The sequence below is a fragment of the Thiovibrio sp. JS02 genome, assembly GCF_053485635.1.
Window position 1 is genome coordinate 1,365,000 of the sequence record NZ_CM130715.1, and the last position, 57,671, is coordinate 1,422,670.

The 57,671-nt window shown below is 57.9% G+C and carries 49 protein-coding genes and 1 riboswitch (2 of these 50 cut by a window edge); of the genes, 19 read left to right on the forward strand and 30 right to left on the reverse strand.

Annotated elements, in window-relative coordinates:
* Window positions 1-743: the 3' portion of a tol-pal system protein YbgF gene (gene ybgF / locus ACUUL3_RS06365; protein ID WP_448555662.1), read on the forward strand. It extends 256 nt beyond the left edge of the window; 743 of the gene's 999 nt are visible here — the last part of the coding sequence; its start codon lies off the left edge, out of view; the stop codon is at window positions 741-743.
* Window positions 744-853: 110 nt separating this feature from the next.
* Here ybgF and ppsA read toward each other — a convergent pair whose 3' ends face one another.
* On the reverse strand, window positions 854-3,304 hold the full coding sequence (ppsA, locus tag ACUUL3_RS06370) for a phosphoenolpyruvate synthase (RefSeq protein WP_448555664.1): 2,451 nt from the start codon (window positions 3,302-3,304) through the stop codon (window positions 854-856).
* Window positions 3,305-3,738: 434 nt separating this feature from the next.
* On the opposite strand from ppsA, the gene ACUUL3_RS06375 reads away from it, so the two are divergent.
* A complete protein-coding gene (locus tag ACUUL3_RS06375; protein ID WP_448555666.1) occupies window positions 3,739-5,466 on the forward strand; it encodes a phosphoglucomutase in 1,728 nt (575 codons plus the stop codon).
* A gap of 71 nt (window positions 5,467-5,537) precedes the next feature.
* Here ACUUL3_RS06375 and recD read toward each other — a convergent pair whose 3' ends face one another.
* The 4 genes from recD to ACUUL3_RS06395 all read right to left on the reverse strand — a co-directional run bounded on the left by recD (window position 5,538) and on the right by ACUUL3_RS06395 (window position 15,402).
* A complete protein-coding gene (gene recD / locus ACUUL3_RS06380) occupies window positions 5,538-7,337 on the reverse strand; it encodes an exodeoxyribonuclease V subunit alpha (protein ID WP_448555667.1) in 1,800 nt (599 codons plus the stop codon).
* Window positions 7,334-10,978, reverse strand: a complete 3,645-nt coding sequence (recB, locus tag ACUUL3_RS06385) for an exodeoxyribonuclease V subunit beta (RefSeq protein WP_448555669.1) — start codon at window positions 10,976-10,978, stop codon at window positions 7,334-7,336. Before recB ends, recD begins: the two co-directional genes overlap by 4 nt.
* Entirely contained in the window at window positions 10,975-14,349 is a 3,375-nt protein-coding gene (gene recC / locus ACUUL3_RS06390) for an exodeoxyribonuclease V subunit gamma (protein ID WP_448555671.1), read from the reverse strand. The genes recB and recC overlap by 4 nt, the downstream gene beginning before the upstream one ends.
* Before the next feature lie 84 nt (window positions 14,350-14,433).
* Window positions 14,434-15,402, reverse strand: coding sequence for a chemotaxis protein (locus ACUUL3_RS06395; RefSeq protein ID WP_448555673.1), 969 nt, complete (start codon window positions 15,400-15,402; stop codon window positions 14,434-14,436).
* Between the two features lie 309 nt (window positions 15,403-15,711).
* Window positions 15,712-15,786: riboswitch (cyclic di-GMP riboswitch) on the forward strand.
* A gap of 81 nt (window positions 15,787-15,867) precedes the next feature.
* On the opposite strand from ACUUL3_RS06395, the gene ACUUL3_RS06400 reads away from it, so the two are divergent.
* Window positions 15,868-20,562, forward strand: a complete 4,695-nt coding sequence (locus tag ACUUL3_RS06400; protein WP_448555675.1) for an RHS repeat-associated core domain-containing protein — start codon at window positions 15,868-15,870, stop codon at window positions 20,560-20,562.
* Complete coding sequence (locus ACUUL3_RS06405) at window positions 20,563-20,967, forward strand: hypothetical protein (protein WP_448555677.1); 405 nt, start codon at window positions 20,563-20,565, stop codon at window positions 20,965-20,967. It abuts the gene before it with no gap.
* Window positions 20,968-21,375: 408 nt separating this feature from the next.
* Here the strand turns inward: ACUUL3_RS06405 and ACUUL3_RS06410 are convergent, their stop codons facing one another.
* Window positions 21,376-21,603, reverse strand: a complete 228-nt coding sequence (locus ACUUL3_RS06410; RefSeq protein WP_448555679.1) for a hypothetical protein — start codon at window positions 21,601-21,603, stop codon at window positions 21,376-21,378.
* A gap of 163 nt (window positions 21,604-21,766) precedes the next feature.
* Between ACUUL3_RS06410 and ACUUL3_RS06415 the strand changes: the two genes are divergently transcribed.
* Window positions 21,767-22,000 (forward strand): hypothetical protein, encoded by a 234-nt coding sequence (locus tag ACUUL3_RS06415; protein WP_448555681.1) that lies wholly within the window; start codon window positions 21,767-21,769, stop codon window positions 21,998-22,000.
* Here the strand turns inward: ACUUL3_RS06415 and istB are convergent.
* Window positions 21,988-22,770: an IS21-like element helper ATPase IstB gene (gene istB, locus ACUUL3_RS06420; protein ID WP_448551597.1), complete on the reverse strand. Its 783-nt coding sequence runs from the start codon at window positions 22,768-22,770 to the stop codon at window positions 21,988-21,990. The two genes, ACUUL3_RS06415 and istB, sit on opposite strands and share 13 nt — an antisense overlap.
* Window positions 22,758-24,005 carry an IS21 family transposase gene (gene istA / locus ACUUL3_RS06425; protein WP_448556398.1) on the reverse strand — a complete coding sequence of 416 codons (1,248 nt, stop codon included), beginning with the start codon at window positions 24,003-24,005 and terminating at the stop codon, window positions 22,758-22,760. The genes istB and istA overlap by 13 nt, the downstream gene beginning before the upstream one ends.
* Before the next feature lie 166 nt (window positions 24,006-24,171).
* On the opposite strand from istA, the gene ACUUL3_RS06430 reads away from it, so the two are divergent.
* Window positions 24,172-24,690: an RHS repeat-associated core domain-containing protein gene (locus ACUUL3_RS06430; protein ID WP_448555683.1), complete on the forward strand. Its 519-nt coding sequence runs from the start codon at window positions 24,172-24,174 to the stop codon at window positions 24,688-24,690.
* A 370-nt stretch (window positions 24,691-25,060) separates the two neighbouring features.
* On the opposite strand, the gene ACUUL3_RS06435 is transcribed toward ACUUL3_RS06430, so the two are convergent.
* On the reverse strand, window positions 25,061-25,309 hold the full coding sequence (locus ACUUL3_RS06435; RefSeq protein WP_448555684.1) for a Txe/YoeB family addiction module toxin: 249 nt from the start codon (window positions 25,307-25,309) through the stop codon (window positions 25,061-25,063).
* Window positions 25,310-25,374: 65 nt separating this feature from the next.
* On the opposite strand from ACUUL3_RS06435, the gene ACUUL3_RS06440 reads away from it, so the two are divergent.
* The 3 genes from ACUUL3_RS06440 to ACUUL3_RS06450 all read left to right on the forward strand — a co-directional run bounded on the left by ACUUL3_RS06440 (window position 25,375) and on the right by ACUUL3_RS06450 (window position 27,503).
* Window positions 25,375-25,824: a transposase gene (locus ACUUL3_RS06440; RefSeq protein ID WP_448555686.1), complete on the forward strand. Its 450-nt coding sequence runs from the start codon at window positions 25,375-25,377 to the stop codon at window positions 25,822-25,824.
* An 86-nt stretch (window positions 25,825-25,910) separates the two neighbouring features.
* Window positions 25,911-26,900, forward strand: coding sequence for a transposase (locus ACUUL3_RS06445; protein WP_448555688.1), 990 nt, complete (start codon window positions 25,911-25,913; stop codon window positions 26,898-26,900).
* 18 nt (window positions 26,901-26,918) lie between these two features.
* Entirely contained in the window at window positions 26,919-27,503 is a 585-nt protein-coding gene (locus ACUUL3_RS06450; RefSeq protein ID WP_448556446.1) for a transposase, read from the forward strand.
* On the opposite strand, the gene ACUUL3_RS06455 is transcribed toward ACUUL3_RS06450, so the two are convergent.
* Window positions 27,493-28,446 carry an IS4 family transposase gene (locus tag ACUUL3_RS06455; protein WP_448555690.1) on the reverse strand — a complete coding sequence of 318 codons (954 nt, stop codon included), beginning with the start codon at window positions 28,444-28,446 and terminating at the stop codon, window positions 27,493-27,495. The genes ACUUL3_RS06450 and ACUUL3_RS06455 overlap by 11 nt on opposite strands.
* A gap of 334 nt (window positions 28,447-28,780) precedes the next feature.
* Here ACUUL3_RS06455 and ACUUL3_RS06460 point away from each other — a divergent pair, with 334 nt between their 5' ends.
* The gene (locus tag ACUUL3_RS06460) at window positions 28,781-29,002 is read left to right on the forward strand and encodes a NifU family protein (protein ID WP_448555692.1); all 222 of its coding nucleotides are present in this window, start codon (window positions 28,781-28,783) and stop codon (window positions 29,000-29,002) included.
* A 9-nt stretch (window positions 29,003-29,011) separates the two neighbouring features.
* Here ACUUL3_RS06460 and ACUUL3_RS06465 read toward each other — a convergent pair whose 3' ends face one another.
* From ACUUL3_RS06465 to ACUUL3_RS06480, 4 genes are read right to left on the reverse strand one after another with little or no spacing between them, the layout of a single operon-like run.
* On the reverse strand, window positions 29,012-29,482 hold the full coding sequence (locus tag ACUUL3_RS06465) for a 23S rRNA (pseudouridine(1915)-N(3))-methyltransferase RlmH (protein ID WP_448555694.1): 471 nt from the start codon (window positions 29,480-29,482) through the stop codon (window positions 29,012-29,014).
* An 8-nt stretch (window positions 29,483-29,490) separates the two neighbouring features.
* Entirely contained in the window at window positions 29,491-29,889 is a 399-nt protein-coding gene (locus tag ACUUL3_RS06470) for a YkgJ family cysteine cluster protein (RefSeq protein ID WP_448555696.1), read from the reverse strand.
* A 9-nt stretch (window positions 29,890-29,898) separates the two neighbouring features.
* Entirely contained in the window at window positions 29,899-30,774 is an 876-nt protein-coding gene (speB, locus tag ACUUL3_RS06475) for an agmatinase (protein WP_448555698.1), read from the reverse strand.
* A gap of 25 nt (window positions 30,775-30,799) precedes the next feature.
* Window positions 30,800-31,354 carry a YqgE/AlgH family protein gene (locus ACUUL3_RS06480; RefSeq protein ID WP_448555700.1) on the reverse strand — a complete coding sequence of 185 codons (555 nt, stop codon included), beginning with the start codon at window positions 31,352-31,354 and terminating at the stop codon, window positions 30,800-30,802.
* Window positions 31,355-31,606: 252 nt separating this feature from the next.
* On the opposite strand from ACUUL3_RS06480, the gene glgB reads away from it, so the two are divergent.
* A complete protein-coding gene (glgB, locus tag ACUUL3_RS06485) occupies window positions 31,607-33,802 on the forward strand; it encodes a 1,4-alpha-glucan branching protein GlgB (protein WP_448555702.1) in 2,196 nt (731 codons plus the stop codon).
* Between the two features lie 54 nt (window positions 33,803-33,856).
* Window positions 33,857-34,021: a hypothetical protein gene (locus ACUUL3_RS06490; protein ID WP_448555704.1), complete on the forward strand. Its 165-nt coding sequence runs from the start codon at window positions 33,857-33,859 to the stop codon at window positions 34,019-34,021.
* 155 nt (window positions 34,022-34,176) lie between these two features.
* On the opposite strand, the gene ACUUL3_RS06495 is transcribed toward ACUUL3_RS06490, so the two are convergent.
* From ACUUL3_RS06495 to ispH, 4 genes are read right to left on the reverse strand one after another with little or no spacing between them, the layout of a single operon-like run.
* The gene (locus tag ACUUL3_RS06495) at window positions 34,177-35,247 is read right to left on the reverse strand and encodes a tRNA-queuosine alpha-mannosyltransferase domain-containing protein (protein WP_448555706.1); all 1,071 of its coding nucleotides are present in this window, start codon (window positions 35,245-35,247) and stop codon (window positions 34,177-34,179) included.
* 24 nt (window positions 35,248-35,271) lie between these two features.
* The gene (locus ACUUL3_RS06500; RefSeq protein WP_448555708.1) at window positions 35,272-36,102 is read right to left on the reverse strand and encodes a DnaJ domain-containing protein; all 831 of its coding nucleotides are present in this window, start codon (window positions 36,100-36,102) and stop codon (window positions 35,272-35,274) included.
* A gap of 42 nt (window positions 36,103-36,144) precedes the next feature.
* Window positions 36,145-37,227, reverse strand: a complete 1,083-nt coding sequence (gene ftsY / locus ACUUL3_RS06505) for a signal recognition particle-docking protein FtsY (RefSeq protein ID WP_448555710.1) — start codon at window positions 37,225-37,227, stop codon at window positions 36,145-36,147.
* On the reverse strand, window positions 37,221-38,087 hold the full coding sequence (gene ispH, locus ACUUL3_RS06510; protein ID WP_448555712.1) for a 4-hydroxy-3-methylbut-2-enyl diphosphate reductase: 867 nt from the start codon (window positions 38,085-38,087) through the stop codon (window positions 37,221-37,223). Before ispH ends, ftsY begins: the two co-directional genes overlap by 7 nt.
* Before the next feature lie 199 nt (window positions 38,088-38,286).
* Here ispH and ACUUL3_RS06515 point away from each other — a divergent pair, with 199 nt between their 5' ends.
* Window positions 38,287-39,201: a DUF2156 domain-containing protein gene (locus ACUUL3_RS06515; RefSeq protein ID WP_448555714.1), complete on the forward strand. Its 915-nt coding sequence runs from the start codon at window positions 38,287-38,289 to the stop codon at window positions 39,199-39,201.
* 4 nt (window positions 39,202-39,205) lie between these two features.
* Here the strand turns inward: ACUUL3_RS06515 and lon are convergent, their stop codons facing one another.
* The 5 genes from lon to ACUUL3_RS06540 form a co-directional block, all read right to left on the reverse strand.
* Entirely contained in the window at window positions 39,206-41,608 is a 2,403-nt protein-coding gene (lon, locus tag ACUUL3_RS06520) for an endopeptidase La (protein WP_448555716.1), read from the reverse strand.
* Between the two features lie 53 nt (window positions 41,609-41,661).
* Window positions 41,662-42,084: an Hsp20/alpha crystallin family protein gene (locus ACUUL3_RS06525; protein ID WP_448555718.1), complete on the reverse strand. Its 423-nt coding sequence runs from the start codon at window positions 42,082-42,084 to the stop codon at window positions 41,662-41,664.
* 112 nt (window positions 42,085-42,196) lie between these two features.
* Window positions 42,197-42,943: a transcriptional repressor gene (locus ACUUL3_RS06530; RefSeq protein WP_448555720.1), complete on the reverse strand. Its 747-nt coding sequence runs from the start codon at window positions 42,941-42,943 to the stop codon at window positions 42,197-42,199.
* A gap of 47 nt (window positions 42,944-42,990) precedes the next feature.
* The gene (locus ACUUL3_RS06535; protein ID WP_448555722.1) at window positions 42,991-43,701 is read right to left on the reverse strand and encodes an arginyltransferase; all 711 of its coding nucleotides are present in this window, start codon (window positions 43,699-43,701) and stop codon (window positions 42,991-42,993) included.
* Window positions 43,702-43,710: 9 nt separating this feature from the next.
* Entirely contained in the window at window positions 43,711-44,880 is a 1,170-nt protein-coding gene (locus ACUUL3_RS06540; RefSeq protein ID WP_448555724.1) for an exo-beta-N-acetylmuramidase NamZ family protein, read from the reverse strand.
* Window positions 44,881-45,107: 227 nt separating this feature from the next.
* Here ACUUL3_RS06540 and ACUUL3_RS06545 point away from each other — a divergent pair, with 227 nt between their 5' ends.
* A complete protein-coding gene (locus ACUUL3_RS06545) occupies window positions 45,108-45,857 on the forward strand; it encodes an ATP-binding protein (RefSeq protein ID WP_448555725.1) in 750 nt (249 codons plus the stop codon).
* A gap of 36 nt (window positions 45,858-45,893) precedes the next feature.
* On the opposite strand, the gene ACUUL3_RS06550 is transcribed toward ACUUL3_RS06545, so the two are convergent.
* The 4 genes from ACUUL3_RS06550 to ACUUL3_RS06565 all read right to left on the reverse strand — a co-directional run bounded on the left by ACUUL3_RS06550 (window position 45,894) and on the right by ACUUL3_RS06565 (window position 49,521).
* The gene (locus ACUUL3_RS06550) at window positions 45,894-46,415 is read right to left on the reverse strand and encodes a zinc ribbon-containing (seleno)protein DG (RefSeq protein WP_448555727.1); all 522 of its coding nucleotides are present in this window, start codon (window positions 46,413-46,415) and stop codon (window positions 45,894-45,896) included.
* A gap of 138 nt (window positions 46,416-46,553) precedes the next feature.
* On the reverse strand, window positions 46,554-47,954 hold the full coding sequence (gene hslU, locus ACUUL3_RS06555) for an ATP-dependent protease ATPase subunit HslU (protein WP_448555729.1): 1,401 nt from the start codon (window positions 47,952-47,954) through the stop codon (window positions 46,554-46,556).
* Window positions 47,955-47,978: 24 nt separating this feature from the next.
* The gene (gene hslV, locus ACUUL3_RS06560) at window positions 47,979-48,521 is read right to left on the reverse strand and encodes an ATP-dependent protease subunit HslV (protein WP_448555731.1); all 543 of its coding nucleotides are present in this window, start codon (window positions 48,519-48,521) and stop codon (window positions 47,979-47,981) included.
* 76 nt (window positions 48,522-48,597) lie between these two features.
* Window positions 48,598-49,521 (reverse strand): tyrosine recombinase XerC, encoded by a 924-nt coding sequence (locus ACUUL3_RS06565; RefSeq protein WP_448555733.1) that lies wholly within the window; start codon window positions 49,519-49,521, stop codon window positions 48,598-48,600.
* A gap of 192 nt (window positions 49,522-49,713) precedes the next feature.
* Between ACUUL3_RS06565 and ACUUL3_RS06570 the strand changes: the two genes are divergently transcribed.
* The 3 genes from ACUUL3_RS06570 to dxs are packed head-to-tail and all read left to right on the forward strand — an operon-like array spanning window position 49,714 to window position 52,819.
* Window positions 49,714-49,968: an exodeoxyribonuclease VII small subunit gene (locus ACUUL3_RS06570; protein ID WP_448555735.1), complete on the forward strand. Its 255-nt coding sequence runs from the start codon at window positions 49,714-49,716 to the stop codon at window positions 49,966-49,968.
* 30 nt (window positions 49,969-49,998) lie between these two features.
* On the forward strand, window positions 49,999-50,889 hold the full coding sequence (locus tag ACUUL3_RS06575; RefSeq protein ID WP_448555737.1) for a polyprenyl synthetase family protein: 891 nt from the start codon (window positions 49,999-50,001) through the stop codon (window positions 50,887-50,889).
* Window positions 50,890-50,926: 37 nt separating this feature from the next.
* A complete protein-coding gene (dxs, locus tag ACUUL3_RS06580) occupies window positions 50,927-52,819 on the forward strand; it encodes a 1-deoxy-D-xylulose-5-phosphate synthase (protein ID WP_448555739.1) in 1,893 nt (630 codons plus the stop codon).
* Here dxs and ACUUL3_RS06585 read toward each other — a convergent pair.
* Window positions 52,816-53,532 carry a PilZ domain-containing protein gene (locus tag ACUUL3_RS06585; RefSeq protein ID WP_448555741.1) on the reverse strand — a complete coding sequence of 239 codons (717 nt, stop codon included), beginning with the start codon at window positions 53,530-53,532 and terminating at the stop codon, window positions 52,816-52,818. The two genes, dxs and ACUUL3_RS06585, sit on opposite strands and share 4 nt — an antisense overlap.
* 319 nt (window positions 53,533-53,851) lie before the next feature.
* Between ACUUL3_RS06585 and ACUUL3_RS06590 the strand changes: the two genes are divergently transcribed.
* On the forward strand, window positions 53,852-55,252 hold the full coding sequence (locus tag ACUUL3_RS06590; protein WP_448555743.1) for an MFS transporter: 1,401 nt from the start codon (window positions 53,852-53,854) through the stop codon (window positions 55,250-55,252).
* A gap of 18 nt (window positions 55,253-55,270) precedes the next feature.
* Here the strand turns inward: ACUUL3_RS06590 and ACUUL3_RS06595 are convergent, their stop codons facing one another.
* Both ACUUL3_RS06595 and pal read right to left on the reverse strand, forming a co-directional pair.
* On the reverse strand, window positions 55,271-55,828 hold the full coding sequence (locus ACUUL3_RS06595) for an OmpH family outer membrane protein (protein WP_448555745.1): 558 nt from the start codon (window positions 55,826-55,828) through the stop codon (window positions 55,271-55,273).
* A 135-nt stretch (window positions 55,829-55,963) separates the two neighbouring features.
* Entirely contained in the window at window positions 55,964-56,515 is a 552-nt protein-coding gene (gene pal, locus ACUUL3_RS06600) for a peptidoglycan-associated lipoprotein Pal (protein ID WP_448555747.1), read from the reverse strand.
* 467 nt (window positions 56,516-56,982) lie between these two features.
* Here pal and glgP point away from each other — a divergent pair, with 467 nt between their 5' ends.
* On the forward strand, window positions 56,983-57,671 hold the start of the coding sequence (gene glgP / locus ACUUL3_RS06605) for an alpha-glucan family phosphorylase (RefSeq protein WP_448555749.1). 1,471 nt of this gene lie beyond the right edge of the window; the window shows 689 of its 2,160 coding nt (coding positions 1-689); it begins with the start codon at window positions 56,983-56,985; the stop codon falls past the right edge of the window.

Here is a 57,671-nt window from a genome sequence, read left to right on the forward strand (position 1 = left end):
AGCTCCGCAAGCTGCAGGACGAGCAGGCGAATTTGAAGCAGAGCGGCGGCGGCCGCATCGATCAGCTCCAGACCCAGGTCAACGAATTAAGCGCCAGGAACAAGGAGCTGAACACCCAGCTCTCCTCGGTCTCCGAGAACTTCTCCCAGTTGCAGGAATCCCGCGCCAGAGAAGCTGCCGAGCGGGCCGCCGTGGCGGCAAAGGCGGCGGAGGACGCCCACCGGAAGGCGGAGGAAGCCGGCGGCCCGCGCATCATAGAGCCTTCGCAGACCAAGAAAAAAGCCGGCGAGAAGGAAGCAGGCGAAGCGGTCCGGAAGGAGCCGGAGCCGAAGAGCGCCGCCGCCCCGGCGGCGGAGGAAAAGGAACCGACCAGCAAGGACACCCTCTACAACAACGGCCTTGCCGCCTACAATGCCAAGAAATACAAAGAAGCGTACAACGATTTTTCCAGTTATCTCGAAAAAAACCCCTCCGGCGCCCTGGCCCCCAATGCCCGCTTCTGGTTGGGCGAATGTCTTTTCCAGCAGAAGGAGTTCGAGCTGGCCATTTTGGAGTATCAAAAGGTCATCGCCGACTATCCCAAGAGCAACAAGGCTCCGGCCGCCCTCCTCAAGCAGGCGCAGGCCTTTGAAAGGCTCGACGAAAAGGAAACGGCGAAAATCGTCTACAACAAACTGCTCGCCGATTACCCGCAGAGCGAACAGGTTGCCGCGGCAAAGAAACGGCTGGCCGAGTTGAAGTAACACCCTTCCGTTTCACGGCCCTCCATACCTCCCCCGGATTCCGGCAATAAAAAAGGGGGCGCGGCATAATCGCCGCGCCCCCTTTTTTATTGCTCTTTTCTCTGAAAAACTCAGGCCTTGATGCCCAGTTCCTTTTCCTTCTTGGCAATGGCCAGACGGGTCTTGATGACGGTGTCGGAGATGAGGCTGATGGAATCGATGCCGCACTCGACGAGGAAGGTGGCGAAATCGGGGAAATCGCTGGGAGCCTGCCCGCAGATGCCGATCTTGCGGCCGCGGCGCTTGGCGGTATCGATCACCATCTTGACCATGGTCTTCACCGCCGGGTTGCGCTCGTCATAGATGTGGGCAACCAGATCCGAATCGCGGTCAAGGCCCAGGGTGAGCTGGGTGAGGTCGTTGGAGCCGATGGAGAAGCCGTCGAAGACGTCGGCAAAGGCATCGGCGGCAATGACGTTGGAGGGAATCTCGCACATCACGTAAACCTCCAGGCCGTTTTCGCCCTGGACCAGGCCGAACTCACGCATTACCTCGATGACCTTGCGGCCCTCTTCCGGAGTGCGGCAGAAGGGCACCATCAGCTTGATATTGGTCAGACCCATCTCGTTCCGCGCCTTTAAAAGCGCTTTGCACTCCAGCTCGAAAGCCACCTTGTACTTGGCATCATAATAACGGGAAGCGCCGCGCCAGCCGATCATGGGGTTGCTCTCCTCGGGTTCGTAAAGCACCCCGCCGATCAGGTTCGCATACTCGTTGGACTTGAAGTCGGAGAGACGGACAATGACATCCTTTGGATAAAAACCGGCGCCGATACGACCGACACCCTCGGCCAGCTTGTCGATGAAGAACTGCTTCTTGTCATCGGGATAGGCGGTGGTTTTGGCCTCGATCCGGCTGACGATCTCGGCGATCTTCTTGTCCCCGGCCTTGGCCTTGGCCAGGAGGTCGTCAAAGTAGTAAAGGGCCAGGGGGTGGATGCCGATGTGGGAGTTGATGATGAACTCCTCGCGGGCCAGGCCGACACCCTCGTTGGGAATCTGCCCTTCGGAAAAGGCCTTCTCGGGAATGCCGACGTTCATCATGATCTTGGTCTTGGTGGCGGGCACGGTTTCGAGATCGAGACGCTCCACCTCGAACTTCAGCAGTCCATCGTAGATGTTGCCGGTTTCGCCCTCGGCGCAGGAAACCGTGATCGGCGCGCCGGCCTTGATCATTTTTGAGCCGGTGACCGTGCCGATGACACAGGGAATGCCAAGCTCGCGGGAAATAATGGCCGCGTGGCAGGTTCTGCCGCCGCGGTTGGTGACGATGGCGGAGGCGATCTTCATGATCGGCTCCCAGTCCGGATCGGTCATGTCGGTGACCAGCACCTGCCCCTTCTTGAAGTCGTGGATGTCGGCGACCTTTTCAATGACATTGGCCTCGCCCTGGCCGATCTTGGCGCCAACGGCCTGACCGGTGGCGATGACGGTGCCCTTCTCTTTCAGGACATAGGTCTCCATGATCTTTTTGGTATCCTGCGAGTGCACGGTCTCGGGACGGGCCTGGACGATGAAGAGCTTGCCGGTGCCGACCTTGACGCCGTCACCATCCTTGGCCCATTCGATGTCCATGCCCTTGTTGTAGTGATCCTCGATGATGCAGGCCCAGTTGGCGAGCTGGAGGATCTCGTCGTCGTTGAGCACATAGCTGCCGCGCTCTTCGGGAGTGGTGCCGATGTTCTTGACCGGCTCCTTGGCCTTGGGGTCGTCGTTGTAGACCATCTTGATTTCCTTGCTGCCGACCCGCTTGCCGACGATGGGCCTCTTGCCCTGCTTCAGGGTGGGCTTGAAGATGTAGAACTCATCGGGGTTGACCGCGCCCTGCACCACGTTCTCGCCCAGGCCCCAGGCGCCGGTGAGGAATACCGCATCCTTGAAGCCGCTCTCGGTGTCGATGGAGAACATGACCCCGGAAGAGGCGGAGTCGCTGCGCACCATCTTCTGCACCACGATGGAGAGATAGACGTCGAACTGGCCAAAGCCCTTGTCATGGCGGTAGGAAATGGCCCGGTCGGTGAAAAGGCTGGCAAAGCAGCGGCGGCAGGCGTCGATGAGCTGCTCCGGGCCGCGGATGTTCAGGTAGGTTTCCTGCTGGCCGGCAAAGGAGGCGTCGGGAAGATCCTCGGCCGTGGCCGAAGAACGCACGGCAACATCGACGTTGGGGCCGTACTCGGCCTCCATTTTCCTGTACGACTCCAGGACGGCCTTGCGCAGATCCTCGGGAAACTCGGCGTTGCGGATGATGTTACGGGTTTTTTCGCCCCGGGCCTGAAGGTTCCGCAGATCATGGGTATCAAGACCGGCCAGGGCGTCCTCGATCGCCTTTTCAACCCCGGCGGTTTTCAGCAGATGCCGGTAGGCATAGGCGGTGATGGCAAAACCGTTCGGGACGGCAACCCCCTTTGACGTAAGCTTCTGATGCATTTCACCCAGAGAGGCATTCTTGCCACCGACAAGGGGGACATCCTCAATACCGATCTCATCAAACCACAGAATGAAAGCCTCATCATGTTTACCCATCGTGCTCTGCTCCCAATTTTTTTATTTAAGAGTTTAATACGAAGAACGTACTAAAAAAATATCCAATAATTATGCGGCAAACGCCAACACTGTATAGCGAATCTTGCCTCAGGGGTCAACCGAAACCTGACCTTGCCGGCAAATACCTGCTCTGTTTTCCGACCGCTTTCCCGGGAGATGCCCAGCCTTGCAACGAACATTGTCCACACGCCACGAGCACGATGCGGACCGGGGAAAATACATCCTGAAAAAATCAGATCAACACCCGCCGAATCGATATCCGCGAATGCGGGTCTGGAAAAAGCCGGGACGGCTTTTTTCAACATCATGTTAGAGAATCAAATTGAGATTATGCTATGCTTATATCATAAATCAGATGAGCATGTATTTTTTTTGTTTCCACTCCCCATTTTCAACCACAGGGTGCGCACACAATGAGCAATGACCGTATCAAGCAGCTTTTTTTGAACCATGTCCGGGAAAACAACCACTCCGAAAGCGACTACTTTCCCCTGATCAAGGAGCTGGTGGCCATGCGCAACGCCCTGCCCCAGGATTCTCCCGAGGCAACGGAGATCGCGGCAGCCATTGGCAAGGCATACACCCTGGTTGAGGACGAAATCATCACCAGCAGCAAACCGCCCAGACAAGAGATCTCCTTCGGCACCTCGGGCTGGCGCGGCATTATCGGCAAGGATCTGAACCTGCACTCGGTGGGTCTGGTCACCCAGGCCATCATCGACATGTACCGAAATCTCGACCAGGATTCCGGCCTTGCCGCCGATCTTGGCGTCAGGAGTTTTGCCGAGGCCCAAAAACGCGGGGCAGTGGTCGGTTTCGACAACCGTTTCGGCGGCAGCCTGCTGGCCGAACGCGTCGTGCAGGTTCTGAGCGGCAACGGCATTTCCGTCCATTATGCCCGGGAAGCCACCACCGGCACGCTCTCCGCCGCTGTTCTCGTTTTGCAGGCCGCCTTTTCCATCAACCTCACCCCGAGCCACAACCCGCTTGAGTATGGCGGGTTCAAGTTCAATGCCGCCGATGCCGGCCCTGCCGCAACTCCGGTCACCAACGCGATCACCGAAAATGCCCGGCGCCTGGCGCTGGCAAACAAAGCGATTCCTTTCTCGACCGAGCAGGGGGTGAGCAAACCCTGCAACGCCCTTGCCTGCTGGCAGGAGCTTGTCGGGAGAGGAAAAAATCTGCACGGCCTGGATTATCCGGAAATCATCAGGCGCTTCCATGCCGACGAGGATTGCGTGGTGGTGATCGACTGCGTGCACGGCGCCAGCCGCGTGCACATGAAGGCCCTTTTCGGCAACCGGGAATCAGGCCGCCTCATCTTACTGCGGGATACAGCCGATCCGACCTTTGGCGGAGTGGCACCGGAACCATCCTCCCAAAACATGCAGCAGGTTCTGGCCACCCTTCGGAAGAGGCCGGAAACGAAAAAACTCGGCGCCATCATCGACCCCGATGCCGACCGCATCCGTTTCACCGACGGGACAGTGGAAATCGACATGAATTTCTTCGGGGCCATGGCCTTCCATTACCTGCACGAAAAAAAAGGCAAAAAAGGGCTGGTCGCCAAGACCGTCGCCACCAGCAACTTTGCCAATGCCATTGCCGGGGCACTGGGAGAAAAGGTCTTCGAACCCAGGGTCGGCTTCAAGGAGTTCAAGCCGGTAATAGGCAAGGCGCTCATCTGTTTCGAAGAATCAGACGGCATTTCCGCCGTCGGCCATACTCCGGAAAAGGATGCCTATATCGGCCTGATTCTCGCCCTGGACATGCTGCTGAGCACCGGCAAGAATCTCGGCGTCTGTCTTGGCGAACTGCAGGAGCGGTTCGGTTATTTCTACCCGGCCCGGGGCGGGGTCACGGTGAGCCAGCAGGGCGAAACCCTGCTCAACAGCCTGGCCAGGCTCGAAAAATACCGGCCCGGGGTCATGGTGCCCATTGGCGAAGCGACAAAAGAGATCGCCGAGGTCATTGCCATCGATGGCCGGAAAATGATCTTCATGGACGGCAGTTGGCTCATGATCAGACCCTCGGGCACCGAACCCAAGGTGCGCTTCTACGTCGAGGCGAGAAGCGAATCGGGCAAGGAGGCTCTTTTCAACGCGGCCAAGGCGATGCTCGCCGAAGCGGGTCTTCTCTAGAGGCGTCAATCTCGAACCTGGCGCGGTAAACGGAGGAGATGGGGCCGCGACCGGCTGTGCATCGCGGATCTTCAGCTCCCCAGTTTTTCCCTGAGCCCGGAAGCCCGTTCCACCCGGCGGGTGACCGCGGCGCCAATCGCCTTTTCGCTGCCGAATATCACCACTTCCTGCCTGGCTCGGGTGACGCCGGTGTAGAGCAGCTCCCTGCTTAAAAGCGGGGAATCCTCTTGCGGCAGGATCAGGGCTACCCGGTCGAACTCCGAGCCCTGGCTCTTGTGGATGGTCATGGCATAGGCGGTTTCATGGGCCGGCAAGAGCATGAGGGGGATGGCCCGCAGAGCCCCTTTCTCCTCGCCGGGAAAAAATGCCTGCAATTCCCCGCCCGCGGAGGGCCAGATGATGCCGGTATCACCGTTGAAGAGCCTGAGCCGGTAGTTGTTCTCCTGGATCAGAATCGGTCTGCCCTTGTAGCAAGGACCGGAAACCATCCCCCTGGTAGAAAGACCAAGCAGCCTTTCCACCAGGCCATTCAGCGCCACCACTCCGTCGGGACCGTGCCGGTGCGCGCAGAGGATGCGGAAGCGGGCCAGAATGGCGAGGGCCGCATGGGGGTCCGGCGCAGTGAAAATGGGGGCATATGAGGCGCGGATGAGCTCGGCCAGTCCGGCAGGCCATGCGCCCTCCCCTTCCTCTCTCCGGGAGAAAAAACGCACCCCGCCCGACTCCTCGGCAAGCAGGGCAAGGGTTTTTGCCGCCGCTCCGCTGTTCACCGCCGCAGCCAGCATCCCTATTGGCGAATCTTCCTTGAAGCGATAGCTTTTCCTGAGTTCCACCACGCAGTCGGCAAGCAAGCCGGCCTGCGTCCCGCCATCCTCCCCGCCCGTGCGCCCGCCAGCAAGGGCGGCCCGGCAGATATCGCCGAGAATCGAGCCCGCTTCCACCGAGGAAAGCTGATCCCGGTCGCCCAGGAGAACGATGCTGCTCCGCGGGTTCACAGCGGCAAAGAGTTTCGCCATCAGCGCCATGTCCACCATGGAGGCCTCGTCCACCACGATCAGATCCTGGGGCAGCGGGTTTTTACGGTCATGGCGGAAGGAGGTCGGGGTTTTCGGCCTGTAGCCCAAGGCCCGGTGGATGGTTGAGGCGGCAAGCGGCATGGCGGCGAGCAGCTCCGCCGGCAGCTTGAGCTCCTTCTGCCTTGCGGCAAGGGACTCGCTAAGTCTGGCTGCCGCCTTGCCGGTGGGGGCCAGGAGGATGATGCCGGGCAGGGCGGCGCCGGAATCGTGGGCATAGAGCAAGGCAAGGGCGAGGCAGCGGGCAATGAGGGTGGTTTTGCCGGTGCCGGGTCCGCCGCTGATGATTCCGAGCCGTTGCCGAAATACCCTCCGGCAGGCCTCCCGCTGCTGCCGGGAAACTTCCGCATCTTCGGGAAAAAGCCGCGCGAGGCAGCGGTCGAGCAGCGCCTCGTCAAGGCCATCCTTCCGCGACTTTGCCCTGGCCAGGAGCATTCCGGCCAGTTCCGCCTCGTAGCGCCAGTAGCGCTGCAGGTAGAGCCTGGCGCCCTCAAGAACCAGGGGGGTGGCCGTCTCGCCGTTTCCAACCAGAGGGCTCGCTGCCAGCTCATGCAAAAGCACGGGCAGCGGCGGCAAGGCCTGGCCAGGGAGTTCACCTGCCGTCAGATCCTCCCCAGCGCAGATTTTTTCCAGATCAAGACAGATGTGCCCCTTGCCGATTCCGGCCCTGGCCAGGGCCGCCGCCAGAAGCACATGCTCCCCTGTCCCGGGGTCGAGGCGCCTCAGGGTCGCGGCCAGATAGCGATCGAAATCCTCGAGGATCCCTGCGGAGATGAATTGCTCGATCATGGAGATCATGGCAGCTCTCCTGAGGCAAGGCGCGCGAACATGGCGGAAAGCGCTTCGATGCGCGCCTGGGGCGGCCGGTCGTAAAACACCCCGGACGCAGGGCCGCTCTCCGGATGCATGCCCTTGAAAAAGAGATAGAGGACCCCGCCGAAATGGGTTCGGTAGTCGTAGCCGGGCAGGCGCGCGGCCAGATAACGGTGCAGGGCCACGGCATAAATATGGTACTGGAGATAATAATGGTGGCTCGCCATGGCCTGGGCGAGCTTCTCCGTTGCGTAATCGCCGCGGCTTGCCCCCAGGAAATTGCTCTTGTAATCAAGGATGTACCACCTGCCCCGATGGGCAAAGACCAGATCGACAAAGCCCTTCAAAAAACCGCGCAGGGGAATGAAGTGCAGGTTGCCGAGGGCGTCGGCGTACCCGGCAGGGAGTTCCTGGGGTTGATCGCGGAAGGGGCTGGCCAGAAGAGCGGGCAGGAGTGCCCTTGTCCGTTCCGCCTCGTCCCCCAGGGGGAAGGTGAAGGCAAGCTCGCGCAGGCAGTGCTGGTCATCCAGGTCCTTGAGGCGGAACCCCTCTTCGGCCAGGAGGGGGGTGGAGAAAATCTCCTGAAAGGCAGTCGAAACCGGGGCCAGCCAGGCATCAGCATCGTAGCCGTGGCAGCGGAGCTGGGCGCCCACCACCTCGGCCAGGGCCTCGCCGCTGTTCTGCCGGGCAAAGGAGAGCAGCTCGAAAATCCGGTGGAAGAAATTGCCCGCCACCGGTCCCTTCGGGAAGTGGGCCAGGGCGATGTCGGCCTCGGCTGCCGGTTCCGGCAGAGACTCGGAGGGCAGATGGGGCTCCGCCTCCCTGCCTGTTTCTTCATGCTGCTCCAGGGCGGTCAGATGGGAGAAGCTGCCGATCCGCCAGACCTGGGGAAAGCTCCGGCCCAGGGTCCGGCAGGCAGGGGCAGAGGCGCCAGCCCTTTCCGGCCTGCGGCCGGTCTCCCCCTTATTGCCTTCGGCAAGCTCGCGCAGGTGCCAGCTTGCGTTTCCGGAAACCCTTGCCGCAAGCTTATCAAGCAACTCTTCCTGGGGCATCTCCTTCAACAAACTGCGCCAGGCCGAAAGCGAGAACTCCTCCCCGGCCGCCGGCTCCGCATGGAGCAGATAGGCGAGCGCGCTCCGCTCGTAACCGCTTACCGGCGCCCAAAGCAGCTTGCAGCAGTGGCGGGCGCGGGTAACCGCCACATAGAGCAGCCGCAGGCTTTCCGCAAACTCCTCGCTGGCCGCGGCCTCATTCACCTCGGCCGTGGGCAGCAGGGCGATCCTGCCCTGCCAGTTCTCCGTCGGATCGTGCCAGACGGTGTAGGGGGCCTCCCCCTTGCCGGCAGAGGCAAAGCAGAGATAGGGGCAGTAGACCACGGGATATTCGAGCCCCTTGCTCCGGTGCACGGTGACCAGCTGCACGCACGCCTCGTCGCTTTCCAGACGCAGCTCCGCCTCTTCCCCGCTTTCTTCCCCGGCGAGCAGGGCGGCATAGTGGTCGATGAGCATGAGCGGGGAAAGATGGTTCTCGCTTTCCGCTCGTTGCAACAGCTCGGCCAGATGCCTAAGATTGGTGAGCCTGCGCTCGCCGTCGATGAAGGCGAGCAGCCGCTCGCAGGTGCGCCACCTTTGCCAGGCGGCATGAAACATCTGCATGACCCCGCTTTTCTGCCAGCAGCCTTGCAGCTCGGCAAACTGGCGCATCAGCTCCTGCAGTTGCGCGTCGTCCTCGCCAAGGAGGGCAAGGGCATGGGAGGAGAAGCCCAGCATGGGGGTGGCCAGGGCCTTTCGCAGCAGGAGCCCGTTGCCGGGATCGGCCACCGCCCGCAGGAGCCGTAGGCACTCCTCCGCCTCCGGGCTTTTGTAGACGCTTTCCTTGCTCTGCAGCACTGCGGCGACCCCGGCAAGGCGCAGGGCCTCCTGGATTTCCGCGGCCTGGGAATTGGTGCGCACCAGCACGGCAAGGTCGGCGGCAGAGACGGGCCGGTCGCCGATCCTGGCCGCCCCGGCCAGCAAGGCCTTGATATCTTTCGCCACCAGCTCCGGGATCAGGGGCTCGATCTTGTTCTTGGCCAGGCGTTTTTCCTTGCCGGCGCAAAGTTCCTCGGGAAGGGTGAGAAAGTGCAGGGGCGCGTCGCCGAAACCATCCGAGCGCCAGAGATCGTCAGCCGTGGGCCGGGGCTCGACCTTGGCAAAGGCGATACGCTTCTCCCAGAAGGGGTTGGCCGGCGCGGCAAAAAGCTCGTTCACCGCCGCCACCATCCGCACGTCCGCCCGCCAGTTGGTGAACATCGTATGCCTGCCGATGCCGGGACGCCCGGCGGCGTTGAGGTAGGCATAGATATCGGCGCCCCGGAAGGCGTAAATGGCCTGCTTGGGATCGCCGATCAGAAAGAGCGACTCCCGGCCCTGGCCGTAGATGGCCTGAAAGATCCGATACTGGACCGGGTCGGTGTCCTGAAACTCGTCGATGAGGGCGGCCGGGAACCTGGCCCGGATGGCGGCGGCAAGCTTCTTGCCGGAAGCTCCCTGCAGGGCCCGGTCCAGGCCGGTGAGCAGCTCGTCAAAGGATTGCCGCCGGCTCGCCTTCAGGCGTTTGTCCATCTCGCCGCGCACAAAGCCGGCCGCTTCGGCGAGGAAGAGCGCCTGGCAGGAGCGGGCCAGGGCCAGCCTTGCCTCGAGCAGCTTCTCCCAGGCGCTGAAAAAGGGGTTGTCCGGGTAGGTGTTCTTTTTGAGGGCCGTGGCGGTGAAGACCTTTTCCTTGTGTTCGGGCTGGAAGATTCTGCCCGCGGCGAGCAGCTCTCCTTTTCTGGGGGGAGTGAAGGAGCGCGGGCCATTTTCGGAAAAAAACTCGCTGATCCGGTCCAATAAGCCTTCGGCAAGCAGATCCTTGAACAGGGTGGTGAGGCCTTGCGCTTCTGCAAAAAAAGAGGCGAGGCGCTCTTTTTCGGCCAGCCAGATGGCCCGGGCCTGGTCGTAGCAGAGTTGCACCCGGCTGAAGAGTGCGTCACGCTCCGGCTCGCTTGCCTCTGTGCACACCGGATAATCGCGGTGCCGGATTACCTCCCGGGCAAAGTTCAGAAACTGCCCGTGGGTCACCTTCTCCCGGACGAGATCGGCCAGGCGCGGATCAAGGTCATAGAAGCTCGCCACCCAGAAATCGTCCGCCACCTCGGCCAGCAGCTTTTCCGTGGAGCCGGTCAGCTCCAGATCAAAGGGCAGCCCGGTTTCCAGGGCATGCTGTTTCAGGATGCGCTGGCAGAAGCCATGGATGGTGGAGACCGCCGCCCGGTCGATATCGCTTGCGGCCTTGAGCAGAAAGCGCCTGTCCAGCTCCCTGTTTGCGCTTGCCGCGACCAGGCGGGCAAGAAAAGGGTCTTCGGAAGCGGCCTCGCTCGCAAATGCCTCCATTGCCGCCCGCAGCCTCTCCCGGATCCGTTCGTGCAGCTCGGTCGTGGCCGCCTCGGTAAAGGTGACCACCAGAATCTCCTCGACCCCCAGGCGCCGTTCGAGGAGCAGGCGCAGGTAGAGGGAGGTGATGGAATAGGTCTTGCCGGTGCCGGCGCTGGCCTCGATCAGCTGGATGCCGGCCAGCGGTATTGTTGTGGGGTCAAAGGCCTGACTCACGCGAGCTTCTCCTGATGCGCGACAAGCGGGGCGAAAACCTTGAGGGCGAGCTCGGCAAAGCCGCAAGAAGGCGCGTGCCCCGGATACGGGCTGAATCCGGGGCGGACAGGCACCAGGCTCCCGAAAAGCTGCCGGCAGCAAGGTTCATTCCCTTCGCCCGGCATCCGGTTGTTACCCAGGTATTCTTCACGGGCCTTGCCATACGCCGCCTCCTCAAGCGCATCCCGCTCTCCGCCTTTGCCGCTCAGCAACGTCCGGGCAAAGCGCCAGGAGCTCTTGGGAAAGAAGAGGAGCGGTTCATCCGCGCCTGCCCGGAAAAGCTCGGTCAATTCGGCAAGATGCTCTCTCGCATTCTCCACGGCCCGCAGGCGGATCGCCTCGGCCCCGCCCTTTTCGCCCTTGCCGACCACGAGGGATTCAAGAGGCTGGTCGCCTGGATTCAGCGCACAGAGAAAAAGATGGTCCAGCCAGGCGGCAAGGAGGACGCGGCCATGCAGCTTGCTGTTTGTGACATGGATGCGCCCCTCGGCATGGCGGCCGCCGATTTCTCCCCAAAGGGAAATGCCTTCGCCAAGGGCAACCTCCCCGGCCAGAGGCATGAGCGGCTTTTGGGCCACACAGGCGGCAACCTTTTGGAGGATGGGCGCAACCGCCTCTTCCATTTCCCTTATCACCGGCAAGGCCGCCTTGCCCAGGGGAAGAAGGCCCTGCCCCCGCCAACGGCGGACAAGCTCTGCGCCCTCCCCTTCCTGCGCCAGGCCTTCGTCGAGCAGCTCCCGGACCAGCTGATATTTTTCAAGCTCGTCAAGCACCACCGGCTCGCGCTCGGCAAGGGCCTCGTCCCGCTCCTCCAGGAAAAGGCCCAGGCGCTGTTCGAGAAACCACCTGGCCGGCCTTGCCCAAAAGCGCTTCAACTCGGCAAGGTTGAGCCTGTCCTCTTGCCTCCCGCGCGGAGCAAGCGGAGCAGACAGAAAAAAATGCCGGCCGGCCGGAGTCGTCAGCCTCGTCTGGACCGCCAGGCAGTATTCCCGGCTATAGCTGAAGAGCCGCTCTGCGCTGCCGCAGAAATAACGGGAGCTGAAAGGCTGGAGAGGATGCTGCCGGCAGAGCCGGACCCAAAAAAGCATTCTTTGCCGGGCAGCGGGCAGGGCGGGGTCGCACCCCGGCAGGGAAAAGCTTGCCTGGATGGTCTCCATGAGCTCTTCCACCACGAGGGAGGGCGGGAGCGGCTTGCCGTCCCGCAGGCTGTTGCCGGTATGGAAGAGCAGAAGCTTCTCCCTGGCCGCCAAAAGCGCCTCCAGAAAAAGGTAGCGGTCGTCATGATGTCTGGCCCGATCCCCGAGCATGGGAAAGCGGGCCATGAGGTCGTAGCTCTGGGGATGCTGCATCCTGGGGAAATCGCCATCGTTCAGGCCCAGGATGCAGACGACCCGGAAGGGGATGGCCCGCATGGGCAGCATGCCGCAAAAGGTGATGCCGCCGGCGAGAAAACCCTGCTCGCTCTGGCTCTGCCCGAGTTTTTCCTCAAGGAGGATGACCAGCTCTGCCAGGGAAAGAGGCTGGTCAAAGCCGCTTTCCGTTGCCTCGTTGGCAATCTCCGCCAGAGCCTCGCGAATCTTCTGCAGCTGCCAGCCCCGGTTTGACCGGGAGAGGAAAAGGCCATCCAGCAGCTCAGCGAGCAGGCCCTGCCACTTTTCGATGCGCAGAGGGTTTTCGAGCCTGGCCAGCAGGGCGAAGAGGGTTTCCGCGAAGTGGATGAAGCGACCGGCCAGGGTGGCGGCCTGGCCTTCGATCTCCCCATGGGGAAGAACATCGCCGCAAAAGAGGCCGTCGCCGCCGAGCGCATAGCCGAGCAGAAGCCGGTCAAAGCCGAAACGCCAGGTGTTCTGCCGCTCCCGGGGCTGGCCGTTTCTTTGCCGGTGCTCCTCGTCGATTCCCCAACGGATGCCGGCGGCCTCGATCCAGGTGCGGATCTGGGCCAGGTCGGCCTGCTCGATGCCGAAGCGGCCGTAAACCTCCGGGATGGCCAGCATCTCCAGCACCTCGTTCGCCGTCAACCGGCCGGGCGCCAGGGCAAGCAGCCGGAAAAAGGCCTCGATCAGCTCAATGCCGCCGCCGGAAGGCCGGTCGGCGATCCGGTAGGGAAGAAAGCGCGGGTCCTCGACCGGCAAGGCGAAGACGGCATCGATGAGCGGGGCGTAGAGAGCCACATCGGGAAGCATGACCACAATGTCCCGCGGCTCCAGGCGACCATCGCCGTCGAGCAGGGCCAGGAGCTGATCCTGCAGAACCTCCACCTCCCGCAGCCTGCTGAAACAGGCATGGATCATGAGAGAGTCGTCGCTGTCTTCCAGAACCCTTCCCGGGCTGCCGGCCTGCTCAGGCCCGGGAAGGGAAAGCGCGAGGATGTCGTTCTGCAGGTGATGGAGGAGCGTGGACGCCCCCTCCCGCCGCTGAAAGAATTCGCCGACCGGCTGGTATTCGCAGCCCTCCTCAAGCAGCCGCTGAAAATCGCGGGCCACCGAGGCGCAGGAGGCCAGGAGCGGGTGGCCGGATTCGAGGAAGAGATCCTCGGCCGTCAGCCCTTCCGGCAGCCGCGCCTCCAGGCGACTGATCTCGGCGGGGGAACGGATCTCGGCGAAATAGGCCTCGCTGGGGGCAAAGAGGAAGAACTGCACCGGCAGATTCCGGGCCAGGTCATTGAGGATGGCGAGATAGATTCTGGGCAGGGTGTCGATGCCGAAGACGCTCACCCGTTCGGGAAGAAGCTCGGAAAAGGGAATTTCTCCCGCGGCGAGGGCCTCCCGTGCCCGGACCATGAGCCGGGCCGGGGAACAGCAGCCGATATGGGAGACGATCCTCTGCCAGAGCAGGGGCTGCCAGCGCTCGGAGGCAAGCTCCTCGCCGGCAATCAGGGTGCTCCCCTCCTCCCAGGCCAGGACCAGCTCGGGCCGGTACACTGCGTACTGGTCAAAGAGATAGGCGAGCTGCCGGCAGAGCTGCAACTTTTTCGTGGGACTCCCCTCGGCCAGATAGGCATGCAGGGAAGAAAAATCCGGATCCTGCCCGCATTCGTCCAGAAGGGAGAAAATGACAAAGGCCAGCCGTTCACGGCTGTAGCGCTGAACAAGGTCGCCCTCTTCGCCGATGGTGGCGCGGAGAACCCGCTGGATGAACTGCCGGGGATGGGGAAAATCGGGATTCGCCCAGACCCCGAAGTGCCGGGAAAGCTCCATGGCAAGCCAGGCGGCCATGCCCTTGCTCTGCACCATGATGCATTCCGGCGCAAAGGGCGAGGAAAGGGGCGAGGCCAATACCCCGTGCATGGCGGCCAACAGGGTTTCGACCCTGTTGGCGCGGTAAATTTGCATGACACCGGTCATAGACTACTCAGAGGAAGGAAAACGGGGCGGGCGGTGCAAAAAAACATCGGACAAAAACGCGGAATCCCGGCCTCAACCGTGCTGCCGGTGGAGACAGGCCTGCAAACGGCTGACCAGATTGCCAAGCTCCGGTTTGGTGATCTGATCGTCAGCCCCCACGGATTCTCCCTTATGGCGGGCGGTTTCGTTGATGAGCGAGGAAAAGAGCATGACCGGAATCCCCTCGAATTCTTCGCTTTCCTTGATGCGCAGGCAAAGATGGTGGCCGTCCATGCGGGGCATCTCAATATCGGTGATCACGGCGAGCACTTCATCGCGGACATTGCCCTTTTGCCGCAGGCCGTCAAGATAGCTCCAGGCGTCGTAGCCGTCGGAATGGGCCACCACCTTGTACCCGGCCTTTTCCAGGGTTCTCTTGATCTGGTCCTGGATGATCCGCGAATCGTCGGCAATGACCACGACCTTGTCCTGCTGGGAGTCCTCCGGATGTTCGACAATGGCGTGCGCCTCGGAGTCGATGACCATGGACGGATCGATGGAGGCAATGATGGATTCGAAGTCCACCATCTGGATGATGGTGTTGTCGACAAGACAGACGCCGGTAAGACTGCTGTAGTGGGAGATAAGGGCCGGCGGCGGCATGATCTGCGTCCAGCTCACCCGGTAGACCTTGTCCACCCCGTGGGTGATGAAGCCGAAAAACTTGCCGTTGATCTCGGTGACAACCACCACCCATTTGGCCCTGGCCTCCGTGGAAAGATCCGGCTCGTAGCCGAACCATTCACAAAGGTCGATCAGGGGGATGGTCCGGTCCCGCAGGAGAAAAACCCCTTTCATGGCGGAAACGCTCTCCGGCATCTCGGTGAGCTTTTCCGGCATGGCCACCAGCTCCCGCACCTTGGCCGCGTTGATGCCGTATGCGGTCCGGCTGACGGTGTTGCTCGTCCGGTCGTGCCACTGCAAAAAGAGTGTGATGATCTCAAGTTCGTTGGTGCCGGACTTCAGCAGGATGTCGCTCTTGTAACCGGTGGCCTGACTCATATGCTTGCTCCAAAATCACATGGGTGATGTCAAAACTGTCGAGAATATTAAACAGATATAGGAAACAGGGAAATTACTCAACAAAAATAAACCATTGCCCAGGCGCGAGAAGGATGGCTGGCCGCCTGTTTTGACTCGCAAGCACGAGCCATGGCAAGGGCGCCGACAAAACAGATCAAGGCGTTCAGCTCGGGGGACAATTTCCAACCTGGGGACAAAATTCGCTTCTTTCCCCTTGCCTCCTCCAGACCAGATAAAACCCTAACACATTTTTTCTTGACCTGACTTGCTGATTCCCTTACCCTGGCAAAACGATAAAGGCAAACCCGGAGCGATCCGGAGGCGCAAAGCCACGGGCCACAAGCTGGTAGCCGGGCTGCCGAACGGGGGAGGCATTGAAACAGTGAGCCCGTCTTCGGCCAGAAGACGGGCTTTTTTTGTTGTGAACTTCAGGGAGGGGGCAAAATGTTTTCACTACGCTTTATTCTGGCAAGCGCAAAACGCGCATGCGGCCTGGCTGGCATAGCCTTGTTGACCGTGGCCGGCATTCCGGCTCATGCTCATGCCGTCGGAACATGCACACCCGGTCTTTCGACCGTCATCGGCACCGAATATGTCGCGGACAAATGTTCGGCTGCCGGCCCGCCATACAACTACATCGCCACGGACCTCACCTGCGCGGGCGGCAAGGTTGTCAAAAGCTCCTCGCAGATCAGCGGCAGCTATTATAACAAGACGCCCGACTCCTTCCAATCGGCACTCGCTTCCCTTGCCTCGTGGTATGGCATGCAGGTGTTCCGCAATACCGATGGAACCCGGTTTATAACCATCAGCAAATATTTCAAGCAAGGAGGCACCCTTGAAGGCGTGAACCTCGGTCAGTACACGACGGCACCGACGGTGCATGTGGATGTTTTTGCTGATTATTATTTTCCGCCGGCCAGTGTGCCGGATGCCGATAACGACGGCTTTTACGTCTGCCTTGATTGCAACGACAACGATCCGGCAGTAAACCCAGCGGCCCAGGAAATTTGTGGAGATGGCCTGGATAACGACTGCAATAATGTTACGGATTGCGCTGATGCACCATGCGCGACGCAACCACAGTGCCTGGCGGCATGCACGGATAACGATGGCGATGGTTTCAGTCCAGATGGCGAAAAATGCGGCCCGGTTGATTGCAACGATTCCGAACAATTGGCCCATCCGGGCTTGGCGGAAATCTGCGGTGACGGCATAAACAACGATTGCGATGCCACAACCCCGGATGACTGCTGTGACACAAAGATCATCGACTTCACCGGCTCCAATGCCACGATCAACGCCGTGGCGGGCGGAGCCACCACCTTCAACGCCACCATTACCGATTCGTCCGGCAAGGGTATCAACTGGACCATGAATGTCGCCGGCCGCATCTTCACCGGCACCGGCAAAAGCATTTCGGTGCTCTGGGATGGCAAGGACAGCAGCGGCAGGATTCTGGACAGCGGCACCTATACCGCCACCCTCCATGCGGAAACCGGGGACGGCGGCTGCAAGGATGACGCCACCCTGCCTGTCCGCATCAGCAATAGCGGCGGCTGCTTGACGATCACCTTCGGCTCCCGGGCCAACATTGCCAACGGCAACCTTTCCCACGATCAGGAGCTGTTCAGCACCGGCGGCACCGGCCTGAGCACGGCCATGACGCTCTACTACAACAGCCTCAGCCAGCATCTCGGCTCTCTGGGGCTTGGCTGGGCGCACAGCTATGAAATCAATGTCACGGAAAATGCGGACGGCTCCGTACTTCTCCGCTCCCCAAACAGCGCCGGCAAGCTTTACAACCTGGTGGATGGCGCCTATGTTGCGCCGGCCGGCGATTATGCCACCCTGGTGAAAAACAGCGACAACACCTTTACCCGCGCCACCAAGGCAGGGCTGCAATACCGCTTCAACCAGGCGGGCAACCTGGCCGCCATTGTCGATCGTAACGGCAATGCCATGCAATTTGCCTACGAATATGGCATGCTGACCAGCATCACCGACTCGGTGGGCCGGGTTACGGAATTCCTGTACGAACTGAACGGCAGGCTGGCGCAGATCACCGACCCTGACGGCAAGAACTACAACTTCCTGGTGGAAGGCGACACCCTCGCGAAGGTCACCATGCCGGACGGCGGCAACTGGCTTTATACCTATGACGCAGAGGGCTTCCTCGTCTCCCGCACCGATGCTTCCGGCTACACCACCACCTATACCTACGACGAGCAGCATCGGGTGAAAACAGCCACCGATCCCGAGGGCAAATCCCGCAGCATTACCTACTCGACCTCCACAGATGAGGTGAAGACCGCGCTGATCACGGAGAAGGACGGCTCGGTCTGGCAGTTCACCTTTGACAGCACCCAGGGCAATATGCTGGCCAAGACCGATCCGGCCGGCAACTCCATCACCTATACCTATGACGAAAACCACAACCTGCTCAGCAAGACCGAGGCGGACGGCAGCACCACCACCTACGGCTACGATGCCGAAGGGAACATGATGTGGACCATCGATCCGCTGGGCAATAAAACCACATACACCTACAACGAGGCCGGTCAGGTGACCAGCATCACCGATGCCAGCGGCGACACCACTGATTTCAGCTATGATAACAAGGGGAATCTGCTTTCCGTCCGCGATGCTGCCGGCAATACCACCCAGTACACCTATGATGCCAGCGGTCGGATCAGCAGCATCACCAACCAGGCGGGCCAGACCATCACCCTGGCCTACGATACCCTGGGCAACGTTGCCGTGGTGACAGACCCTGCCGGCGCCAAAACCAGCATGACCTACGATGCCGCCGGCCGAGTAATCAACCAGACCGATGCCAACGGCCAGACCACCACCTTCGGTTACGACGAGGCAGGCAACCTCATCACGGTGGTCGATCCCTTCGGCCAGGCCACCACCTTCGGCTATGATCAAAACGGCAACCGCACCGCAGTGACCGATGCCAACGGCAACACCACCGCCTATGTGTACGATTACGCCCACAGGGTGGTGCAGATCACCGACGCCCTGGGCCAGACCACTTCGCTGACCTATGCCGAGGCCGGTTGCGCCACCTGCGGGGCCGGCCAGAAAACCCAGCCTGCCACCCTTACCGACGCCAACGGCCACACCACCTGGTTCCAGTACGATTCCATGGGTCGCCTGGTGGAGGAGAGCAATCAGCTGGGCGCGAAGGTCACCTACCAGTACGATGCAAAAGGTAACCTCATCAGCCGCACCGATGCCCAAGGAAGGACCACCAGCTACAGCTATGACGCCATGGGCCGACTGCTCGCCAAGGTCTTTCCGGACCAGAATCAGGTCCTCTTCAAGTACGATGCCAAGAGCCGCCTGATCTATGCGGCCAACCAGCACATCGGCTACGGCATGACGTACGACAATTTGGGCAGGCTCATCACCATCACCGATTCCAACCAGCGGACCATCCGCTATCAGTACGATGCCCTGGGCAACCGAACCAAAATGACCACGCCGGAAGGCAAGGTGGTGGAATACAGCTACGACGAGGCCAACCGCCTCATCGGGATCGACAGCTTCCTGGGCGAGTTCTCCTTCGGCTACGACAAGCTGGGTCGCCGCGTGGGTCTTGCCTTTCCCAACGGGGTCAGCACCGGATACACTTACGACGCCGTGGGCCGACTCACCGAGATCCTGGCCCAGACCGCGGGCCGCCGCGGCCGTGGGGAAACGGTCAACGCCTTCAGCTACACCCACGACGCCGTGGGCAACCGGCTCTCCAGGACCGTGAGCATGGATGATTTCAGTCACAGAGACACCCGCTACGAGTACACCTACGATGCGGTTTACCAACTGCTCCAGTCTTTGCCGGCAAAGAGTTTCGGCCACCGGGAGCGTGTCGAGGAACAGAGGGCGGAGCGCTTCAGCTACGATCCGGTCGGCAATCGCCTGACCGGGCCGGACCGCAGGGACACCTACCGCTACAACGAGCTCAATGAACTCCTTTCCGCCAGAAGGACGGCTTTCCAATACGACCTCGACGGCAACATGGTCGCCAAAGGCGGCTGGACCTACGAGTACGACTACGAGAACCGGCTGGTCAAGGCGATCCGGGCGGAGCGGGACGGGATCAAGACCGTCTCCTTCAAGTACGATCCCTTTGGCCGCAGGATAGAGAAAAAGGTGGAGGAGGTCGAGGACGGCCGGCTTGAGAGCAAGACCTACGCCTATGTCTACGACAACGAGGACATCATCCTGGAGATCAAGAGTGGCGGCAAGGATGAGGAGGGCGATAACGACGGCGGCCGCAAGGCCGGCTGGCTGAAGCACTGGCAAAAACGGGTTGCAAAGCCCGCGATCAGCCGCTTTGTGCACGGCCCGGGCATTGACGAGCCCCTGGCCATGGAGCAGAAAGGCAGGACCTTTTTCTACCATGCCGACGGCCTGGGCAGCATCGTAAGCCTTACCGATGCCAAGGGCCATGTGGTACAATCCTACCAATACGACTCCTTCGGCAACATGCAGCACCACGGCGGCGAGGTGAAGCAGCCCTATGCCTATACCGCCAGGGAGTGGGATCAGGAGACCGGCTTGTATTTCTACCGGGCTAGGTATTATGATCCGCAGGCGGGGAGGTTTATCTCCAAGGATCCGATAGGGTTTGCCGGGGGAATTAATGTCTATGCTTATGTGCTAGGTAACCCGGGGAATTTGGTCGACCCTACGGGGTTGTATGGCAGTGATGTTCATTATGATAAAACATATGAATGGGCTAGAAAAGTCGGATTGAGTGATTGTCTTGCCAAAAAGCTAGCCGAAGCAGACCAAAATGTGGATGACTTTTTTCTTTCATATCCTTTAACCCCCCTCAACTGGTTTTTTGGGACAACTTTTCATTTTCAATCAGCAAATTATGCTGAAGTCGGGCTTAATCAATCACTTCAGCAGAAAAACATAAATCAGTTCGGTAAATTTCTTCATGTTTTACAAGATTCATACTCTCATAAAGGATATGGCTTCCCGCTTGGACATATTTTCGACGGAACAGCACCTGACAACTATGACTCTTTTGATCCAAGAGATCGACGCATGCGTGACGACACTCTCTTTTGGTTAAAAGAGTTCAAAGATTCATTTGGAGATGAATGCGAGTGTAACTAAATGGCAATTAAAATAATCTTATATATATTAATAATATTATTTATTGGTGTGCTTGAGCACCTCTTAAGGATTTCTCATGAAATTTTCAGACTATTCTCTCCACTAGTGCTTATTGGTGTATATTTTGTAATGCTAAAGGCTGAAGTTAAAAAGATGTTAGCCATTGGGTACTCATATGACAAAATAACTAAAAATGGTTTCGTCTTCTCTTTTTGTATTGGTATTTTATGGGCTTTTCTCATGTCCTTTGCGGCTGGATTTCACTACGCGCCCCCTAAAGATGTTTTAGGATTCTTGTGGATGCTTTTGGGGTGGGGATTGTGGGGGTGGGCTCTTGGTTTTGCTGGAAAAAAGCTATGCGGAATGTTTTATAATCATCAAAACCATAGCCAAAAGGGGACATGAAAACAAAAGCAAAAGCGAAAAAGGGAGACAGATCTATTTTCTGTCCTTTACCCTTAGCAGCCCTCTCCCATCACATCACACCGGGGACATCCATGATAAGTAAAGTCAAGGGGAAAACGGAGATTTCCCACAACCTCGCGGAGTACTCCGGCGGCTTTATCTAAACTCGCGAACCCTTCAACCTTTCCGACCTTTTTTCTCTGTTCTTGTGGTCCGCCGGTCAGGCGACCAGACATCCATTTGCCGTCTTTGGGGAGATTCCCCATCACGGAAGATTGAGTTTGGGCCAACCCGTCAGCCTCGAAACAGTATAAGGGCGTGCAGCTTCGCAGCTCACGCAGTCCCCGGAATAGCAAGGCCTGGCGGGAAGATCGTCTTGATTAAGGGTTGGATGTTTTGGCTTTGCCGCTAAACGACTTTGGCCAGTTTTTCCTCAAAGGGCCTGCCGCGTCGGTCCACAGCCAGCAGGTACTCGACCAGCTTGCGGGCAACCGCCAGGGTGGCGCGGTTGCGGTTGCCTCGTTTCAGTTCTTTCTCGTGCAAGGCCGCCAGCTGCTGATTCCAGTGCGGCGCCAACTTGGCCGCTTCAATCAGTTGGGGTTTTTCCGGGGACACAAGACCTATTTTTTTTGCCAAGGAAAACCAGGCCGGAAGCCCGTTAAAAACGACTCAACAAATAGGTATTATGTTTGAATGCATAAGTAATTGAAAAGGGAGCCTCCAGGTGGCGGACAGCTCATATAATGAGCGAGCGGGGTCGAATAAATCGCCCCGAGTCAGACCCACAAGGAGGCTCCCTATGGAAAGTATTTACTACATCGGCCTGGACGTCCACAAGAAAACCATCGCTTACTGCATCAAGACAGCCAACGGTGTCAATACAGAAGTAAAAGTGTACCAGTTTCGGCAAAGTAAAAGTGTACCACCTGTGAGGGAAAGAGGTCTGCGAAGACGCCAGCGGAGTTTGTCGCCCAAAGCGTTCATCGAAGCGGTCTCTCCCAGCCGCTGCAAATGGTTCGGTTACATGGGTTGATTTTCTGCCAGTGTTTCACCTTGTTCTTTGATAGTTGATTTTGTGATCGAGTGGCCCCGCAGCCGGTAGCTGTGGCCCTTGATGTTGACCACTCGGCAGTGGTGAAGGAGCCGGTCGAGGATTGCGGTGGCTATCACCGGATCTCCGAAAAATTCCTGCCAGTCCCCGAAGCTCTTGTTGGAGGTTATTATGGTGGAGCTTCTCTCGTAGCGGTGCGAGATGAATTGGAAGAAGAGGTAGGCTTCCTGGGGATTGACCGAGAGGTAGCCGACCTCATCCACCACAACCAGGCTGGAGCTGAGATACGCTTTATGCTTGGACTGTCCGCTTTCCTTGAGTTTTCTGATCAGGGTTTCCATGGTTGTGAAGTAGACCTTGAAACCATGATGGCAGGCCTTGATGGCAAGGGCCGTTGCCAGGTGGGTCTTGCCGACCCCGGGCGGGCCGAGAAAGACGACGTTTTCGTGCTTGGTAATGAAATCAAGCTCGAAAAGCTCCATGACCGCCTTCTTGTCCAGGTTGGGATGGAAGGAGAAGTCGTACTCATCGATGGTCTTGGCGCTGGGGAGGCCGGCGGTTTTCATGGCGGTCTGCACTCGCCGGGTGTCCTTGGCCGCCACCTCCTCTTCCAGCAGGTGATCAAGAAAGGCCAGATACGAGCTCTTGTTCCCCTCGGCATCTTGGACGATGGCGTCAAGCACCTCTGCGGCCCGGCTCAGCTTGAGGCGTTGCAGGTTGTCCTGGAGACGTTCACTGGTCAGTTGTTCCATGCGACACCCCCCTGTGCAAACAGGTCATACTCGGCCAGGGGGCGCTGCTCGACTTGCGGATAGAGGCTGCCGGAGGTGAGTCCCCTGGTGGCCTTGCCCTTGCCTTTGCCATATTTGCGGGTGAGCTGTTGCTGATCGCGGCGGAGTTGGTCGTAGAACAGGCGGTTGCCGACAAACTCGTGCTTTCCGCCTGCCTCCTGGTAGCTGACCAGGAAGTCGTGATCGTGGAAGATGGCGATGACGCCGTGCTTGATCTTGAGCAGCACTCTTTTGCCCACCACCCGGTGAGGGACAAGATAGCGGTTGGTGTTGTAGGAGATCTGACAGTCCTTGTAGACCTTGCGATACACCTTGATGGAGGTGTCGTAGTCGGTGGGCGGCAGTTTCCCGAGCAAGGAGCTTTCCTGCTGCCAGCGATCGCAAACCGGCCGATGATGGGTGCCATGGACTCGACGGTTGGCGGTTTCGTCAAGCCAACGGCGCATGTCCCGATTGAGGGCCTGGAGGGTGGTGAAGGTGTAGCCCCGCCAGAAACGCTCCCGGATATAGTCCATGGGGCGTTCCACCTTGCCCTTTACCCATGGGCTATAGGGAGGGCAGGCCTTGGCTGCGAAGCCGTAGTGATGGGCGAAATGGAGGAATTCCTTGTTGAAATTCGCCTTCCCCTCACTGCGGTCGACCACCACGTTCTTCATGTTGTCGTACAGGATCTCCGCCGGCACCCCGCCAAGGTAACGGAAGGCGTTGATGTGGCAGTCCATGAAGGCTTCCATGGTGCAGCGCTCGACGTACTCCACATACATGGCGCGGGAAAAGCCGAGGAGCATGGAAAAGGCATGGACCGTGGTGGTGGTGCCGTCTGGTTCGACAATCTGATAGTCGCCGAAATCAACCTGGGCCTGCAGGCCAGGCTCGGTCTCGAATCTGATATAGGCCAGACGGGTTTGTTGCTCCTTGAGAGGGCGAACGAAATCCCGCACGGTTTCGTAGCTGCCGACATAGCCCATTTTCCTGAGTCGGTCAAAGATCCAGGTTGCTTGGTAGTCGTCCTGCTCGACATAGTCCTTGATGATCTGGCGGAAGGGGTCAAGAACAGAAGGCCGGCGCTTTTTCGTGTGGTATTGGGGCAATGTGGTTGCCGCGAGATGATTTTTGACAGTCTGCCGGTGAATGCCGAGCTTCTTAGCAATGGCCCGGATACTCAGGCCGTCACGTCGCAATGAGTGAATGTCCATAAAAACCTCCAACGTAATCATGGGAATCACCTCCTTGCGAAGAAGGTAATCTCCCTTGGGTTAGGTTGCAGGTGGTACACTTTTCATTGCCATTTTTGGTACATTTTTACATTGCCAGTGACAGCCCTATGCCTATACCGCCAGGGAGTGGGATCAGGAGACCGGGTTGTATTTCTACCGGGCTAGGTATTATGATCCGCAGGTGGGGAGGTTTATTAGTAAAGACCCCATTGGGTTTGCCGGTGGGGATGTTGTTTTATATGGATATGTGCAAAATAATCCGGTTAACTTTGTTGATCCGAGTGGGAATGTAACATTGCTTGGAGGGGGTGTTGGCATGAGGGGGCATTTTGCTCTTTTCGGCGCAAGTGTCAGTCGCGGTGGTGTTGCTGGCTCTGATGGTTGTCGGTGTGAGTATGTTACGGTTTGTGGAAGAATTGGCCCCGGTCTTGTGTATTTAGGCGGTGGCCTTGAAGGGTCTGGAGGACTTTCCTCTAAAGGAACAAGAGATCTTGGAGGTTGGTCCGTTGGGGGAGGTGCCGATATTGGTTGGGGTCCATCTGCAGGTGTTAATGCCGCTACCACCAATGGTACAACATCCACGGTCAATGGATCAGCAGGCCTTGGATGGGGTGCATCTTCTGGTGTCGATTTCTGTTATACTGTTTTGGAATGCGGCAAGTAAAAGAATCCTTAGTTCTTGTTGGTGTTTTCTATGAAGATAACAAAGTTAATCTTAAAACCCTGGGCTGGGCTCAAACTCGGCGTTGTTGGCTTATGTGTTTTTTATACTGGTTTTAAGATTGGAAAATATCTTGGCGTAACTGGGACAATTCTGATTGTTCTAGGCTGGGCATTGTTGATGTGTGGCATTTTGGGGCATATGGTGTGGTTCGTAAGGGAGTTGAAGAAAAAACCTGGGGATAAGGGGTCGCATCTTTTTCCTTGATGCACTACGGAAACGGGGTCGGGATTGACATTTTGCCATTCAAAAAGGCGGTTAAGATGAAAATCTTAACCGCCTTTTCTTTTATCATGGGCTGTGGGCGGGAAAATCAATAATGATACCGGCAGGCGAGAATCCGGATTTTATCTTCCAGAACCTCGTACACCAGCCGGTGGGTGTCGTCGATGCGGCGGGACCAGCAACCGGCGAGATCATGCTTTAACGCTTCCGGCTTGCCGGTTCCTTCAAAGGGGGTGCGCTGCACTTCCTTGAGCAGCTTGACAATGCGGAGGGCTTTCTTGCGGTCCTGTTGAATCCACCAAGCCAAGTCCTCAAAGGCCGCCGGATCAAATTCCAAGGAAGGGGGATGGGGGTCAAATCTTTATCCTTGACACCACTCCTCCCCTCCTCTAGCATCTTGGTATGGCACGACCTCTTCGCATCGAATATCCAGGCGCGCTTTATCACGTCACCAACCGGGGCAATGAGCGCAAACCCATCTTCATGGATGACACGGACCGGCAGGAGTTCTTAGAACTCCTCGCCCGCTCCCTGACCATATACTCGGTCAAGCTCTACAGCTTTGTTCTGATGAGCAACCATTTTCATCTGCTGGTGGAGACCCCCTTGGGGAATCTCAGCCAGTTCATGCGTCACTTCAACATCAGCTACACATCGGCTTTCAACCGCCGCCACCGCCGCTCCGGCCACCTCTACCAGGGAAGATACAAGAGCTTCCTGGTGGATGGGGATGCGTACCTCTCCATGGTATCCCGCTATATCCATCTGGGTAATTTCCGGGGACACAATACCTATTTTTTTTGCCAAGGAAAACCAGGCCGGAAGCCCGTTACAAAACAACTTAACAAATAGGTATTATGTCCCCAGATACCATCGAGGGGGATGGGGGTCAAATCTTTATCCTTGACACCAATCCTCCCATCCTCTAGCATCTTCGTATGGCACGACCTCTTCGCATCGAATATCCAGGCGCGCTTTATCACGTCACCAACCGGGGCAATGAGCGCAAACCCATCTTCATGGATGACACGGACCGGCAGGAGTTCTTAGAACTCCTCGCCCGCTCCCTGGCCATATACTCGGTCAAGCTCTACAGCTTTGTTCTGATGGACAACCATTTTCATCTGCTGGTGGAGACCCCCTTGGGGAATCTCAGCCAGTTCATGCGTCACTTCAACATCAGCTACACATCGGCCTTCAACCGCCGCCACCGCCGATCCGGACACCTCTACCAGAGAAGATACAAGAGCTTCCTGGTGGATAGGGATGCGTACCTCTCCATGGTATCCCGTTATATCCATCTGAACCCGGTTAAGATCGGCAGCAACACGAATAAGCCGCTCGCCGAGCAGCTCGATATCCTTTGGGCCTACAAATGGAGCAGTCTGCCGGGATTTGTCTCTCTAAAAAAACGATGGACGTTCGTGGATTACCCGGTGGTCCTCGCGGAGTTCGGCGGCGACACCGCCACCGGGCGAACGAAATACAAAAAGCAGATTGCCGCAGATCTGGCGGAAGGCCTGCCGGTGAAGGAAAGGGTCGTCGGGCAGACCCTCTTGGGCAGCGATGATTTTGTACAACGGATCAAAAACACTTATCTTGATGCGGAAACGGCCCGGGAGCAACCAGCTCTTGCCGAAGTGCGAAAATATCTGGCCCAGGACGTTATCCTGGATGGTATCTGCAAGGTGACGGGAAAAACCAGGGAAGAGGTATTACAAACCACAGGGCCATTACGCCAGATGGCTATGGATCTGCTCTACCGGTTGGGCGGGATGAAAAACCCGGAGATCGGGAGGCTGTTGGGTGTTGACTACAGCACCGTCAGCCAGGGAAGAAAGCGGTTTCGAGAGCGCCTGGATAAGGACAAGCAGCTGCAAGCCATATACACCAATGCGGAAGAGTTACTGTCAAGGATAAAGATTTGACCCCCCCCGCCCAAAACCATCTTCAAGGACGACACGGACCGGCAGGAATTCCTCGAACTCCTCGCCCGCTCCCTGGCCATATACTCGGTCAAGCTCTACAGCTTTGTTCTGATGAACAACCATTTTCATCTGCTGGTGGAGACCCCCTTGGGGAATCTCAGCCAGTTCATGCGTCACTTCAACATCAGCTACACATCGGCCTTCAACCGCCGCCACCGCCGATCCGGACACCTCTACCAGGGAAGATACAAGAGCTTCCTGGTGGATAGGGATGCGTACCTCTCCATGGTATCCCGTTATATCCATCTGAACCCGGTTAAGATCGGCAGCAACACGAATAAGCCGCTCGCCGAGCAGCTCGATATCCTTTGGGCCTACAAATGGAGCAGTCTGCCGGGATTTGTCTCTCTAAAAAAACGATGGACGTTCGTGGATTACCCGGTGGTCCTCGCGGAGTTCGGCGGCGACACCGCAGTAATTTCCGGGGACACAATACCTATTTTTTTTGCCAAGGAAAACCAGGCCGGAAGCCCGTTACAAAACAACTTAACAAATAGGTATTATGTCCCCAGATACCACGTTACAAAACAACTTAACAAATAGGTATTATGTCCCCAGATACCAAGGTATTATGTCCCCAGATACCATCCAGGCCCATGGTCGTCTTGACATCACGGAAAAACAGTTCGACATCCCACCGTTTAAAGTAAAGTTCCGCAAGCTCCTCGGCGGGATATCGCGTGGCATCAAGCAGGGTGGTGACGATGTGAAACCACTGAGTTCTGAAGCCAGGGTATTTCACCCTGACCTTGATCTGTCTCAAAAAAAGCTCTGGCGGAAGAGCCTCCCACGCCTCTTTAGAATACGACAGTTTGGGGGTGTAGAGTGGCCGTTCCCACGTTATCAGCAGGTCGTCAGGTCCGAGTTTTTTGAGACTGCCAGATGGTCTGACCGGTGCTCTCCTGGCAAGGGTGACAACACTGTCAACTCCTTGTTTTTCCAGGCTTGCGATATCGAAATAACTACAGAACCCTTTGTCCCCCAGAAAGATGTCTTCTCGTTTAAACAACGGCCACTGTTTGCGGAACAGCAGCAGTTCGTGACTCTTCTTGTTACCGATGGCGTAGCTGAGCAAAGCCCCACTTTCCAGCGAAAAACAAGCACAGATGCGTGCCGTCGGAAATCCACATCCCGGCTTCTGTGAAGACCACTGCGGCCAAGCCCCCTGGTTCTCCGGCGTATCCGGCATGCTGACGCCTGTCCCGTCAACAACGATTACTCGCCGGTTGTTCAGGAAGCCTGCCTCCGGCATTTTATTAAGCCGCTCAGCCGTATGTTCAAAAATTCCGGAGAGCATCTGTTCATCCAACTTCTTGCGAGCCGTACAATACGAAGCAGTCGAAGATGATGGGATCTTTATTCCCTTAATGGAGGCATAGGATTGAAGCTTGCGGATTACTTCCTTGCAGCCCCCATCCGCATCCAGCACCTGACTGAAGAAGGCCCAGAAGGTATTCTCTTTCGAGAAAAGCCTCCGGCGACTCACCGGGATGGGGTCAAATCTTTATCCTTGACAGACTCGTATTGTATTCAAAGTGTCAAGAATAAATGGCACCCAGTGTCACCTGGGGCTTCGCCCTTCCCGGAGTTTATACCCCCTTGAGGGGTACTGCCCGCATTGGTCTGGGTCTTGCAAACTCGGCTTCGCATCAGACAGTGCAAGCCCATTTTTCGTCCAATGCCACGCTGCTCGGCTGTGTGCCAATGGGGTATTCCTTCTATGAAGCCCCCCTCTCCACCTTCGCGGACAGATATTGTCAGAGCAGGCGCGCTGTGTTACATTGAGTGACTTTTATTCATTAGCGAAAACGGGGCAATCGATGCGAGAGAAGGTGCAAGCTGCTTTGGAGAAAATCCGGCCGACCCTGCAGGCGGACGGCGGCGATGTGGTGCTGGTAGATGTGAGCGAGGACGGGATCGTCAAGGTGCAGCTGACCGGCGCCTGCAAAGGCTGCCCCATGTCTCAAATGACGCTCAAAAACGGCATCGAAAAGTTCCTCAAGGGCGAGGTGCCTGAGATCAAGTCGGTCGAACCGGTCTGATTTCCGCGCTTACTTGTGGTAGCCGGTTCCGGCCTTGATGGTGAAGGCCCGGTAGAGCTGTTCGAGCAGCAGCAGGCGGGCCATCTCATGGGTGAAGGTCATCCGGGAAAGGCTCAGCACAAGGTCTGCCCTACTTACCACCTCGGCGGCAAGCCCCAAAGGACCACCGATCAGAAAGGCAACCTCCCGCACCCCCTGCTCTTCCCATCTGGTGATGAACTCGGCAAACTCCTCGGAACCGAGCTGCTTTCCGGATAGATCCAGGGCGACAACCTTTGCCGCGGCCGCAACATGTCGCGCAAGGGCCTGCGCCTCCTCCTGCTTGAGCCGCTCCGGCTCCTCCCTGGCCGTCCGCTTCTTCTCCCTGACTATCGGCGTCTCGATCTGGGCGTAGCGGCGGAGCCTCTCTCTGAAATCATCGATTCCCGCGGCCAGATAGGCTTCCCTGGTCTTGCCCAGAAAGGGTATGACGCACTTCACGATACCCCCTAGCGGTTTGCCTTCTGCTCATCAAGAAGCTGGCTCAGTTTGGAGCAGAACTCCTCGTAGCCGATCTCTCCTTTGATGCCGGGGCAGGAATGCTGGATGGCCTGGAAGTTGTTGGGATCGGCGAGGATGCTCGGATGCAGGGGCCACTGGCTGCAGCGCCAGGGCTTGCCGGGATGGACGGTACAGCCCTGGTTGTAAAAAATGCAGTGGCCGTCCACGGTTTTCATCTGCACGACATTGCCGGTGACGCGCAGATATCTTTCCTTCACCTCTTCCACCGGCAGGCGCAAAAAGGCGACCAGACGGTCCAGATCTTCCGGAGTCAGCGAGACGGTGGTCTCGCCATGGCAACAATGGCCGCACTGGCGGCAGTTGAAAATCTCATCTTCCAGCGACATAACACGACCCTAACCTAGTGATTGCAGTTGCTGTTGGAATATATAACCCAGGGTCCGATAAATAAGCTTTGCAACGGTGAAAGCCGCATGCTCGCAGCCCGGACGGGGGGAAAACTCGACAAAATCCATGGCCACGATGGGCCGTTGCCGGGCGATGCCTTTCAGCAAGGCAACGGTCTCGGCCCAGAGCAGGCCGTCGGGCTCGGGGGTGCCGGTGGCCGGCATGATGGAAGGATCAAGGCCGTCCACATCAACGGTGAGATAGACCGGCCCGGTCAACTCGGCGCAGAGCCTGCTGAGCCAGTCCGCCTCGCTCCGGACCCGCTGCATGAAGAACGGCTGCCAGCCCCTGGCCCGGACCAGCTCAAGTTCCTCCCTGGAAAAAGAACGGATCCCCACCTGGCTGAAGGGAATGCCCAGATCGGCAAGCCTGCGCATCACGCAGGCGTGGCTGTCTGGCCTGCCGTCGAACTCCTGGCGCAGATCAAGATGGGCATCGATCTGCACCACATGCAGATTGGGATATTTTTCCCGGCAGGCCTGCACCGCCGGCACCGTCACCGTATGCTCGCCACCCAGCAGCACCGGAAAGCGCCCGGCCACAAGCTCCCCGGCAATACCGGCCCGGATGGCCTGGCAGGCCTCGGCGGTGCCCAGGGAGCTGAAATCGGGGATGGGTCGGGTCTCGATGCCGATGCGCACCGTCTCGTAATGGAGTTCGTCGTCAAAGACCTCCAGGGCAGGCGAGGCCTCGATGATCGCCCTGGGGCCGTGGTCCGCGCCGCCGCCCCAGCTCAGGGACTTGGCCAGGGGGGCGGAGACGATGCTCACCCTCTTTTCCGGCCCGAGATCGGCCTCTTCGCCTAGAAATTGAAGTTTTTCCATTCTCAGTATACTCGCAACTCCCGGCTCAGGCAGAGCCGACCACATCGCCGAAAAGATCGATGTCGATGCCGTAGCGCTGGGCGGCCTTTCGCCACTTCAGCCTGTCCGGAGTCTTAAAGATGATTTCGTCCTCGGCCGGCAGGGTGAGCCAGCCGTCCACGGTCAGCTCCTCCTCCAGCTGTCCCGGTCCCCATCCGGAGTAACCCAGCGCCACCAGCAGATGTTTCGGCCCTTTGCCTTCGGCAAGATCGTGGAGGATCCTGGGGTCGCTGGTGAGGCAGACGGTTTCGCTCGCCTTGAGGAAGTGTTCGGTCCGGTAGTCGGCGCTGTAGAGAAAAAAGGCGTTGGAGACCTCCACCGGGCCGCCCACGTACAACGAGGGGATATTCTTCTCGGGAACCGGAATATTAGCGCTTTTGCAGACATCGGCAAAGGTGACGTCCTGGATCGGCTCGTTGATCACCAGACCCATGGCGCCCTCCTCGTTATGGGCGCAGATGAAGACGACCTTTTCCGCGAAGCGCGGATCAGGCATCTGCGGCGTGGCGATGAGAAAATATCCCTGCAGGCTTTCTATCATGATGCTTTCGTAAAAACCTCGAAAAGGGCTGGCCCGTGGCTTCCCTGGGCCACGGAAAGTGGCACTTTATCACCAGTGCCCCCGTTGCGTCAAGAAAACCTGAAATTTCCGGAAACTTCCCGGGCCCGAGAAAAGAATTGGTATTTTAAAAATCATTTGTGCTAGTATCTTACTATTCCCTGCCAGTCAGCGGAAAAACACCCCTGTCGCCATGCTCCCTTAAAAAAAAATTGAGCTCAAACAGATACGGCCATGACATTCGACATCAATACTGAAATTGACAGAATCATCGACTCAGAACACCACGACCCCTTTCAAGTCCTCGGCTTTCACCTTCTCGGCCCCAAGGCGGATTCCTCGGTGATCAGAACCTTTCAGCCCCATGCCAACAACTGCTGGCTGGTGGTGGACGGCCAAAAAAAGGAAATGTACAAGACCAGGGCCGAAGGGCTGTTCGAAATTGTCATCCCCAACTGCACCGAACCGTTCACCTATCATTACGAGGCGAAATTTTACGACGACACCACCCATCTCTTCAAGGATCCCTATCGGTTCATGCCGCAGATGAGCGAGTACGACCGCTATCTTTTCAACAACGGCACCAACTATGAGATCTACAGCAAGCTCGGCGCCCATCCCACCACCATCGACGGCATCAGCGGCACCATCTTCCGGGTCTGGGCGCCCAACGCCCGCAGGGTAAGCATACTGGGCAACTTCAATTACTGGGACGGCCGCGTCCATCAAATGCGGATCCTGGGCGTATCCGGCATCTGGGAACTGTTCGTGCCGGATATCGGCCAGGGCGAGCCCTACAAATTCGAAATCAAAACCCAGAACAAAACCATCCTGGAGAAGGCGGACCCCTTCCAGTTCTTTGCCGAGCTGCGCCCGAAGTCAGCCTCCGTCGTTTACGGAATCCCCGATCACCCCTGGGGAGACGCCGCCTGGCTCACCCAGAGAAAAAACCGGAAAAGCTACGAACAACCCATGTCGATCTATGAGGTGCATCTCGCCTCCTGGCGCCGCGATCCGGCTGACCCGACCCGCATCCTCTCCTTTCAGGAGCTTGCCGACTCCCTGATCCCCTATGTCCGGGAGATGGGCTTTACCCACATCGAACTGATGCCGATCATGGAGCATCCCCTGGACGAATCCTGGGGCTATCAGGTCACCGGCTACTTTGCCGTCACCAGCAGGCACGGCACTCCCCTGGATTTCATGCGCTTTGTCGACCTTTGCCACCAGAACGACATCGGGGTGATCCTGGACTGGGTCCCCTCGCACTTCCCCTCGGACGGGCACGCCTTGAGCAGGTTCGACGGCACCGCCCTGTACGAACACGAGGATCCTCGACTGGGCGCCCACCCGGAGTGGGGCACTCTGATTTTCAACTACGGCCGCAAGGAGGTGCAGAACTTCCTCATCGCCAATGCCCTCTTCTGGATGGAGGTTTTCCATATCGACGGCCTGCGGGTCGATGCGGTCGCCTCCATGCTCTACCTGGACTATGCCCGCCCCGAAGGGGAATGGCTGCCCAACATTTATGGCGGCAAGGAGAATATCGAGGCCATTGAGTTCATCAAGCACCTGAACGCCATCCTTTACAGCCGTCATCCCGACATCCTGATGATCGCCGAGGAGTCCACCAGCTTTTTCGGCGTTTCCAAACCGCTGGACTGGGGAGGACTCGGTTTCGGCTACAAGTGGAACATGGGCTGGATGAACGATTCCCTGGGCTATTTCAGCAAGGAGCCCATTTTCAGGAAATACCACCACAACGCCCTGACCTTTTCCCTGCTGTACGCATTCACCGAAAACTTCATTCTGCCCATGTCCCATGACGAGGTGGTGCATGGCAAGCGCTCCCTGCTTTTCAAGATGCCCGGCGACATGTGGCAGAAATTCGCCAACCTGCGCCTGCTCTTTTTCTTCCTCTGGACCCATCCGGGCAAGAAGCTCCTCTTCATGGGCTCCGAATTCGGCCAGATTTCGGAATGGTACTGCAAGGTGAGCCTGGACTGGCACCTCACCGAGCAGGAAACCCTGCACAGACAGTTGCAGGATTTCGTCAAGAGCCTCAATGCCACGTACCGGAACAACAACAGCCTCTGGGAGATCGATTTCTCCTACGACGGCTTCCGCTGGATGGATTTCAAGGACGTGGACAACAGCATCATCGCCTTCTGCCGTTTCGGCAAAAATTACAGGGATATCGTCGTCTGCCTGCTCAACTTCACACCGCAGGTTCTCCACGACTACAAACTGGGCGTGCCCATGGCCGGCAGCTACCAGGAAATTCTATCCTCCGACCTGAGCGAGTTCGGCGGCAGCGGCGTCCACAATCCCGACCGCAAGGAATCGATTCCCGAACCCTTCGGAGAAGCGCCCCACCACATCCTGGTCACGGTGCCCCCCTTGGCCGGGGTGCTCTTCAAGCCGGTATAACAAGGATTTTTTGAAATGGCTTCGCCAAAAACATCGCCCTTATGCGGAGAAAAAGTGAAAAAGGCTCTCTGCTGGATGAGCGAGACCCTGCTCGCCAATCCGGAAAAAAAGAGAGTCGCGGTGCTCAAGGAGGCGGAAATCCGTTTCGATCTCTCTCCGGCGGAATGCGAATTTCTGGACAAAAACTTCAACGATCCAGCCAGACTTGAACCCTGCTGAGGCCTTGGCTCCTCGGCCGTACCCGGAAAAGGGACTGTCGACAGGCTGATCCCATTCTTCGCGAGCAATGTCACCTCCTGGCCGCTCAACTTCCCGGGCCGGCCTCTGCCGCGGATCTTCACCGTGTCCCCGACCGCCCTCCGAGAACCGCTTCGCTACGACGCAAACCATTGCCGGTAGCGGGCAAACTGGGACTGCCAGGAGTACCTTTCCGTCAAGGCGTGCGCCTCACCACTCTCCAGCCTCCCCAGGGCAAGATGCCGTGCCAGGGTTTCGACAAAATCGTGGTCGGCAAAACGGCAGGCGGACGGGAACAGCTCGGGGTAGGACAAACGGTCCGGCACCAGAGGGCGGCAGCCGCAGCGCACCGCCTCCAGCACGGCAATGCCGTAAAACTCGTGCAGGGCGGTGGAGACGACGACATCCCCTCGCTGCAGAAGAGAGCGGTATTCCTCCCGGCTCTCCGCATGGCCAAAATGAATGATCCGGTCGGCAAGACGCTCTTGAGCCTCGGCAAAAACCGGCGGCCTGCTGCGAAAGGATTTGCCAAGGACAATGAGCTGGAAGGCAACCCGCTGTTCAGCAAGAGCAAAAAGGCCGTTAAAGAACAATTCCGGGTTCTTGTCGTGCTCCCAGCGATGGTTCCAGACGATGGCCGGCGCCTTCCGGTTGGGATACGGAGGCGCGGTACGGGCAAAATCGCTGAAATCAAGGGCGGGATAGAGCACGGTCGCCTTGGCGCGGATGGTTTCTTCAAGGCGGGGCAGCCGCATGTCCGGCATCCTGACGAGAAGATCGCGGGCGCCGGCAAGGAAGGATTCCAGGTTATATCGGGAGTTGAAGGCGATTTTGTCAGCGGCCAGGGCCGTGGTGAGATTGGTGAGACCGAAATGCACATCCCGCTCGGCATGGACCTGAACAGGATAGGCGAACTGATTTTCATGGAAATAGACATGGAGGGGCAGGTCGCGAAACCGCCTGGGCAACAGGCCCTTGAAGGCGGCGACATCAAGCATCGAGGAGCAGAAGAGACAGTCCCCGGCCTCCCCCGCCGCCAAATCCCGCAACTGTGCGGCAAAGTACGGCGCGGCCAGGCGCATCCGCCATTTCCAGCTGTGGGCCGGCAGGGTGTAGAGGATGAACTCGCAGGGAAGATGGGCCAGCAACCCGGCCAGGAAAGCCTTGTGCGAGCCGCCGTAGTAGGGTTCAAAAACAAGAACGCGCATGGATATGTATCGGCGGGGCCATGATCAGGAGAACTTCTTTTTCAGATACTGATACGCTTCATTCAGCTCCTTCATCTTTTCCTCGGCGACGTTCTTGAACTCCTCGCCCAGATGTCCGACCTTGTCCGGATGGTACTTCATGCTCAGCTTCCGGTAGGCGCTCCTGATCTGCTCAAAGGTGGCGCCCGGCGAAAGGCCCAGAATCTCATAATAACGGCCTTCATCGCTTCGCTGCTGAAACCCGCCCCGCGCCCCCACATACTTGGCGCGGATGGAAATGTGGTCGTAGGCCGCTATCTCCAGAAAATCGGCAATGGTCTGCACCATGGCCAGTTCCTGCGGGCTCACCTGGGCATTGCTGAAAAGCACCTGATAGATCAGCTCAAGGAGGATCAGCCTGGGCTCATAGGCGAAACGCCCCCGGAACTCGGCCAGCAGGGAGTCGAGGGTGGCCTGGGAGGTCGAGGCTTCCCTGATCAGGTCCCGCAGCCAGTAAAGCTGGCTCTGGCCGTAGCGGAGATGGATGCGGAAGAAATTCTCGATGGCGGCAAGTTCGGCCTTGGTGACGGTGCCGTCTATCTGGGCGATCTTGACGAGGATATGCACCAGGAGAAAGACAAAGAGGTTGTGGCTTTCGGTCTGCGACTGCTCATAGCGGCTCACCTGCCGGCGCACATAGTAGGAAAGACCCCATGCCCCCACGATGAGCAGCAAAACGAAAAAAAGGACGGCGAAAAAGAGGAAGCCCAAAAAATTAAAGAGAAGCGGTGCTCCGCCCAAGGCGAGAAGGACCAGGGCCAGAATGAACAAAAACCCGCCACAGCCGGGCGGTCGATGCTGACGATAGATGATCATGATGGTCTCTTACTCCTCCAAAGGCCGAGTCCCACAACAGGGCTAGGCCTCGGTTTCGGCGAAGAGGGCGTTGATGAACTCATGGGGGTCGAAGTCCCGCAGATCCTCCATCTGCTCGCCGATGCCGATGAAGCGGATGGGGATATTGAACTCGTGACAGATATTGACGACGATCCCGCCCTTGGCCGTGCCGTCGAGCTTGGTCAGGGTGAGTCCGGTGACATCGACGGCCTCGTTGAAAAGGCGGGCCTGGGAAATGCCGTTCTGGCCGGTGGTGGCGTCGATGACCAGCATCACCTCATGGGGAGCGCCGGCGACCTTCTTGTCCATGACCCGCTTGATCTTTTTCAGCTCCTCCATGAGGTTGACCTTGGTGTGCAGACGGCCTGCCGTATCGACGATGACCACGTCATAATTCCGCGGTTTGGCATAATCAAGGGCGTCGTAGACCACGGATGAGGGGTCGGCCCCTGCCTGCTGGGCAACCACCTCAACGCCGATGCGCTGGCCCCAGACCTGCAACTGTTCGCTGGCCGCGGCCCGGAAGGTGTCGGCCGCCACCAGCAGCACCTTCTGCCCGGATTTCTTGAACTTGTAGGCCAGCTTGCCGATGGTGGTCGTCTTGCCGACGCCGTTGACGCCAAGAACCATGATGACGAAAGGGCCCTGCCCAGGCATCACCAGTTCGGCCGGCCTATCGGTGCTGAGCAGATAGGAGAGAATCATCTCCTTGAGGGATTTCCTGAGAGCGGCCGGATCGCTCAACTCCTTGCGCCGGACCTGTTCCCTGGCCCGCTTGAGAAGATCCTGGGCGGTTCCCGCCCCCAGGTCCGCGGTGATGAGAATCTCCTCCAGATCGTCGAGCAGCTCGGCGTCGATCTCCCGCTTGCCGAGAAACAGGGCATCCACCTGGCGGACAAAACTTTTCCTGGTTTTCGCCAACCCTTGCTTCAGCCGCTGGAAAAATCCATTGCCGTCTTCCGCAGGCCGCGTGGCGGAATCAGTCTCCGCCGGGGCGTCCTTGGCCACCGCCGGCGAGGCGGCCTCCTCCATGCTCGGGATGGCGGCCTCTGCCTGGGGTATGCTTTCCTTATCGCCCAACTTCCTTTTGAACCAGCTCAGCATTGTTTTTCCTCTCGGCGCTTTTTCGCCGGTATGGCCTCAAGCACTTGAACGATCTTGTCGATAACCCAGTTGGGCGTGGATGCCCCGGCGGTAACCCCTACCCGGGAAAATTGCGCCATCTCCCTTCCGTCGAGGTCCGCTTCCGTTTCCGCCATGAAAACCGGGCAGCCCAGCCCTTCGGCGATTTCGCCCAACCGTTTGGTGTTGGCGCTGGTCCGGCCGCCGACCACGACAAGGGCATCCACCTCGCGGCAGAGCTGGCGCACCTCCTCCTGCCGTTTGTGGGTGGAATCGCAGATGGTATTGAAAACCTTGCCGCCCGGATATCTGGCAAGAATTCTTTCCTTGAGCGTCTCAAACAGCCGTTCGTCCTGGGTGGTCTGACTCACCACGATATAGGGCGAATCAAGGACAAGGTGGTCAACATCGGTTTCGCTGTTCACCACCTGACCGCTGTCGCCGGCATAGCCCATGAGGCCTTCCACCTCGGCATGGTCGCGGTCGCCGATGATCACCGTGGCATAGCCCTCTTTTTTATACTTGGCGATAATGGCCTGCACCTTGAGAACCCGCGGACAGGTGGCATCCTCGACCCTGGCGCCGGAGGCTTCCAGCCGCTTCTTTTTTTCCGGCGGAATGCCGTGGGCGCGGATGATGATGATGCCGCCTGCCCGGGCGGGGATTTCCTTGAGAATGCTCACTCCCTGATCCTCAAGCAGTTTGAGCACCTGGGGATTATGAATGAGCGGGCCGAAGGTGGCGATGGCTGCTTCATGTTTCTGCACCATGCCCAGGGTGGTTTCCACTGCCCGGCGCACCCCCATGCAAAAACCGGCATTTTTGGCAAGTACCACTTCCATTTGCTCTCACCTGTATACGAAAAGATCTCCAGTCTGACCAAGATCGCTTAACAATCCAACGGAATCTGACAATCTATACGGATTGGCCTGATTTTGCAAGAAAAGCAACGCGGATAATGCATTGCGGGAAGCAGGGGACTCTTCTATAATCGTTACAAAAGACACCCAGCCGCACGGAACCCCCTGCCCAGGAAAGATCATGCCCCCCCAGCTCCTCACCCTGCAAAGCAAAGCCCTGATTGATCACTATTTGAGAAAATATCCGCCTCAGGTCTCCGAGCTTGCCTTTACCAACCTCTTTGCCTGGCGGCACAGCCGCCCCGTTCATTTTGAGGAATTCCGGGATTCGCTGATCATTTTCGCCGAAACCGGCAAAGGACTCTCCATCCTCGGCGCGCCGGCCGGGCCGGTGGCACTTGCCGAACTGCTGGAGGAGTACGGCGGGCAGATTGTCGCCATCGAACGCTTCCCCAAGGCGAAAGTGCCGGAGAGGGAATCTTTTCAGGCCGAGATCCGGGACGACCGGGACAATGCCGACTATGTGTACCGCGTTGCCGATCTGGCTTCCCTGCGCGGCCGACATTTTGCGAAGAAAAGAAACCACATCAGCCGGTGCCTTGCCGAAAACGACTGTTTCTACGAGGAGATCGGGCCGGAAAACATCAGCGACTGCCTGGCCATGCAGGACCGCTGGTGCTCGGCCCGCGACTGCGGCGCGGATCCGGGTCTGTGCGGCGAATACCGGGCCATCGTGGAAACCCTGGCGCATTACGGGGAATTCGGCCTGTTCGGCGGGGCGATCCGCATTGCCGGGACAATCGAGGCGTTCACCATCGGGGAAACGCTCGGACCGGGCACCGCTGTCTGCCATTTTGAAAAGGCCACGGCCGGCATCCACGGCCTTGGCCAGCTGATCAACCAGTGGTTTGCCCAAAAAAGCCTTTCCGGCCATACCTTTGTCAACCGGGAACAGGATCTGGGGATTGCCGGCCTGCGCAAGGCAAAGGAAAGCTATTATCCCGACCATCTTGTCGAAAAGGTGCGCATCGTCATGCCCGGGGCCGGCAAAGCCGTTCTGGGCAACCCGCAGCAGTGCTGCCGGCACGGGGCCTGAGGGGTCACTCCTTCTGGAGCAGAAAGGAGAGAGCCTCCTTGATGTCCTGAACCAGATGGAAATTGATCCCCTTCTTGACGTTATCCGGAATCTCCACCACATCCTTCTTGTTCAGATAGGGCAGGACAATATCGCTGATGCCGGCCCGCACCGCGGCGAGGACCTTTTCCTTGATCCCCCCCACCGGCAGTACGTCGCCGCGCAGGGTGATCTCTCCGGTCATGGCCGCGTCCTTGCTCACGGTCCGCCCCGTCAGGAGCGAGGTCAGCGCCGTAACCATGGCCACGCCGGCGGAGGGGCCGTCCTTGGGAATGGCTCCCTCGGGCACATGGATATGCAGATCCATTTGGGAGAAGACCTCTTCGCTGATACCCAGATCGCCGGCGTGCGAACGGATATAGGTGAGGGCGGCGGAGGCCGACTCCTTCATGACCTCGCCCAGCTTGCCGGTCATGGTCAAGCCGCCCTTCCCCTTCATTTTGGCCGCCTCGATGAAGAGCAGCTCACCGCCCACCGGCGTCCAGGCCAGGCCGGTGGCCAGACCAGGCCCCCAGGTGCGCGCCTTGGTTTCCGGGAAAAACTGCAGGGGACCGAGATAGTTGTCCAGGGTATCAACGGTCACCAGGGTCTTGCCGATTCTGCCGGTGACGATCTCCTTGGCGATACCACGGCAGATGGCGGCCAGCCGGCGCTCAAGATTTCTGACCCCGGCTTCCCGCGTGTAGGAACGGATCACCCGGCGCAGGGCCTGGTCATCGATGGCGAGATCATCCTCGCTGATGGCATGGGCCTCCATCTGCTTGGGCAGGAGATGGCGCTTGGCGATGTTAAGCTTTTCATCCTCGGTGTAACCGGAAAGCTCGATGACCTCCATGCGGTCCCGCAATGGCCCGGGAATGCTGTCGAGGATATTGGCGGTGGTGATGAACATCACCTTGGAGAGATCAAAGGGGATCTCAAGATAATGGTCGGCAAAGCTGAAATTCTGCTCCGGATCAAGAACCTCTAGCAGGGCCGAAGATGGGTCCCCGCGAAAATCCATGCCGAGCTTGTCGATCTCATCGAGCATGAAGAGCGGATTGTTGGCCCCGGCCTTGCGCAGGCTCTGGATGATGCGGCCCGGCAAGGCACCGATGTAGGTGCGCCGGTGCCCCCGGATTTCCGCTTCGTCGCGCACACCACCCAGGGAGATGCGGACGAATTTCCGGTCCATGCTCCGCGCTATGGACTGCCCCAGGGAGGTCTTGCCGACGCCGGGAGGGCCGACGAAACAGAGGATGGGTCCGTGCATGTCCTGTTTGAGCTTGCGGACCGCCAGAAATTCGATGATCCGCTTCTTGATCTCCGTGAGCCCGTAGTGGTCCGTGTCAAGCACCTCCTGGGCCTTGACGATGTCCAGGGAATCCCGGGTTGATTTCTGCCAGGGCAGGTCAAGTATCCAGTCCAGATAGGTTCTGGACACCGTGTATTCCGGAGAGGATGGCGAAATGCGCGCCAGGCGGTCCAGTTCCTTTTCCGCGGTTTTCCGGGCCTCGGCGCCCAAATCCGCCTTGGCCAGCTTTTCCCGCAGGTCTTTCAGGTCGAGGTTTTCCTCGTCCTCGCCAAGCTCCTTGCGGATGGCGTTCAGCTGCTGGCGCAGGAAAAACTCCCGCTGCTTCTGGTCCATATCCTCCTTGATATTCTTCTGGATCTCCTGGCTCATCTCCGCGGTTTCCAGGCGCTTGTTCAGCTGGCGGGCGGTTTTGTGCAGCAGCTGCTTGACCGGCACGATCTCAAGCATCTCCTGTTCTTCCGCCGGAACAAGATTGAGCTGCGAGGTGATCAGATAGGCGATATGAAAGGGATTGGCCAGGGATTCAACGGTCATCAGCAGCTCGGCAGGCAGGGAAACCAGCTGGCTCATCTTCTTGAACTGGGTGCGGAGGTTGAGGATCAGGGCCTCCACCTCCTTGTCCTCTTCGATTTCCATGGGCACCGTTTCCACCCTGGCCATCATGTAGGGACTCGTCTGGGTAAACTCCAGAAAACGCAGTTTTCTGACGGCGCTCACCAGAACCAGGAAACGGTAGCCGGCGCCCTCCTGGGTCTTGACCAGCTTATGGATATAGCCGAGTACGCCGACCCGGTAGAGATGCTCCGGGTCGACAATCTCTTCCTGTTCGTTTTCCTTCTCCCGGTGGGTGACAATCCCGATGAGCCTGTCCTTGAGAAGCGCCTCGTCGATGAGTTTCTGCGAGGCCGGATGGAGGATGTTCAAGGGAAAGCCCATGCCCGGAAAAAAGACGAAACCGTGCAGGGGCAGGACCGGCAGAATCTCCGGAACCGGGAGGTTGGCGGGATCCACCTGCTGCTTTGTCTTCTCTTCCGCCGACGCGTTCAGGTTCGTTTCCGTTTCATCGTTACGCATTGTTTGCCCCGTTTCTTCGTTGCGGTTTAGGGAAAAAAGGTCCGGGCGGGTCTTCAGCTTATCTTGATCGACACCTTTCCTTTCCTGCGCTGCAGGGGAAGGGTGATGATCAGAAAACCGTTGCTGTATTGGGAAGTTGCCTTGGAAACATCAATGGGCTTGGGCAGGGGAACCGCGCGTTCAAAAAAGCCGCGTTCGATCTCCAGTTGATGGATGCAGGAAATCTGGTTGGGCACCGGATACTGCCGCTCTCCCGTGACGGTGAGCAGTTGCTCTTCCGCCACCACGGAAAGCTTCCGGGGGTCTGCCCCGGAGACGTCCATATAGACGATGAGTTCCGCTTTAATCTCATAGACATCGACAGCCGGGAACCAGCCACCGGCATTGAGGATCGGCAGCAGGCCCTGCATGGACATGCTGCGAAGATTTCTCCCGACCTGTCCGGCGAGCAGGCTCCTTTTCGTGAATTGGTCCATTGTCTTCCCTCATCCGCCTGATGTACGCATCCCTGGAATATGGCCTAGAAAAAGTATGTCTCTTCCAGCCTGAAGTGTCAAGGGAGCAGATGAGGCCCGTACGCGGGAGGAATCAGGCCTCATGTGAATGGCGACAGGAGTGGGCCACCATGATTTTCTGGGCGATGCCGGCATTGATGGCCAGGCGCAGCCCCTTGCTGGCGACGATGAAGGGACCGGAGGGATGGTTGCTGATGATTTCAAGACACTCCCCCACAACCAGGCCCATGTCGGCAAGGCGGGCCTGCACCTCGCGGCCGCCGATAATCCTGACGATCCGTACCTGTTCGCCATTGGCGGCGTAGGCGAGGGGAAGGGCGGATTCCCGCTGCGCCATGCAGGAGGAGCAGAGTCCATAGATTTCCATCTTGTGCTGGAGGGGATGGAACTGGAACTGCTCCGCGATGGCGCGCTGCAGCCGTTCAAGCTCCTGGTTGGCGAACTCCTGAATCTTTCCACAGCGGGTGCAGATGAAATGATCATGATGCGCGCCGAGATGGTGGTGCTCGTAGCGGGGCTCCAGGGATTCGAAGGTCTGTTTCCTGGCAAAACCGAACTGGCAGAACATCTCCATGGTCTCCTTGAGGAACTCCCGGTCGAGCAGTTCCGGTTTTTTTTCCCGGACGATATTTTCGAGTTCGCTCAGGGTGAGATGCGCTTCTATGGCGAGAAAGATATCGAGAACAACCAGACGTTCCTTGATACGCGTGGCCCGGAAGGACTCGAGAACCTCCTGGAACTGTTCACGCTCCCGCTGATGCTGAAGCCCGTCATCCTGGCCGCACGTCGTTTCCGGCCCGCAACTCTTACCCCTGTTCAAAAAAAATGGAATCCGTACCATATGGGAAACGCTCCTCTGTTCACGAATCAAGCTACCCGCTGCCACTGGCCTGCTTTCAGGAGATAATGGGGCCTGAATCGCGCCTTGTAACGCATGGCGGCAACTTCTTCTATCCAGTAGCCGAGATAGAGATACCGCATCCCTTCCCGTTGCGCCAGATCTGCGAGAAAAAGGATATTGTAGGTGCCGAGGCTGCGCTTTGCGCAGGCTGGATCATGGTAGAAATAGACGGCGCTCAGGCTTATCTCGCTCAGGTCCACAATGGAAACGCCGACAAGCCGCCCGCCGACGCGAAAGGTGATTTCCGCGGTATTCTTCATGCTGTTCAGGAAAAAACCGCTGTAGTAGTCCCTGGCGGAGCCGCGGTGGGCAGGATACCTGCTTTCCAGAAAGAGATCGCAAAGCCCGATCTTTTCCTCGCTCACCGAAATCGGCCCTATCTGTATCTCAAGGTCCTGATTGCGCCGCCAGACCCGCTGCATGTTTCTGGTGCGGCGATGGGCATCCGTCTCCAGTCTGATGGGAACACAGGCGGCACATCCCCGGCAGCGCATGCAATAGATGGTGTTGCCGTTGCGGCGAAAACCGGCGGCGAGAAAAAGCTCCAGCAGATCCTGGGGCATGCTGCTGAAATAGGCCTGATGGTAGACGGCAATATGCGGCAGTCCGTAGGGACACTCGGTGGGGATGTCATAAAAGTATTCATCCAGACTGGCGAGGATCTGCTTGGCGTCCATCAATCGCCTTCAGGAGTAAAGAAAATATTTCCGCCGAATCTGCTCAAAACGGCTCAGGTCCGCCTGCCAGTCCTGCTCCAGCCCCAGCAGGTCGTCCCCCTGCGCCAGCCGCTGCCGCAGGTTCGCGTCGCCGAGAATCAGATCCAGGGGCAGCCGTTCATATTCATATTCATAAGGCGGTTGCTTCAAGGCGAATTGGGTGGGATAGCAGCGCATAAAGGCCTGCAGCAGGGCCAGGGTGGTCCGATAGGGCATGAAGGACGCCGCCTCGGTAACATGCAGATGAAAGCCGCGGCAGCACTGCCCTGCCCATTTGTTGGCCGTGGGTTCAAAGGCCAGGGGCCTGAGGTGACAGCCCGGCAACGCCACGCCTGCCAGGCTTGCCAGGATCTCGCGCGGCTCGACGAAGGGGGCACCGAATATCTCGAAGGGCAAAGTCGTGCCCCGACCTTCCGAAATATTGGTGCCCTCAAAGATCACCTGGCCGGGATAGACAAGGGCCGTGACCGGGGTGGGCATGTTGGGCGAAGGGAAAACCCAGGGCAGACCGGTGTCGGCAAAAAGCATCCGCCGCCGCCAGCCGCCCATGGGGACAACGGTAAGTTCCGCGCCGATGCCGTATTCTTCGTTGAGGAGGCGGGCCAATTCGCCAAAGGTAAGGCCGTGCCGCATGGGCAAAGGGTACAGACCGACAAAGGAACGGCAATCGTCCTGAAGGACGTTGCCCTCGATCAGTTCGCCGCCGATGGGGTTGGGCCTGTCCAGGACAACCACCTCCTTCCCCTGCTCCCTGGCGACCTCCAGGCAGTAGGCCAGTGTATAGAGAAAGGTGTACACCCTGGTGCCCACGTCGACGATATCAACCAGAAGAACGTCGAAATGCGCAAACATGGCGGCGGTGGGCCGGCGCACCTCGCCGTAGAGGCTGAACACCGGCAGGCCGGTCACCACATCGCGGCTGTGCTCCGACTCGACCATATTGTCCTGCTTCTCGGCGAAAAAACCGTGTTGCGGGGTAAAAAGACAGGTAAGCTGGCCCGGAAAGGCGCTGTTGAGCAGATCACGGCTGTGCGTAAAGGTGCGGTCGGTGGATGCCTGATTGCAGAGCAGGGCCAGCCGTTTTCCTTTCAGGGACGCAAGCGGGGCGCTTACAAGATTCTCCACTCCGAGGGTGACCATAATTCTCCGTTATGTTGAGGGAACCGGGATACGCCGGCAACAGGTTGGACCATGAAGGTTTCAGAAGCGATTTTTCCGTTGCACTTTGTCGGCCGTTGATTAGTTTATAGGCTGCATCCATTGAGGACCATGAGAATATAAACGAACGGCCGCTTTCCTTGCACTAAAAACAGGGCCGACATTTCAATCCGGCCATAATTCCCTGACCGGCGGCAAACGGGTATTGTATGAAAATAGCAATCAGCGGCAAAGGCGGGGTCGGTAAAACCACCATCATGGCCATGCTGGCCAAACACCTGCAGAAGCAGGGCAAGGAGGTTCTCCTCATCGACGCGGACCCGAGCCCCCACATGGCGCAGAGCATCGGGATTACGGAAAAGGAGAGGATCACTCCCATCGCCGAGATGAAGGAGATGCTGGTGGAGCGTTCCGGCAAGGTGGAGGGCTCTCCCTTCTACAACATCAACCCGAAAGTCGATGACCTGCTGGCCAGATACATCGTGGAAAAGGACGGCCTCAAGCTCATGGTCCTCGGTGCCATCCAGACAGCGAAGGGAGGATGCGCCTGCCCGGAAAACACGGTGCTCAGACGCCTGCTCACCAAGCTTCTCCTCGCCCCCTCCCAAGTGGTGTTGCTCGACATGGAGGCGGGAGTCGAGCATCTCGGCCGGGGCACCATCGCCGGAGTCGATCATCTGCTCATCGTGGTGATTCCCTCAAACTCGGGGATCCGCACCGCCCTGAAAATCAAGGAACTGGCCGCGGCATCCGGGATTCCCCGCATTTCCTTTGTCGGCAATCTGGTCACGGACGCGGAAGACGCCGCCTTCCTGGCCGCCGGCCTCGGTGAGACCCCCATTGCATGCTTCCCCGACTCCGCGGCCATTCGCAGAATCGAACGGCAAGGCCTGCCCGTGGTCGGCGCTCTGGCCGAAGTGGAACAGGCGGCCAACCAGCTGCTGGCGAAGATCCTTTAAAAAGAACAGGCAACGCTGTCGCTTCGCCGGGAAGACTCACCCCAGACACAATCCGCAGTCCGGGCAGACCGTGGTGGTGGTGGCAAAGGTAAAGCCGCAGGCCGGGCAGACGGCCTCCCCTGCCTCGGGATCAAAGACCGCATCCGCGCCGGTTGCCGCATGGCCGTCCAGCCCGGTGGTCCTCCGGTACTCCTCCTGAACGATCTCCAGGGCCGGGGCCACATCCTCCCTGCGCACCTGAAGATAGAACTTGGGCGGGCCGCAGCTCTTCTTGCCGCAACCCTTGTCATCACCGGCAAGCAGGGTGCCGATCCGCTCCGCTTCCAGCAGCGCCTGCAGATGCCTGCTGTCGGCAAGCCCGGCCTGATGGATGACGATCAGCTCGTCATCCGGAGTCAGGGCACCCTTGCGGTTATGGAGATGACTGCGCCGCTGCTGCTCGATGCCCCTGAACTCGCTGCCCATGATGAGGGGAATGGCGCAGTGCGCGCACTGGATGATGTCGGCGCGGTACTCGTCCCTGCACTTGGGACAATACTTCAATTCCGGGTCAATCATATCGGTCGCCTATAAAAGGAAAAGGTCACGGCTCCGCGGCCATGGCGTAACAGGAATACCCCTTGTAATCGGGTCCTCCCGCGATTTCAACAATCATGTCGACTCCCATGGAAAAAGATTCCTGCCGGAAGCGGACAGCTACAAAATAAACCGGCTCAGGTCCTCGTCCTCGGAAATATCCTGCAGCTGCCTCTTCACGTAATCGGCGGTCACGAGAAATTTCCGTTCAGGCAGATCGGTGGCGTCGAAGGAAAGCTCCTCCAGCAGCCTCTCCATCACGGTATGCAGCCTCCGGGCGCCGATGTTTTCGGTTTTCCGGTTCACCTCGGCGGCAATCCGCGCCATGGCCCTGATCGCCTCATCGGCAAACGCCAGGGCAATGCCTTCCGTCGCCATCAGGGCTGTATACTGCTTGATCAGGGCGTTCTGAGGCTCGGTGAGAATCCGGTAGAACTCGTCCTCGCCCAGGGCGTTGAGCTCCACCCGGATGGGAAAGCGTCCCTGCAGCTCGGGCACCAGATCGGAGGGCTTGGCAAGATGAAAAGCGCCGCTGGCGATGAAGAGGATGTGGTCGGTCTTGACCATCCCGTACTTGGTGGTCACCGTGGAGCCTTCGACGATGGGGAGGAGGTCCCGCTGCACCCCTTCCCGCGACACCTCGGCGCCGTGGTGCCCGGAACCGCCCTGGCGGGAAGCGATCTTGTCGATCTCGTCCAGAAAAATGATGCCGGATTGCTCGGTACGCTGAATGGCGAGCCTGGTGACGCTTTCCATGTCGACGAGCTTTTCGGCCTCGCTCTTTTTCAGGGCTTCGAGGGCGTCCTTCACCTGCATCTGCTGCCGGCGGCTTTTCTTGGGGAACATCTTGCCGAAAACATCCTTGAGGCCAGACTCCATGTCATCGGCGCCGCCGCCGTGGGAGAGGATTTCAAACATCGGCAGGGACTGGGGCTGGTCAATCTCCATTTCCACCTGCCTCTCGTCAAGCTTGCCCTCCCGGAGCATCTGCCGGAACTTTTCCCGGGTCGTATCCTTTTCGCCCTGCCCTGCTCCGGTACCCTCTCCGAGCCGTTCCGCCATGGGGGTAACCTGGCCGAGATGGGAAGCAACGGACCGCGGGGGGACCAGCAGGTCCAGCATCCTTTCCTCCGCCATCTGCTCGGCTTTCCGGACGACTTTCTTCTTCTCCTCCTCGCGGACCATGCTGATGGCAAGCTCCAGCAGGTCGCGGATCATCGACTCCACGTCCCGGCCCACATAGCCCACCTCGGTGAATTTGGAGGCCTCCACCTTAAGAAACGGTGATTGGGCAAGGCTTGCGAGTCTGCGGGCGATCTCGGTTTTGCCGACGCCGGTGGGGCCGATCATAATGATGTTCTTGGGGGCGATCTCCTCCCGCAGGGGGGGAGGCACCTGCTGCCTGCGCCAGCGGTTGCGCAGGGCAATGGCCACGGAGCGTTTCGCCGCCTGCTGGCCGATAATGTAACGATCGAGTTCGGCGACCGTCTGCCGGGGGGTCAGGGTATTCATTGAGTCCATGCACTGGGTTCCTGAAAAAGGGAATTATTCCGAAGCATCCATCTTCTCAACGACAATCCGGTCGTTGGTGTAGATGCAGATGGAGGCGGCAATGCCCATTGCCGCGCGACAGATCTCCTCGGCGGACAGATCGCTGTGTTCGACCAGAGCCTTGGCGGCTGCCTGGGCGTATGGGCCGCCGGAACCGATGGCAAGGACGCCGTCGTCAGGCTCGATCACATCGCCGGTGCCGGTAAGGAGCAGCGAGTGCTTCTTGTCCGCCGCCACCAGAAAGGCCTCAAGCCTGCGCAGCATCTTGTCGGTTCGCCAGTCCTTGGCCAGCTCCACCGCGGCCCGCATCAGGTTGCCGTTATACTGCTCGAGTTTCTGCTCCAGACGATCGAAGAGGGTAAAGGCATCGGCCGTGGCGCCGGCAAAGCCGGTTATCACCAGACCGTTGTAGAGCCTGCGCACCTTGCGCGCCTCATGCTTCATGATGGTATTGCCCAGGGAAACCTGGCCGTCGCCGGCCACGGCCACCTGCCCCTTGTGCCGGACCGCGACGATTGTCGTTGAGCGTATTTCCACGATTATATCCTCCTCTTTGCCGGCGGAAGCCGCTGGACCGCGCAACAATCCGGCCCAGGGTGTCTTTCTGCGGCCATCAATGTTTCAAGCGCCTTGCCCTGGGATGCGCCTTGTCGTACACCGCGCTCAGATGGTCCATATTGAGATGGGTGTAGCGTTGCGTGGTGGAAAGGCTGACATGCCCCAGAAGCTCCTGCACCGTGCGCAGATCCGCCCCCATCTCAAGGAGATGGGTGGCAAAGGAGTGACGCAGGGCATGGGGAGTGACCCGGGCGACAATGCCGGCGCGCCGGGCATACATCTTCACCTGACGTTCCACGCTCCGGGTGGTGAGTCTCAATCCCCTGCTGTTCAAAAAAATGGCCGCCCGTTCCGGAACATCCCCCCTGGAGATGCGTTCACGGATGAGCAGGGTCCGCTGGGGAAAATACCCGGCTAAGGATTCGAGGGCCGGCGTGCCCACCGGCACCAGACGCTGCCGATTTCCCTTCCCGGTTATGCTAAGCATTCCCGAGGCAAAATCAAGACGTTCCATATCGAGCCCCACCAACTCCGCGACCCGCAACCCCGTCGAGTAGAGAATTTCCAGAATCGCCCGGTCGCGGGCGGCAAAGGTATCCTCCGGACCGGGCATCTCAAGCAGGGTGAACACCTCGTCCACGGTCAAAAAAACAGGCATGTGCTTTTCCTGCTTCGGCGTTGCGATGGGCGCGACCGGATCGTGGCGGATGATCTCTTCCCGCAACAGATAACGGAAGAAGGTCCGCAGGGCTGAGAGTTTTCGCGCCACCGAACTGCTCTTGTTTCTGCCGTTCAGGGTATAGACAAAGGCGCGCACGGCGCGGGCGTCAATGCCGGCGACCTCGGGGTCAGCACCGAGAAAGGCGGCAAATTCAAGGAGATCACGCCCATAACTTTCCACGGTCTTTGGGGAATACCCCTTCTCCACCGCGAGCCAGCGCCCAAACTGCAATATGGTATCCCGCAGGGAAGATGACATTGCGATCAATCCGGAACAAATTATGCCGAAAGCTCGGGAAACGGCCCGAACGCCTGACCTGGCAAGGTACCATAGCCATGTTTTTTTTGAAAGACATTGCCCATCTGGTCAACATCATTTATTTTAGGTCTTTCCTTCTTATTTCTTCCGGGCGGAAAGGCCTCTGCACACCCCGGGATCTTGGGAGAGATTATGGCGAAAAAATCCTTTGAAGAAGCCCTGGAAGCCCTGGAACAGATCACTGAAGAACTTGAACATGGCGAATTAAGCCTGGAAAAATCCCTGAAAAAATTTGACGAAGGGATCAAACTTGCCGAATTCTGCAACGCCAGGCTGGAAGAGGCGCAGAGGAAAGTCGATATCCTCTTGAAAAAAGACGGCGCCCTCATCGCGGTTCCCTTTAGTGAACCGGATGAGGATATGCCAAAAAACGGGGAAGAAGCGTAACTTCCGGCACGCCAGGATGTTGTAACGCCCATGGATCTTAAAAAATATCTGCAAGACAATTGCGCCGTGGTGGAAAAGGCCCTCGCCGACTATATGCTCGCGCCGGAAGGTCCGCTGCACAAGCATATTGAGGCCATGCGCTACAGTCTTTTTGCCGGGGGCAAAAGAATCCGCCCGATCCTGGCGATCGCCGCGGCCGAGGCCCTGCACGCCAGGACTACCCCCCTGCTGCCTGTTGCCTGCGCCCTCGAATGCATCCACACCTACTCTCTCATCCACGATGACCTGCCGGCAATGGATGATGACGAACTCAGGCGGGGTAAACCCACCAACCATGTGGTTTTTGGTGAGGCGGAGGCGATTCTCGCCGGCGACGGCCTGCTCAGCTATGCCTTTGAATTGATGACCCACCCCCATGTCAGTCAATCCATGCCCGGGGAGGATCTGGTCAGAATTATTCAGGTTATAGCCAAGGCCATCGGTCCGGTGGGCATGGTGGGCGGCCAATCCCTTGATCTTGCCGCGGAGGGGCTGGAAATCCCCTACGAACACCTGCGCCTCATCCACGGGTACAAAACCGGGGCCCTGATCACCGCCTCGGTACAGGCCGGCGCCATCTTCGGCAAGGCAGACCGGAAGCAGTACGGCGCCTTGAGCGAATACGGCAGGAGCATCGGCCTTGCCTTCCAGATCGTGGACGATCTTCTCGATGTGGAGGGAACCACCGAAACATTGGGCAAGACCGCGGGCGCTGACGCGGAACGGAAAAAAGCAACCTATCCGGCCTTCTTCGGGGTGGAAAAAACCCGCGCCATGGCCCGGGACGCAGTGGCGGCCGCCCTGGCCGCCCTGAATGATTTCGACGAGTACGCCGAGCCGCTCCGCGCCATTGCCCGATACATCTATGACCGGAAAAAATGATCCGCCCGCAGATCAATCTTCCGAGGAAAAGGACCTGATGAGCCGCACACCCCTGCTTGACCGCATAGACTCCCCGACGGACCTGCGCAAACTTTCCGAGGACGAGCTGACCGCCCTGGCTGCCGAAATCAGGCAGACAATCATCGAAACCGTCGCCAAGACCGGCGGCCATCTTGCGCCCTGCCTGGGCGTTGTCGAACTGACCCTGGCGATCCACTATGTGTTCGATACGCCGGCGGACAAACTTGTCTGGGATGTCGGGCATCAGGTCTATGCCCACAAGCTCATTACCGGCCGGCGCGACACCTTCCACACCCTGCGCCAGTACAAAGGTATCAGCGGCTTCCCCAAGAGAGAGGAAAGCCCCTATGATTCCTTTGACACAGGCCACAGCAGCACCTCCATTTCCGCGAGCCTCGGCATTGCCACGGCAAAGGATCTCAAAGGCGACGGACATAAGACCATCGCCGTCATCGGCGACGGCTCCATGACCGGCGGCATGGCCTTTGAGGCCTTGAACCAGGCCGGCCACCTCCACAAGGATCTCATTGTCATCCTAAACGACAATGAGATGTCCATCTCACCCAATGTCGGCGCCCTTTCCAGCTTCTTGAGCAGGAAGCTGACCAGTAAAACCGCGGTGCGCTTCAAGAAGGAGATGGAACATTTTCTCAAATCCTTTTCCAATGTGGGTGAAAACATCCTGCAACTGCTCAAGAAGAGCGAGGAGAGCATCAAGGGCTTTTTCACGCCCGGCATGCTCTTTGAAGCGCTCAAGTTCGAATATATCGGCCCCATCCCGGGGCACCAGCTGGAGAACCTGATCGAAACTCTGCGCAATGTGCGCGAATTCGGCAACGGCCCCGTTCTGATCCATGTTCTCACCACCAAGGGCAAGGGCTATCCGCCGGCGGAAAAAAACCCTGGCGATTTCCACGGAGTGGGGCCATTTATCATCGAAACAGGGAAACCCGTACCGACGCCGCCTGCTCCCCCCAGCTACACCAAGGTGTTTGGCGACACCATGCTTGAAATAGCCAGACAGGATCCGCGCCTCGTCGCCATCAGCGCCGCCATGCCCGCCGGCACCGGACTTGTCCCCTTTGCCGAACAGTTTCCCGACCGCTTTTTCGATGTGGGCATCGCCGAGCAGCATGCGGTCACCTATGCGGCCGGCATGGCCACGGAAGGACTGCTGCCGGTGGTGGCGGTCTACTCCACTTTCTTCCAACGCGCCCTTGACCAGATCATCCACGATGTCTGCCTGCCGAACCTGCCAGTCACCCTTGCCATTGACCGCGGCGGCCTGGTGGGGGACGACGGCCCGACCCACCACGGGGTCTTCGACCTCTCCTTCCTCCGCTTCATCCCGAATCTGGTCATCATGGCCCCCAAGGATGAAGCGGAACTCCGCCACTTGCTCTATACGGCGATTCTGCATCCGGGGCCGGCTGCTGTCCGTTATCCACGGGGAAATGGCGAAGGGGTATCCCTGGGAGAAAACCTGCAACGAATTCCGATCGGCGAGGGAGAGTTGCTGCGGGAAGGTGGTGATCTGCTGCTCCTGCCCATAGGCAACCGGGTTTATCCTGCCCTGGAGGCTGCCGATGGACTGGCAAAGCTGGGAATCGACGCGGCTGTGATCAATCCGCGTTTTTTAAAACCGCTTGACGAGACCCTGATCTGCACCTGGGCCGAAAAGATCGGGAAAATCATCACCATTGAAGACAACGTGAAACGGGGCGGATTCGGCAGCGCCGTCCTGGAGCTCTTCGCGCGCAGGCGCCTTGTCGGGCTGGAAACGTCAATCCTCGGCCTGCCCGATGCCTTCATGGAGCATGGCAGCCAGGCGCAGCTGCGTCAGAAAGGCAGGATAGACGTGCCGGCCATCATCGCCGAAGCATTGAAAATGACTGGCCCGCAGGCCTAATCCCTGTTGCCCAAAGACTCTTCCTGCTTCTCGATAAAAGAGAAGACCTGATCCATTTGCGCCTTGCTCTCCTGATTCACATTGACAAACCTGCAGGCCAGGCGGATGCGACGTGGCGTATAGTCTGAATTCGTCTCGACGATGACAAGACGGCTGAGGATCGAGTAAAGCCCCTTGATATTCACCTGGCTGCCCTCGATCTCGAACTCAAGGGTCACCATGACCGGAGCGGCCCAGTTGAAATGGATGGGAGAATCAAGCTCGCAGAGAAAACCGCCGCCGCTGATGTTGATCACCTCCGCCTCGTAAGTATTGCCGCCCTGTTCAATAAATGCGACACTGTTCGGTGAGCTGTAGCGCTTTGCCGTCCGCATGAGAAAAGGATTGCAGATTCTGGTTATCAGCTCGCCGAGAACATTGGTGTGGCAGGGGATTATCAGATGCTCGTTTATGCCGTAATCCCTGATCCGATCGAAATAATCCTGCTTGTTGCTTGAGGAAAGGAGAACGAAATTTGTTTTCTGCGGGTCCGGCAGGGCAAGACGTTTTTGCGCGAACTCAAGCCATTTGACATTGCTCGACTCTTTGGTGAACAGCACCAGATGGTATTGCCCTTCCTCCAGAAGCCGCATGGCGTCATCGGCGTTCTGGGCCTCGGAAACTATGGCATCGTTAACAGTAGCCTGGATCATGGTTCTGATGATTCGACGCATACTGGCGGAACTATCCAGAATAATTATATTTCTTGCCATCACCTACCCCGTGTCATTTTGTGGTTCTTTAATTCCCGAAAGAGTGCTAGAGTCTGTAAACTTTACAAAAAACCGCTGAAAAAAGTATATACAGATTTTCCCCTTCGAGACAAAAATATTTTCAACCCAGGATATTAGATCAACAGTGCCCGCCCCCGCGAAACAGCTTCCTGCCGGAAAATGTTCTCCTTTTCTCTGGTCCTTCACGACATATTTCAGCGAGGGCTTCCCCTACTCCCTTATCCGAACGGTTTCCGCTGTTTTCTTCCGGGACAGCGGCATGAGCCTTGAGGCCATTGGCCTCACCTCGCTTTTCGGCCTGCCCTGGTTTCTCAAATTTCTGTGGGCGCCCGCCATTGACGGCCATGCGAGCAAAAGGCAATGGCTCCTCGTCATGCAAGGGCTCCTGGTTCTTCTTTTTTTTGCCGCTGCCCCGCTTGCCGGCCTTGAAAACGGTACCATCATTCTCGCCTTGCTGTTTTTCGTGGCAAGCTTCATCGCCGCCACCCACGACGTTGCCATTGACGGCTACTATATGGAAGCTCTTGACAGCCTCGGGCAGGCAAAGTTTGTCGGTTACAGGGCCATGGCATACCGGATCGCCATGATGACGGGCACCGGCGTCGTGGTCACCGTGGGCGCCACCCGGGGCTGGCCAGAAGCATTTTTAGGCTCGGCAATACTTCTGGCCTGCCTCTTTTTCTTCCACCTCACCTGCCTGCCTTCCTGTGAAGAAAAAAAAGATTTCGCCCGAAACCTTCCCAGGCGCACACTCACCACCATTTTCCTTGCCGCATCAGGGCTCATCTTCGCGATGGCGGCATTGACCGTGTTCTTGCCGCGACAATACGAAATTCACGGACTGCTTACCCTGCCGGACTTCCTGAACAAGATTCACCTCGCCGGCTGGATCGGGATGTTCCTGCTGTTGACGCTGGCGATCTTTTCCCTGCTGGGCCGGAAAATAAAAGCCTGGGCGCAAAGAAAGCGGAACATCTTTCTGGGCAGGGCGATTTTCAGCTTCATGGAGCGGGAAAGGATCGGTCAGATCCTGGCCTTTATCATCCTGATCAGAACCGGCGAGTACATGCTCTCACTGATGAGCGCGCCCTTCATGGTTGATTTGGGAATCAAAGCCCATTACGGCTGGATTTCCGGCGGCATGGGATTGCCAAGCTCCATTCTCGGCGCCATGCTTGGCGGTTGGCTTATCGCGAAACATTCGCTCAAAAAAATGATCTGGCCTTTTTTGCTTGCCCAGAACGCAACCAATCTGACATACATGGTCCTCGCCTTTTCCATGCAGGATTTCCTGGCAGCCAACACAGGCAATCAGCATCCCGTTGCAATCGGCACGGTCAATCTCTGCCTGGTTGCCTTGGTGAATGCCTTTGACCAGTTTGCGGGAGGGCTCGGCACGGCTGTGCTGATGACCTACCTCATGCGCCTCTGCACACCTGAGTTCAAGGCGGCACACTATGCCATCGGCACGGGACTCATGAGTGTCAGTGGCCTTTTTTCCGGGGCTTTAAGCGGGTATCTTGCCTCCTGGCTAGGGTACGGATACTTTTTTGGCATGAGCTTCCTGCTCTCTCTGCCGGGCATGCTCATGATCTTTTTTGTTCCGCTCTACGATCCACAAAAAAAGGCGCCGCGGAATTCCGCGGCGCCTTACGCATAAGGAATAACAAGGTGCTGTTTATTTCTTCAGGCGGGCATCCAATTCCTTCTGGATTTGCTCGCTTATATCCAGCGTATCGTCGGCATAAAGAAGGCCGGTTCTGTTCCGAAGCCCCTTCATGGTGTTTTCCATAATCAGGGTATAGCCGTTTTTCTTTCCGGTTTCAGCGATGACATCATGCAGTTCTTTGAGAATAGGCTCCATGATCTTTTTTTCAAGTTGCTGAATTTCTTGTTTCGCGTCCTCGGTTTTCAGCCCGTAATCACGAAGCTTCTTCTGATATTCCCGCTCTTTTTCCACGCGAACTTCATCGCTCCACACGGAGCTTTTCTTTTCGATCTCATTCTTCATCGCAGTCAAGGCATCTTCGTCCGACTTAAATTTGGACTGAAATTTCTCAACTTCGGACTGCAATGTTTTTTGCGCCTCCTGGGCAGACTTTGAAGTGCCGAGAATTTTCTGAATACTAATGGTGGCGATCTTCACCTGTCCCTTTTCCGCCAATGCCTGATCCGCAAATAAGGCAGTCATTGCAAAACAAAAAACAAGTAATCCACTTAACAATTTGCTCTTCATAACCATCCCCTATTGAAAATCAGTCGGGATTTTCCTGAAAATGCCCTACCGAGATATGCCTCATCTATTAACAAACAAAAAAGAGATGGGAGCATCAACAATGCCCCCATCCCCTATTGCAATACAAAAGAATACTTATTTTACAACTACAAAATCATCGCGACGATTCTGAGACCAGGCCAACTCGTCATGGCCAAAGTTGAGGGGTTTCTCCTCACCGTAGCTCATGGTGTCAATACGGCTCTCGACAACACCCATATTGATGAGAAATTTCTTGGCGGCCATGGCGCGTCTCTCGCCAAGGGCCATGTTGTATTCGTTGGTACCGCGCTCATCGGTGTTCCCTTCAACACGAACCCGAACGGAGGGAGAGGCGTTCAGCAATTCCGCATTCTTGCTGACACGTCCTTCCTGGTCGGCCCGGATGTTGGACTTGTCGAAGTCAAAATAAATCGGCAGCATCGGCGCGGTGGTCCGGCCTTCAAGAACAGCACCGGTATCTCCTCCAGCCCATCCCTTGTCGGAAAGAGACTCTTCCTTGCCCGCACCCTCGCCGGTGTCCGCTTTCACGGCACTCCCCGCCATGTCCTTGTCACTTTGCACTTTTTTGGCACAACCGCCAGCAAAAAGCGACAGAGTAATTACAGCAGAAGCCACAGCCAGAAACTGAAAAATCTCCTTTTTCATCTTTCTCCAACCTCCAGATAAATTTATTGACAGATTATCAGCTTTGAAAATCAAGTTTTTGATTACTGATTATCAGTCTGAAAATCGATATATATTTAAATATTATATCACCACCCACGTAAATTGTTAAGTGAATTCAATGTGGGTTAAAAAATTTTTTTTCGACATTTCACCTACTAATCATTAATTTATATTTTTTACACTTGCCACCACCTGGCCTCGCCCCCTTTCGGCGTCCGCACTATTTGCTTGCATAGACCATGGAAAAGGCTATAATTTTTTATAGTTTGACCCACCAGAAATCACAGAGTCAACCCTTTGATATTTAAGGTAAAACTCGACACCCCTCCTTGGCGACACTATCAATGAAGCGTCTTAAATCTCCCCCGCAATCCAGTTATTCATCCCATGGCGACGTTTCCGTCCAACAGCCCCCCCTTGACAGCGAGCGCGTACGCCATGCGCTGATGGCCAAAAACCAATTCGGCACCTTTTTCGGCGTTTCGCAAAAGGTGCTTGATACTGTGTGGAACAGTCTCACCTCACCGATCGGCAATTCCGTAACATATATTTCCATGGAAATCGGGGCGGATCTCGATGTATTCCATCCGGTGCAGAACTATCTCAGGAAAAACGGGATCACCGAACACCCTGACGAGGTACTCGATAAGTTTATCCAACTTTTTCTGCATGGTCCCACCAAGATTCCCAACTATGGGGGGGGATTGGGGATTCTCGCGGGAGATACCCTGAAGAGTTTCGCCGACTGCCAGATACCAGCCGTCGCGGTTTCGCTGCTCTACAAAAAGGGGTATTTTTCACAGCTTGTCGATTCCAAACTTGGGCAAGTCGCATGGGCTTCCACCTGGGAACCTGAAAACACGGCCGGAATGTATCTCCTGAAAAATCCGGAAAATCCTGCCCTACCCATCCGCATCGAGGTGCCCTTCTACGATCATCATGGCAATAAATCCGTGGCCTACGCCCAGCTCTGGCTGAAAATGGAAATCAACGGGAATCTGGACTTTTTCGTCCCGGAAATCCTCCTTGACTTTCAATTGCCCGATACTCCTGCCTGGATCAAGGAGGCATCCCAACATCTCTACGACAGCAGCTCGGAAAAAACCAAAGCGACCCAGCGACGCCTGCTTGGGGC

Excerpts from the sequence above, each read along its gene's own strand:
- ppsA (WP_448555664.1), bottom strand. The coding sequence starts at position 3,304 with ATGGGTAAACATGATGAGGCTTTCATTCTGTGGTTTGATGAGATCGGT.
- ACUUL3_RS06375 (WP_448555666.1), top strand. The coding sequence starts at position 3,739 with ATGAGCAATGACCGTATCAAGCAGCTTTTTTTGAACCATGTCCGGGAA.
- recD (WP_448555667.1), bottom strand. The coding sequence starts at position 7,337 with ATGATCTCCATGATCGAGCAATTCATCTCCGCAGGGATCCTCGAGGAT.
- recC (WP_448555671.1), bottom strand. The coding sequence starts at position 14,349 with ATGCAAATTTACCGCGCCAACAGGGTCGAAACCCTGTTGGCCGCCATG.
- ACUUL3_RS06395 (WP_448555673.1), bottom strand. The coding sequence starts at position 15,402 with ATGAGTCAGGCCACCGGTTACAAGAGCGACATCCTGCTGAAGTCCGGC.
- ACUUL3_RS06400 (WP_448555675.1), top strand. The coding sequence starts at position 15,868 with ATGTTTTCACTACGCTTTATTCTGGCAAGCGCAAAACGCGCATGCGGC.
- ACUUL3_RS06405 (WP_448555677.1), top strand. The coding sequence starts at position 20,563 with ATGGCAATTAAAATAATCTTATATATATTAATAATATTATTTATTGGT.
- ACUUL3_RS06415 (WP_448555681.1), top strand. The coding sequence starts at position 21,767 with ATGGAAAGTATTTACTACATCGGCCTGGACGTCCACAAGAAAACCATC.
- istB (WP_448551597.1), bottom strand. The coding sequence starts at position 22,770 with ATGGAACAACTGACCAGTGAACGTCTCCAGGACAACCTGCAACGCCTC.
- istA (WP_448556398.1), bottom strand. The coding sequence starts at position 24,005 with ATGGACATTCACTCATTGCGACGTGACGGCCTGAGTATCCGGGCCATT.
- ACUUL3_RS06440 (WP_448555686.1), top strand. The coding sequence starts at position 25,375 with ATGGCACGACCTCTTCGCATCGAATATCCAGGCGCGCTTTATCACGTC.
- ACUUL3_RS06445 (WP_448555688.1), top strand. The coding sequence starts at position 25,911 with ATGGCACGACCTCTTCGCATCGAATATCCAGGCGCGCTTTATCACGTC.
- ACUUL3_RS06460 (WP_448555692.1), top strand. The coding sequence starts at position 28,781 with ATGCGAGAGAAGGTGCAAGCTGCTTTGGAGAAAATCCGGCCGACCCTG.
- ACUUL3_RS06470 (WP_448555696.1), bottom strand. The coding sequence starts at position 29,889 with ATGTCGCTGGAAGATGAGATTTTCAACTGCCGCCAGTGCGGCCATTGT.
- speB (WP_448555698.1), bottom strand. The coding sequence starts at position 30,774 with ATGGAAAAACTTCAATTTCTAGGCGAAGAGGCCGATCTCGGGCCGGAA.
- ACUUL3_RS06480 (WP_448555700.1), bottom strand. The coding sequence starts at position 31,354 with ATGATAGAAAGCCTGCAGGGATATTTTCTCATCGCCACGCCGCAGATG.
- glgB (WP_448555702.1), top strand. The coding sequence starts at position 31,607 with ATGACATTCGACATCAATACTGAAATTGACAGAATCATCGACTCAGAA.
- ACUUL3_RS06495 (WP_448555706.1), bottom strand. The coding sequence starts at position 35,247 with ATGCGCGTTCTTGTTTTTGAACCCTACTACGGCGGCTCGCACAAGGCT.
- ACUUL3_RS06500 (WP_448555708.1), bottom strand. The coding sequence starts at position 36,102 with ATGATCATCTATCGTCAGCATCGACCGCCCGGCTGTGGCGGGTTTTTG.
- ftsY (WP_448555710.1), bottom strand. The coding sequence starts at position 37,227 with ATGCTGAGCTGGTTCAAAAGGAAGTTGGGCGATAAGGAAAGCATACCC.
- ispH (WP_448555712.1), bottom strand. The coding sequence starts at position 38,087 with ATGGAAGTGGTACTTGCCAAAAATGCCGGTTTTTGCATGGGGGTGCGC.
- ACUUL3_RS06515 (WP_448555714.1), top strand. The coding sequence starts at position 38,287 with ATGCCCCCCCAGCTCCTCACCCTGCAAAGCAAAGCCCTGATTGATCAC.
- lon (WP_448555716.1), bottom strand. The coding sequence starts at position 41,608 with ATGCGTAACGATGAAACGGAAACGAACCTGAACGCGTCGGCGGAAGAG.
- ACUUL3_RS06525 (WP_448555718.1), bottom strand. The coding sequence starts at position 42,084 with ATGGACCAATTCACGAAAAGGAGCCTGCTCGCCGGACAGGTCGGGAGA.
- ACUUL3_RS06535 (WP_448555722.1), bottom strand. The coding sequence starts at position 43,701 with ATGGACGCCAAGCAGATCCTCGCCAGTCTGGATGAATACTTTTATGAC.
- ACUUL3_RS06540 (WP_448555724.1), bottom strand. The coding sequence starts at position 44,880 with ATGGTCACCCTCGGAGTGGAGAATCTTGTAAGCGCCCCGCTTGCGTCC.
- ACUUL3_RS06545 (WP_448555725.1), top strand. The coding sequence starts at position 45,108 with ATGAAAATAGCAATCAGCGGCAAAGGCGGGGTCGGTAAAACCACCATC.
- ACUUL3_RS06550 (WP_448555727.1), bottom strand. The coding sequence starts at position 46,415 with ATGATTGACCCGGAATTGAAGTATTGTCCCAAGTGCAGGGACGAGTAC.
- hslU (WP_448555729.1), bottom strand. The coding sequence starts at position 47,954 with ATGGACTCAATGAATACCCTGACCCCCCGGCAGACGGTCGCCGAACTC.
- ACUUL3_RS06565 (WP_448555733.1), bottom strand. The coding sequence starts at position 49,521 with ATGTCATCTTCCCTGCGGGATACCATATTGCAGTTTGGGCGCTGGCTC.
- ACUUL3_RS06570 (WP_448555735.1), top strand. The coding sequence starts at position 49,714 with ATGGCGAAAAAATCCTTTGAAGAAGCCCTGGAAGCCCTGGAACAGATC.
- ACUUL3_RS06575 (WP_448555737.1), top strand. The coding sequence starts at position 49,999 with ATGGATCTTAAAAAATATCTGCAAGACAATTGCGCCGTGGTGGAAAAG.
- dxs (WP_448555739.1), top strand. The coding sequence starts at position 50,927 with ATGAGCCGCACACCCCTGCTTGACCGCATAGACTCCCCGACGGACCTG.
- ACUUL3_RS06585 (WP_448555741.1), bottom strand. The coding sequence starts at position 53,532 with ATGCGTCGAATCATCAGAACCATGATCCAGGCTACTGTTAACGATGCC.
- ACUUL3_RS06590 (WP_448555743.1), top strand. The coding sequence starts at position 53,852 with ATGAGCCTTGAGGCCATTGGCCTCACCTCGCTTTTCGGCCTGCCCTGG.
- ACUUL3_RS06595 (WP_448555745.1), bottom strand. The coding sequence starts at position 55,828 with ATGAAGAGCAAATTGTTAAGTGGATTACTTGTTTTTTGTTTTGCAATG.
- pal (WP_448555747.1), bottom strand. The coding sequence starts at position 56,515 with ATGAAAAAGGAGATTTTTCAGTTTCTGGCTGTGGCTTCTGCTGTAATT.